48 protein-coding genes and 2 pseudogenes are annotated in these 57,281 nt (G+C 64.3%); 23 read left to right on the forward strand and 27 right to left on the reverse strand.

Annotation, left to right across the window (positions count from 1 at the left end):
• The first annotated feature begins 333 nt into the window (after positions 1-333).
• Positions 334-1,677 (forward strand): polysaccharide pyruvyl transferase family protein, encoded by a 1,344-nt coding sequence (locus tag N181_RS18365; protein ID WP_037428299.1) that lies wholly within the window; start codon positions 334-336, stop codon positions 1,675-1,677.
• Here the strand turns inward: N181_RS18365 and N181_RS18370 are convergent.
• From N181_RS18370 to N181_RS18380, 3 genes are all read right to left on the reverse strand, one after another.
• Positions 1,612-3,075, reverse strand: coding sequence for a lipopolysaccharide biosynthesis protein (locus N181_RS18370; RefSeq protein WP_060563644.1), 1,464 nt, complete (start codon positions 3,073-3,075; stop codon positions 1,612-1,614). The two genes, N181_RS18365 and N181_RS18370, sit on opposite strands and share 66 nt — an antisense overlap.
• Positions 3,076-3,143: 68 nt before the next feature.
• Positions 3,144-4,316: a glycosyltransferase gene (locus N181_RS18375; protein ID WP_037428306.1), complete on the reverse strand. Its 1,173-nt coding sequence runs from the start codon at positions 4,314-4,316 to the stop codon at positions 3,144-3,146.
• A gap of 6 nt (positions 4,317-4,322) precedes the next feature.
• Positions 4,323-5,408: a glycosyltransferase gene (locus N181_RS18380; RefSeq protein WP_037435135.1), complete on the reverse strand. Its 1,086-nt coding sequence runs from the start codon at positions 5,406-5,408 to the stop codon at positions 4,323-4,325.
• Positions 5,409-5,842: 434 nt separating this feature from the next.
• Here N181_RS18380 and N181_RS18385 point away from each other — a divergent pair, with 434 nt between their 5' ends.
• Entirely contained in the window at positions 5,843-6,505 is a 663-nt protein-coding gene (locus tag N181_RS18385) for a sulfite oxidase-like oxidoreductase (protein ID WP_037428318.1), read from the forward strand.
• 70 nt (positions 6,506-6,575) lie between these two features.
• Positions 6,576-8,321: a gamma-glutamyltransferase gene (gene ggt / locus N181_RS18390; protein ID WP_060563645.1), complete on the forward strand. Its 1,746-nt coding sequence runs from the start codon at positions 6,576-6,578 to the stop codon at positions 8,319-8,321.
• A gap of 96 nt (positions 8,322-8,417) precedes the next feature.
• Here the strand turns inward: ggt and pcaQ are convergent, their stop codons facing one another.
• A complete protein-coding gene (gene pcaQ / locus N181_RS18395; protein WP_037428360.1) occupies positions 8,418-9,344 on the reverse strand; it encodes a pca operon transcription factor PcaQ in 927 nt (308 codons plus the stop codon).
• Positions 9,345-9,436: 92 nt separating this feature from the next.
• Between pcaQ and pcaD the strand changes: the two genes are divergently transcribed.
• The 5 genes from pcaD (at position 9,437) to N181_RS18420 (ending at position 13,172) form a co-directional block, all read left to right on the forward strand.
• Entirely contained in the window at positions 9,437-10,255 is an 819-nt protein-coding gene (gene pcaD, locus N181_RS18400; protein WP_037428331.1) for a 3-oxoadipate enol-lactonase, read from the forward strand.
• Positions 10,252-10,659 (forward strand): 4-carboxymuconolactone decarboxylase, encoded by a 408-nt coding sequence (gene pcaC, locus N181_RS18405; protein ID WP_014331232.1) that lies wholly within the window; start codon positions 10,252-10,254, stop codon positions 10,657-10,659. Before pcaD ends, pcaC begins: the two co-directional genes overlap by 4 nt.
• Before the next feature lie 2 nt (positions 10,660-10,661).
• Entirely contained in the window at positions 10,662-11,411 is a 750-nt protein-coding gene (gene pcaH / locus N181_RS18410) for a protocatechuate 3,4-dioxygenase subunit beta (RefSeq protein WP_037428333.1), read from the forward strand.
• A gap of 11 nt (positions 11,412-11,422) precedes the next feature.
• Positions 11,423-12,037, forward strand: coding sequence for a protocatechuate 3,4-dioxygenase subunit alpha (pcaG, locus tag N181_RS18415; protein WP_037428335.1), 615 nt, complete (start codon positions 11,423-11,425; stop codon positions 12,035-12,037).
• Positions 12,038-12,116: 79 nt separating this feature from the next.
• On the forward strand, positions 12,117-13,172 hold the full coding sequence (locus N181_RS18420) for a 3-carboxy-cis,cis-muconate cycloisomerase (protein WP_037428337.1): 1,056 nt from the start codon (positions 12,117-12,119) through the stop codon (positions 13,170-13,172).
• 82 nt (positions 13,173-13,254) lie between these two features.
• Here N181_RS18420 and N181_RS18425 read toward each other — a convergent pair whose 3' ends face one another.
• From N181_RS18425 to N181_RS18435, 3 genes are all read right to left on the reverse strand, one after another.
• The gene (locus N181_RS18425) at positions 13,255-13,701 is read right to left on the reverse strand and encodes a hypothetical protein (protein ID WP_014331236.1); all 447 of its coding nucleotides are present in this window, start codon (positions 13,699-13,701) and stop codon (positions 13,255-13,257) included.
• A gap of 616 nt (positions 13,702-14,317) precedes the next feature.
• A complete protein-coding gene (locus N181_RS18430; protein ID WP_050994572.1) occupies positions 14,318-16,309 on the reverse strand; it encodes a CHASE2 domain-containing protein in 1,992 nt (663 codons plus the stop codon).
• Positions 16,309-19,938, reverse strand: a complete 3,630-nt coding sequence (locus N181_RS18435) for a FecR domain-containing protein (protein ID WP_037428340.1) — start codon at positions 19,936-19,938, stop codon at positions 16,309-16,311. Before N181_RS18435 ends, N181_RS18430 begins: the two co-directional genes overlap by 1 nt.
• Before the next feature lie 130 nt (positions 19,939-20,068).
• On the opposite strand from N181_RS18435, the gene N181_RS18440 reads away from it, so the two are divergent.
• Positions 20,069-20,614 (forward strand): Pycsar system effector family protein, encoded by a 546-nt coding sequence (locus tag N181_RS18440; protein ID WP_037428342.1) that lies wholly within the window; start codon positions 20,069-20,071, stop codon positions 20,612-20,614.
• 68 nt (positions 20,615-20,682) lie between these two features.
• Here N181_RS18440 and N181_RS18445 read toward each other — a convergent pair whose 3' ends face one another.
• Positions 20,683-21,369 (reverse strand): GntR family transcriptional regulator, encoded by a 687-nt coding sequence (locus N181_RS18445; protein WP_037435118.1) that lies wholly within the window; start codon positions 21,367-21,369, stop codon positions 20,683-20,685.
• A gap of 201 nt (positions 21,370-21,570) precedes the next feature.
• Here N181_RS18445 and N181_RS18450 point away from each other — a divergent pair, with 201 nt between their 5' ends.
• From N181_RS18450 to N181_RS18475, 6 genes are all read left to right on the forward strand, one after another.
• Complete coding sequence (locus N181_RS18450) at positions 21,571-22,617, forward strand: 4-hydroxythreonine-4-phosphate dehydrogenase PdxA (RefSeq protein ID WP_037428347.1); 1,047 nt, start codon at positions 21,571-21,573, stop codon at positions 22,615-22,617.
• 75 nt (positions 22,618-22,692) lie between these two features.
• Complete coding sequence (locus tag N181_RS18455) at positions 22,693-23,679, forward strand: tripartite tricarboxylate transporter substrate binding protein (RefSeq protein ID WP_037428349.1); 987 nt, start codon at positions 22,693-22,695, stop codon at positions 23,677-23,679.
• Between the two features lie 99 nt (positions 23,680-23,778).
• Positions 23,779-24,279, forward strand: coding sequence for a tripartite tricarboxylate transporter TctB family protein (locus tag N181_RS18460; protein WP_037428351.1), 501 nt, complete (start codon positions 23,779-23,781; stop codon positions 24,277-24,279).
• A 34-nt stretch (positions 24,280-24,313) separates the two neighbouring features.
• Positions 24,314-25,849, forward strand: coding sequence for a tripartite tricarboxylate transporter permease (locus N181_RS18465; protein WP_037428354.1), 1,536 nt, complete (start codon positions 24,314-24,316; stop codon positions 25,847-25,849).
• Between the two features lie 52 nt (positions 25,850-25,901).
• Positions 25,902-26,843 (forward strand): sugar phosphate isomerase/epimerase family protein, encoded by a 942-nt coding sequence (locus N181_RS18470; RefSeq protein ID WP_060563649.1) that lies wholly within the window; start codon positions 25,902-25,904, stop codon positions 26,841-26,843.
• Positions 26,844-26,847: 4 nt separating this feature from the next.
• Entirely contained in the window at positions 26,848-28,563 is a 1,716-nt protein-coding gene (locus tag N181_RS18475) for a dihydroxyacetone kinase family protein (protein WP_037428358.1), read from the forward strand.
• Positions 28,564-28,824: 261 nt separating this feature from the next.
• Here N181_RS18475 and N181_RS18480 read toward each other — a convergent pair.
• The 8 genes and pseudogenes from N181_RS18480 to phnG form a co-directional block, all read right to left on the reverse strand.
• Positions 28,825-29,747, reverse strand: a pseudogene (locus tag N181_RS18480) (IS110 family RNA-guided transposase).
• A 231-nt stretch (positions 29,748-29,978) separates the two neighbouring features.
• Positions 29,979-30,593, reverse strand: a complete 615-nt coding sequence (locus N181_RS18485) for a DapH/DapD/GlmU-related protein (protein WP_037428367.1) — start codon at positions 30,591-30,593, stop codon at positions 29,979-29,981.
• Entirely contained in the window at positions 30,590-31,297 is a 708-nt protein-coding gene (phnL, locus tag N181_RS18490; RefSeq protein WP_037428371.1) for a phosphonate C-P lyase system protein PhnL, read from the reverse strand. Before phnL ends, N181_RS18485 begins: the two co-directional genes overlap by 4 nt.
• A 64-nt stretch (positions 31,298-31,361) precedes the next feature.
• The gene (gene phnK / locus N181_RS18495; protein ID WP_037428374.1) at positions 31,362-32,138 is read right to left on the reverse strand and encodes a phosphonate C-P lyase system protein PhnK; all 777 of its coding nucleotides are present in this window, start codon (positions 32,136-32,138) and stop codon (positions 31,362-31,364) included.
• A pseudogene (locus N181_RS18500) lies at positions 32,135-33,027 on the reverse strand (alpha-D-ribose 1-methylphosphonate 5-phosphate C-P-lyase PhnJ). Before N181_RS18500 ends, phnK begins: the two are co-directional and overlap by 4 nt.
• Complete coding sequence (locus tag N181_RS18505; RefSeq protein ID WP_037428381.1) at positions 33,024-34,130, reverse strand: carbon-phosphorus lyase complex subunit; 1,107 nt, start codon at positions 34,128-34,130, stop codon at positions 33,024-33,026. Before N181_RS18505 ends, N181_RS18500 begins: the two are co-directional and overlap by 4 nt.
• A gap of 4 nt (positions 34,131-34,134) precedes the next feature.
• The gene (gene phnH, locus N181_RS18510) at positions 34,135-34,737 is read right to left on the reverse strand and encodes a phosphonate C-P lyase system protein PhnH (protein ID WP_037428383.1); all 603 of its coding nucleotides are present in this window, start codon (positions 34,735-34,737) and stop codon (positions 34,135-34,137) included.
• Positions 34,737-35,207: a phosphonate C-P lyase system protein PhnG gene (gene phnG / locus N181_RS18515; protein WP_037428385.1), complete on the reverse strand. Its 471-nt coding sequence runs from the start codon at positions 35,205-35,207 to the stop codon at positions 34,737-34,739. The genes phnH and phnG overlap by 1 nt, the downstream gene beginning before the upstream one ends.
• A 97-nt stretch (positions 35,208-35,304) precedes the next feature.
• Here phnG and phnF point away from each other — a divergent pair, with 97 nt between their 5' ends.
• Positions 35,305-36,042, forward strand: coding sequence for a phosphonate metabolism transcriptional regulator PhnF (gene phnF, locus N181_RS18520; protein ID WP_037428387.1), 738 nt, complete (start codon positions 35,305-35,307; stop codon positions 36,040-36,042).
• Here the strand turns inward: phnF and N181_RS18525 are convergent.
• Positions 36,039-36,443, reverse strand: coding sequence for a DUF1905 domain-containing protein (locus tag N181_RS18525; protein ID WP_234885920.1), 405 nt, complete (start codon positions 36,441-36,443; stop codon positions 36,039-36,041). The genes phnF and N181_RS18525 overlap by 4 nt on opposite strands.
• A gap of 28 nt (positions 36,444-36,471) precedes the next feature.
• Between N181_RS18525 and N181_RS18530 the strand changes: the two genes are divergently transcribed.
• Together N181_RS18530 and N181_RS18535 are read left to right on the forward strand one after the other, a co-directional pair.
• Positions 36,472-37,866 carry a selenium-binding family protein gene (locus N181_RS18530; RefSeq protein ID WP_037428388.1) on the forward strand — a complete coding sequence of 465 codons (1,395 nt, stop codon included), beginning with the start codon at positions 36,472-36,474 and terminating at the stop codon, positions 37,864-37,866.
• Positions 37,867-38,052: 186 nt separating this feature from the next.
• The gene (locus N181_RS18535; RefSeq protein WP_037428389.1) at positions 38,053-38,679 is read left to right on the forward strand and encodes a hypothetical protein; all 627 of its coding nucleotides are present in this window, start codon (positions 38,053-38,055) and stop codon (positions 38,677-38,679) included.
• A gap of 7 nt (positions 38,680-38,686) precedes the next feature.
• On the opposite strand, the gene N181_RS18540 is transcribed toward N181_RS18535, so the two are convergent.
• The 8 genes from N181_RS18540 to N181_RS18575 all read right to left on the reverse strand — a co-directional run bounded on the left by N181_RS18540 (position 38,687) and on the right by N181_RS18575 (position 48,669).
• A complete protein-coding gene (locus N181_RS18540) occupies positions 38,687-39,373 on the reverse strand; it encodes a glutathione S-transferase family protein (RefSeq protein ID WP_037428390.1) in 687 nt (228 codons plus the stop codon).
• A gap of 48 nt (positions 39,374-39,421) precedes the next feature.
• Positions 39,422-40,012: a VOC family protein gene (locus tag N181_RS18545; RefSeq protein ID WP_037428391.1), complete on the reverse strand. Its 591-nt coding sequence runs from the start codon at positions 40,010-40,012 to the stop codon at positions 39,422-39,424.
• Between the two features lie 112 nt (positions 40,013-40,124).
• A complete protein-coding gene (locus N181_RS18550) occupies positions 40,125-41,435 on the reverse strand; it encodes a phenylacetate--CoA ligase family protein (protein ID WP_060563650.1) in 1,311 nt (436 codons plus the stop codon).
• Between the two features lie 2 nt (positions 41,436-41,437).
• A complete protein-coding gene (locus tag N181_RS18555; RefSeq protein ID WP_037428393.1) occupies positions 41,438-42,232 on the reverse strand; it encodes a citryl-CoA lyase in 795 nt (264 codons plus the stop codon).
• Positions 42,233-42,410: 178 nt separating this feature from the next.
• Entirely contained in the window at positions 42,411-44,549 is a 2,139-nt protein-coding gene (gene scpA, locus N181_RS18560) for a methylmalonyl-CoA mutase (protein WP_080578994.1), read from the reverse strand.
• Positions 44,550-44,810: 261 nt separating this feature from the next.
• The gene (locus N181_RS18565; protein WP_037428394.1) at positions 44,811-46,814 is read right to left on the reverse strand and encodes an acetyl-CoA carboxylase biotin carboxylase subunit; all 2,004 of its coding nucleotides are present in this window, start codon (positions 46,812-46,814) and stop codon (positions 44,811-44,813) included.
• 29 nt (positions 46,815-46,843) lie between these two features.
• Positions 46,844-47,137: a hypothetical protein gene (locus N181_RS18570; protein WP_234885918.1), complete on the reverse strand. Its 294-nt coding sequence runs from the start codon at positions 47,135-47,137 to the stop codon at positions 46,844-46,846.
• Positions 47,137-48,669: an acyl-CoA carboxylase subunit beta gene (locus N181_RS18575; RefSeq protein ID WP_037428395.1), complete on the reverse strand. Its 1,533-nt coding sequence runs from the start codon at positions 48,667-48,669 to the stop codon at positions 47,137-47,139. The genes N181_RS18570 and N181_RS18575 overlap by 1 nt, the downstream gene beginning before the upstream one ends.
• A 244-nt stretch (positions 48,670-48,913) precedes the next feature.
• On the opposite strand from N181_RS18575, the gene N181_RS18580 reads away from it, so the two are divergent.
• From N181_RS18580 to mmsB, 4 genes are all read left to right on the forward strand, one after another.
• Positions 48,914-50,332 carry a helix-turn-helix domain-containing protein gene (locus N181_RS18580; protein ID WP_037428396.1) on the forward strand — a complete coding sequence of 473 codons (1,419 nt, stop codon included), beginning with the start codon at positions 48,914-48,916 and terminating at the stop codon, positions 50,330-50,332.
• A 127-nt stretch (positions 50,333-50,459) separates the two neighbouring features.
• Positions 50,460-51,602: an isobutyryl-CoA dehydrogenase gene (locus tag N181_RS18585; protein WP_037428398.1), complete on the forward strand. Its 1,143-nt coding sequence runs from the start codon at positions 50,460-50,462 to the stop codon at positions 51,600-51,602.
• A gap of 12 nt (positions 51,603-51,614) precedes the next feature.
• A complete protein-coding gene (locus tag N181_RS18590; RefSeq protein WP_037428403.1) occupies positions 51,615-52,682 on the forward strand; it encodes an enoyl-CoA hydratase/isomerase family protein in 1,068 nt (355 codons plus the stop codon).
• A 53-nt stretch (positions 52,683-52,735) separates the two neighbouring features.
• Positions 52,736-53,632, forward strand: coding sequence for a 3-hydroxyisobutyrate dehydrogenase (gene mmsB / locus N181_RS18595; RefSeq protein WP_037428405.1), 897 nt, complete (start codon positions 52,736-52,738; stop codon positions 53,630-53,632).
• Between the two features lie 302 nt (positions 53,633-53,934).
• Here mmsB and N181_RS18600 read toward each other — a convergent pair whose 3' ends face one another.
• Both N181_RS18600 and N181_RS18605 read right to left on the reverse strand, forming a co-directional pair.
• Positions 53,935-54,684, reverse strand: coding sequence for an SDR family oxidoreductase (locus N181_RS18600; RefSeq protein WP_037428410.1), 750 nt, complete (start codon positions 54,682-54,684; stop codon positions 53,935-53,937).
• Between the two features lie 258 nt (positions 54,685-54,942).
• Positions 54,943-55,692 carry a carbonic anhydrase gene (locus N181_RS18605; protein WP_037392144.1) on the reverse strand — a complete coding sequence of 250 codons (750 nt, stop codon included), beginning with the start codon at positions 55,690-55,692 and terminating at the stop codon, positions 54,943-54,945.
• Positions 55,693-56,132: 440 nt separating this feature from the next.
• Between N181_RS18605 and N181_RS18610 the strand changes: the two genes are divergently transcribed.
• Positions 56,133-57,215 (forward strand): substrate-binding domain-containing protein, encoded by a 1,083-nt coding sequence (locus N181_RS18610; RefSeq protein WP_014331274.1) that lies wholly within the window; start codon positions 56,133-56,135, stop codon positions 57,213-57,215.
• Positions 57,216-57,281: the final 66 nt, after the last annotated feature.

Consider the following 57,281-nt stretch of genomic DNA (forward strand, 5'->3'; position numbering starts at 1 on the left):
ATCGCCGCGCCGCTGCTCGTCGCCATCAAGATCGGCCTCTCCCGATACGCCAAAGCCCGCGCCGCCCGGCGGCGCGAGGCGAAGGCGTCGTAGGCTGAATCAGGCCACGCGGAAATCGAAAGGCGGCATCCGGCGCAAGGGTGTCACGTCGGTGCCGCCCGGATGCGGCGGCGAATAGACGCCGCATCGCCGCACGGCCATGAATTCACCAAAACTTCGCGACAGAAGGCTATTGCGGGTTGTCCGTGGGATGCGGACGACACCTCTTCCAAGCGGCAAGCCGGCGACATTCCTCCCATGTCTGCAAGGCTTTACACACGGGGACGACGGACCATGAAAGTTGTAGTCGAGAATACCGTATGCTTGAACACAGGCGATGCGGCCATTCTGTTCGCGATCAGGCATATCCTGAAATCGGTGGCGAAAGAAAAGCTGGAATTCCTGGTGTTCGACAGTCAGCCGGAAGTCGCGGCGCGGCTCTATCCGAAGGAACAGTATCCGGACATCGAACTCAGGAAACTGCCGTCGGAATCGATCTTCAAGTACAAATACGATGACAATACCGTCAAGAATGCCTTGAAGCAGGTCTATAACCAGGCGGTGTTCCAAGCCCTGCGTCACCTCGGAAGCGGCAACTATCTCGACAGGCGTTTCTTCAGCGACGCGGACCGCAAGAGCCTGGCGCTCTATAAGGACGCCGATATGGTGATCACCACCGGCGGCACCTATCTCGTCGAAAACTATTCGCTCGAACGGCGCATCAACCAGTTCAAGCTTGCCGAGATGCTCGGCAAGAAGACGATCTTCTTCACGCAGTCGCTCGGTCCCTTCGCGAAGCCCTACAACCGCCGGAACCTGCCGCCGATCTTCGCCCGCAGTCCGCTGATCCTGTTGCGCGACGTTCGTTCGCGCGACCATATGCTCGATCTCGTCGACGATCCGTCGAAGTGCCACGTCGTGGCCGATTCGGTCTTTGCGCTCGCCGATGTGGAGCGGATCAAGGCGCTCTTGACGATCGGCCGGCCGGCACCGACGGGCCGCGTCGGCATATCGGTGCGGCACTGGCACTACGTCCAGGGCGGCGACGGCGGGATGGGGCGCTATATCGACTCGGTGCGCGACATCGCGACGAAGCTGGTGCGTGACCAGGGAAAGCAGGTCACCTTCATTTCGACCTGCCAGGGCGTACCGGAATATGCCCATGACGATTCGAAGACGGCAAACCTGATCGTCTCGGGCCTGGCGCCCGAAATCGCCAAGCACGTCACCGTCGATGCGTCGTTCCATTCGCCGGAACAGTTGATGGCGATCGCCAAGGAACTCGATTTCGTCGTGGCGACGCGCATGCACATGATGATCATGTCGCTTTGCGTCGGCACGCCGGTGCTGCCGATCGCCTACGAGTTCAAGACCAAGGAAGTCGCCAAGCGCATCGGCGTCGACGATGTCCTTCTCGACATCGACACGGTGACGCCCGAGGAGGCGCTCGCCAAGCTCGATCGGTTCGCCGGCGATCTCGACCGCTATCGCTCGGTCAGCCTCAGGGCGGTGCTCGAGGAGCATGCCTCGGCGATGTCGGCGGCGGACCTTATCCGCCCGCTGATGGCGAAGTCATCGGCGAACGGCGCTCATTCCCTTCGCGAGGATACCGAACAGGACCTGGCGCGGCTGGCGTAGGGCCAGCGCGAACAGGAGCGCCAGCCCGTAGTTGAGACAGACGGCGCAGGCAAGCGCCAGGAGGTCCGAGGAGCCGGTTACGGCTGCCGGCAACAGCCGGTAGCCGAACCAGGCGGCGAGCGCCGAAACGACAAACAGGCCCTGCACGTAGAGGAAATCTCTGGCCGACACCGGCCCGACCCGCTGCAGGAGCCAGGCGAGGACCGGGACGCGCAGGACGTAGCCGCTGATCGCATAGGCGGCTGCGACGCCGATCGCACCCCATTGCAGGCCGGCGACGAAGGAAAGCACCGTCGTCAGCGACGAATAGATCCCCCAACGGAACATCGTCTTCGTCTCGCCCTGGCAGATGAAGATCCAGCCAGTGGTGCTCGAAACCGGCTGCATGAGGCTGGCGACCCCGAGCCAGGCGAAGATCGGCGCGACCGGCAGCCATTGGTCGCCGAAGAGCAGGCTGACGGTCGGCTCCGCGGCGCAGGTGAGCGCCGCAATCCCCGGCATGGTGACCGCCGCCAGCAGCCAGTTGGTCCGCATGTAGATATCGCGAAACCGCGCCTTGTCCTCCTGGATGCGGCTCATCAGCGGGATCATCACGCGCGACAGCGGCTGGGTGATGTTCTGCAGCGGGAAGAGCAGAAGCTTGTAGGCGCGGTCGTAGTAGCCGAGCTCGACCGGACCGGAGAACTTGCCGATCAGGATGTTGTCGAGATTGCGCGAGAAGAAATTGACGAGGTTGAAGCCGGTGAGATTGGCGCCGAAGGAGATGATGTCGCGATCGATCCGGAACGCCGGCCGGCCGGGCATCCATCGCGTCGCCCACCAGGCCGCGAGCAGTGCGACGGCGGCCGACGCCGCCGGGCCGATCACCAGCGACCAGTAGCCCATGCCGAAATAGGCGGCGGTGGCGGTGACCAGGAGCCCCACGACGGCCGCATACACGTCGTTGAGCGCCAGTTTGCCGAACTGCAAATGCCGGTTCATCAAGGCAAGCGGCAGCGCTGCGAGGCTGCCGAGCAGAAGCGGCAGGGCTGCGGCAATCGCGATCGCCGTCATCCGCTGGTCGCCGTAGAAAGCGGCAATGGCGGGGGAAAGGGCGACGACGACGAGAGTGCAGACGAGGCCGACGAGCGTGCTGATCCAGAAGACCTGGTTCAGTTCCCTCTCACCGATCTCCTTGCGCTGGATGACCGCCTGCTGCAGGCCGAGATTCTGGAAAAGCCCGACAAAGGCGACGATCGGGCTGACCGAGGCGACGAGGCCGAAATCCTCCGGCGCGAGCAGGCGGGCGAGCACCACGACCGAGACGAATTGGATGACCATGCGCACGACCTGCGCGCCGCCAGTCACCAGCCCGCCGCGAAGGGCGACGCGGCCGAACTGAATGGTTTCCTTGTTCAAGCGACTGCCTCGTAATCGATTCTAGAGATTAGAGCGGGATGCAGGCGGAAAACTGCGCATGGTTTTCCTCATCCCGCACGGGCGAACCGGCTGAGAATTCCGGCGAAATCGTCGTCGAGCGCCTGCATGTCGAACTCGGCCTCGACCTTTCGGCGCGCCTCCCGGGCGATGTGCTCGCATTCATCCGGGCGCTCGGCGATGAAGCGCAGCCGGCCCGCCAGCGTCTCGACGTCCTTTTCGGCGGCGAGGAAGCCCGTCTTCCGGTCCTCGATCAGTTCGGGAATTCCCGAATGGGTGGAACTGACCACCGTCAGCCCGGCCGCCATCGCCTCCATCAGCGCCACCGGTATCCCTTCGACATCGCCGTTCGTCGCGGTGACGCTCGGCAGCACGAAGGCGTGTGAGCGCCGCAGCCATTGTTTGACCTCCTCGTGGGGGAGGCCGCCGAGGAAGGAAACCTGCCCGGCGATGCCGAGCTCGGCTGCAAGCGTCTCGAGTTGCGACCGCAGCGGTCCGTCGCCGATGATCGTGTAGCGCCAGTCGAGTTCCGGCGCGTCGATGCGCAGCCTGCCGAGGGCGCGAAGGGCGAATTCCACGCCTTTCTTCTCGGCGAGCCGGCAAACCGAAATCAGCTGCAGCGTCGCGCCGCGCCAGGATTTCCATTCATAGGGGATCTTCTTGAGGTCGATCCCCATATGATGGACGGCGACCTTTGCCTCCGGCGCTCCGGCCCCGATGAGCACGCGGCGAAAATAGTCGTTCACCGTCAGGTTCAGAGCGCCATGCTCGAACAGGTCGGTGTAGCGGCCGAGGCCTCGCTCCTTGAGCGGTACGCCGACGTCGTAGCCGTGGAAGATCGTCACGATCGGCGGCTTGAGCCGCTTCCATTTCTTGAGCCGCGCGGCGCGGGCGCCATTGTGGCCGAAATGGGCGACGATGACGTCGCACTCGTTCAGCCTTGCGACCGACGACATGTCGAGCGCGGTGGAGGCCTTGTCGTAGAGCTTCGGCGGCAGCCGGCCGATGGTCGGACGAAACCGCGCCGCGGCGCCCCACCAGTCACGGGTTCGGGCCAGCAGGGTCGCAAGCGGTTCCTGCTGGCGGTCCGCAAAATTGTAGTCCGAAATACCGTTGCAGACGACCTCGACCTTGAAGCCGCGCCGCAACAGACCGGCCATCTGGCCGATGACGAAGGTTTCCGACAGCATCGGAAACTGACCGACGACGAATCCGACCCGCATGCCGTCTCAAGAGGCCTTGAGTTGCGCGGGGCGGCTCGCGGCGGCGCGTTCCAGCACTTCGAGGAAGGCCGCAAACTGGCGGGCCGGCTGCATGAGCGGGCGCTCAGCAAAGGTCGAGGCGGCTTGCGACAGCCGGCCATATTCGGCCTCGTCGCTCCACAGCCTGCGGATGGCGCCGGTCCAGTCGTCGAGCGGCGCGTCATAGTCGAGGACGATACCGCCTTCGCCGATTGCCTCCGGCAATCCGCCACGCCGCGAGCCGACGACCGGGATGCCGCTGCAATGGGCCTCGGACGCCACCCGTCCCCAAGCCTCTTCCCATTTGCTCGGCGCAAGCAGGATCTTCGTCCGACCGTAGACGGTCTTCATGTCGCTGGTGCGGTTTTCCAGCCGCACATTGCCGAGCGGCGCAATGATCTTCTCGATTTCCGCCCGATGGTCGTCGGCAAGCTTCCAGCTTTCGACGAAGAGGAAGGGAATGTCGGGGCACTGGCCGGCGATCTGGACCGCCAGCTCGAAGCCCTTCTCCTTGTAGGGATTGATGAAGGTCACGTATTCGCCCGTCGTCCGGGTCGTATAGGTTTCGGGATTGATGGTCGGGGGGATCACCACCGAATCAATGCCGAATTTCTGCTTGTAGGCCCGGGCGGTGAATTCCGAATTGGCGATGTAATAGGCCGAGGTCAGCTCGCGCAAATCGCCGGCGAGTTCGTGGAACTCGACGTTTCTGAGATAGATGACCAGCGGCACGTTATGAACCTGCAGCGCCTTGCCGATCGGCACGGATTTGTGGCACTGCACAACGGCCACGTCGGGCTGCAGCTTCTTCACCGCGAAGGCCGCGGCCTCCCATGGATGCCAGGCGCGAACGACCGGATAGCCGGGAAAGCTGTCCATCACGCCGCGCTCTGAGGACAACTTAAGCTTGACACGCTGCTTGAAGCCGAACATCCCGTCGCCGAACAGGGCGGCCAGAACGCCAGCCTCGTGGCCACGCTCGCGCAATTGCTGGACAAGGTGGTGCGTGCTCGATTGAACGCCGCCGCTGAACTCGGGATAATAACCGTTTCCGCCGGCAAACAGAACCTTCATACGCTGTTCTCCTTCATAGAGACGTTTTCGCCGTGACCGCTGACGCATCACCGGAACGGGTGAAGCCGAACGCATCAACGCCAGAATGACGGCAATTGTTGGGTCGGCCGGCAGCGAGCCGGCGCAACCTGCGATATCGGGCCGCACTCCGGCGGCACCCCGGGGACCGGCGCGATCCGGAGGATGGAGCCGAAACCGTGTTCATCCAGCCGCAACAGAGTGAAACCTCCACCAAGCAGGGCGATCATACGAAAGTGTCGCGCATTGCTGCGCTGCAGCAAAGACTGTCATGGGAGGTCCCGATAGTCAATCGAACTATCCGTTCGAGCTAGCTCGATGGGAGTAGTCGTCCGTTCGCTCCAAGCGGTCGCTTGACGCGGCGGCCTTTCAGGCCTCAAATCGCCACAACTTGAGGAAGCGACGGCGGGTGCATCATGGACAATGACGAACCGGTACCGGAGACGAAACTCACCTCAACCAAACGGCGCTGGGCGGCGGACGGCAAGTTCCTGACCGGGCGCCTGGCGCGGCCCGAGAGCGAGCGACTGCCGCCCGGCCAGCATCTCGTCAAGGACTGGCCGGTTCTCGATCTCGGCCAGCAACCGCATGTCGCCATCGAGACCTGGCGGCTCGACGTGACCGGTGCCGTCGAACATCCGCTCTCGCTCGACTGGAAGGCTTTCCAGTCACTGCCGCAAACGGAAAGCCTCTCCGATATCCACTGCGTGACGACCTGGTCGCGTTATGACAATCGCTGGCAAGGCGTTGCAACGCGCGATCTTCTCGACCTGGCCGCGCCGAAGCCGGAAGCCGAATATGTCATGCTGTCGAGCGTCGACGGCTATACGACCAACCTGCCGCTTGCCGACTTCGCCGCCGAAGCCGCGATCCTCGCAACCGCCTGGGAAGGCGCGCCGATCACGCGACCGCATGGCGGGCCGATGCGCCTCATCGTCCCGCACCTCTATCTCTGGAAGAGCGCCAAATGGCTGACGCGGATCGATTTTCGCAGTCGCGACACGGCCGGCTTCTGGGAGCGGAACGGCTATCATATGCGCGGCGATCCGTGGCGCGAGGAACGCTATTCCGGCGATTGAGCCGCGGCGACACTTTCCGTTTTTTGATGCAGTAGTCCCGGTTGAAATATAATTGATCTGGAGGAAGAGCATGCGCAGTTCCGCCCTGAAAAGCCTGTCCTTCGCTCTTTTGCTTGCATGCACCACGGCCTCGCCGCAACTGGCGTGGGCGGCCTCGCCGGAGCCGGTCAAGGCCGAACATGGCATGGTGGTCACCGCTCAACATCTCGCCTCCGACATCGGCGTCGAAGTGCTGAAGAAGGGCGGCAATTCCGTCGATGCGGCGGTTGCGGTCGGCTATGCGCTGGCGGTCGTCTATCCGACCGCCGGCAATATCGGCGGCGGCGGCTTCATGACCATCCGCTTCAAGGACGGCAGGACGACATTTCTCGATTTCCGCGAGCGCGCCCCGCTCGCCGCCACCAAGACGATGTACCAGGACGACAAGGGCGAGCTCGTCAAAGGGCTGAGCACAAACGGTTATCTCGCCGTCGGCGTACCGGGCCCGGTGGCGGGCTTCGAATTCGCTCGCAGCCGCTACGGCACGCGGCCGCTGAAGGAGCTGATCGAGCCGGCGATCACCCTGGCGCGCGAAGGCTTCGTGCTCGAACAGGGTGACGCCGATTCTTTTGACGGCAAGACCGAGCGGCTTGCCAAGGATCCGGCCGCCGCCGCAATCTTCCTGAAGCCGGACGGAAAGGCCTTCGCGGTCGGCGAGAAATTGGTGCAAACGGATCTTGCCGCGTCGCTCTCAAGCATCGCCGAAAAGGGGCCGGACGCCTTCTACAAGGGCGCCATCGCCGACCAGATCGTCAAGGCGAGTGCGGAGAAGGGCGGCATTCTGTCCAAGAAGGATTTCGAGCAATATGCCGTGCGCGAGCTCGAGCCGGTGACGTGCAATTACCGCGGCTACGACATCGTCTCCTCGCCGCCGCCTTCGTCGGGCGGCGTGATCATCTGCGAGATCCTCAACATCCTCGAAGGCTATCCGATCTCCTATCTCGGCTACGGCTCGGCCGAGACGGTGCATGCGATGATCGAGGCGATGCGGCACGCCTATGTCGACCGCAACACCGCGCTCGGCGACCCGGACTTCGTCGAGAATCCCGTCGCCAAGCTCGTCGACAAGGCCTATGCCAAGGCGATCCGCGACAAGATCGACCCGTTCAAGGCCGGCGTCTCCGAGGCGCTGATGCCGGCGGGTTTCGGTGAGAGCAAGGAAACGACGCACTATTCGATCATCGACGACGAGGGCAATGCGGTCGCCGTCACCTACACGCTGAACGGCTCCTTCGGCGCCGGCGTGGTGGCGCCCGGGACCGGCATCCTGCTCAACAACGAGATGGACGACTTCACCGCCAAGCCGGGCGCGGCCAATCTCTACGGCCTCGTGCAGGGCGAGGCGAACGCGATCGCCCCCGGCAAGACGCCGCTCTCCTCGATGAGCCCGACGATCATTTCCAAGGACGGCAAGCCCTTCATGGTGATCGGCAGCCCCGGCGGCGCGCGCATCATCACCATCACGCTCGAGGCGATCCTCAACGTCATCGACCACGGCATGAACATCCAGGAGGCCGTCGACGCGCCGCGCCTCCACCACCAATGGCTGCCCGACAGGGTGTTCATGGAGCCCTATGCGCTTTCGCCGGACACGCTGAAGCTGCTCTCGGCCATGGGCCATGATGTGGCGATCGACAAAAGCTGGACGATCTGGGGCCAGGCGACCGGCATCCTCGTCGGCGGCGAGAGCTTGAGCGAGATCGGGGCCGGCGGCGGCGCCCGCTTCAACGGCGCCGCCGACAGCCGCATCGGCGCCGGGGCGGCGAGGGGGTATTGAGGCCGCCGCGGTGACGTGCGCGAGCTTTTCCGCTCGCCACTCCGGCAGCGGGCTTGCTTGCGGAAACTATGGTGATCTGCCCCTGTCGCCGGGTGATCAGCCCTTGGCCATCGCAGCCTCGGCCGCCTCGCGGATGGTCTGCATCAGGATCGACAGCGGCAGCGACGGGATCGCGTCGGTGCGCATGGTGAGGCCGACCGGTCCCTTCGTCTCGCTGGTATCGATCGGCAAGGCCGCCAGCAGACCGTCCTCGATGTCGGTGGCGACGACGCCGTTGGAGATGATCCAGATGGCGTCGCTCGAACGGACGAAGGCGCGGCCGAAGGAATCGGAGACTGTCTCGATCTGGTTCGGCAGGGCGGCAATGCCGTTGGCGATCAGGAACCGCTCGACGAAGGGGCGGATGATCGAGGCACGCGTCGGCATCAGCACGGGATAGTCGCCAAGATGTGCGAACACCGACTGCTTGCCGGACAGCAGCGGATGGCCGGCGCGCACGGCGAAGACCACCTGTTCGGAATAGAGATGCTCGAAGGAAAATCCCGTCATTCGATCGGGCGCGGCGAGCCTGCCGACGACCAGGTCGAGATCGCCGACGCGAAGCTGTTCCAATAGCACCGCATTCTCGCCGGTGACGATCTTGATGCGGGCGCCGGTCTTCTCATCGAGGAAAAGCGCCATGGCGCGCGGCATGATGCGCGTCGAGACTGTCGGCAGCGCCCCGATGCGAATCGGCGGCCCGTCGCCGGAGCGCTCCTGGGAGACGGAATCGAGGCCCTGCCGGAGCGCCGTCAGCGCCGCGCCGGCGTGGCGCAGGAAGACCTCGCCGTAGCGGGTGATCTTGATGCCGCGCCCGTCGCGCTCGAAGACCGAGACGCCGAGGACCTCCTCCAGCTCGCGGATCGTCTTGGTGACCGCCGGCTGCGTGACATTCAGGAGATCGGCGGCCTTCACGACGCTCTTCTGCCGCGCGACCTCGACAAATGTCTGCAGATGACGAAACTTGATGCGCGCGTCGATCATCGGAAACATAACTCAGGAGTTAATGGATCGGCGCAAAATATCATTTTACCTAACCAGATGAAATGGCCAATTTGGTGGGGAGGAGAGCTACCGTGCAATTCACCCGTATGAACGATATCGCCATCCACTATCGGTTGATCGGGGCAGTTGCCGAAAAACCGGTGCTTGTCTTCATCAATTCGCTCGGCACGGATTTTCGCATCTGGGGCGACGTCGCCGACCGTCTGTCCGATCAATTTGCCGTCGTCCTTTATGACAAGCGCGGCCACGGCCTCTCGGACATCGGCCAGGTGCCCTATTCGATCGAGGACCACGCGACCGATCTTGCCGGGCTTCTCGACCGACTCGCCGTCAAGCGCGCCATCATCTGTGGGCTTTCGGTCGGCGGCCTCATCGCGCAATCGCTGTACCAGCGCCGCCCCGATCTGGTGCGGGCGCTCGTGCTTGCCGATACGGCGCACAAGATCGGCACGGCCGAGATGTGGGGCGCCCGCATCGCGGCGATCGAGGCCCACGGTATCGAGGCGGTCGCCGACGGTGTGCTCGAGCGCTGGTTCACGCCGGCTTTCCGCCGGCCCGAGAACGTTGCCTTCGCCTGCTACCGGAACATGCTGATCCGCCAGCCGGTGCCGGGTTACGTCGGCACCTGCGCGGCAATCTGCGACGCCGATTACACCGAGGCCGCCAGGAGGATCGCCGTGCCGGTGCTCTGCGTCGTCGGCGACCAGGACGGTTCGACGCCGCCCGATCTGGTGCGCTCGACGGCCGACCTCATCCCCGGCGCGCGCTTCGAAGTGATCCCCGACGCCGGGCACATACCCTGTGTCGAGCAGCCGGAGGCGCTGACCAAGACGCTCCTGAGCTTCTTCAAGTCCCTGCCTGAAAACAACCCGATGAGTAGAGTCCCATGATTGACAGCTCCGCACCCTCCGACCGCTATCGACAGGGAATGGCGACGCGCCGCGCCGTCCTCGGCGACAAGCATGTCGACCGTGCCGAATCCAACACGACGGAATTCGACCAGCCGTTCCAGGAACTGATCACCGAGGCGGCCTGGGGGCATGTCTGGTCGCGCCCCGCCCTGACGAAGCGCGAGCGGTCGATCGTCACCATCGCGCTATTGGCGGCTCTCGGCCAGGACGAGGAGGTGGCGATGCATGTCCGCGCCACGGCCAACACGGGGGCGACGCGCGAGGACATCCGCGAGGCGCTGCTGCATGTGGCGATCTATGCCGGCGTGCCGGCCGCCAACCATGCCATCAAGATCGCCAAGCAGGTGTTTTGCGAAATGGATGCCGCAAGGCAGGGGGAGTGACGATGTCCGACACAGAAAATCGCCGACCCGAAACGGGCGCCTTTTTCCAGCGCGACCGGGATTGGCACCCGCCGGCCTTCGCGCCCGGCTACAAGACCTCGGTGCTGCGTTCGCCGCGAAAGGCGCTGCTTTCGCTCGACAACACGATTTCCGAGATTACCGGTCCGGTCTTCGGCCATTCGATCATCGGCGAACTCGACAACGACCTGATCCACAATTTCGCCAAGCCCGGCGAAAGCGCCATCGGCGAGCGCATCATCGTCCACGGCCGGGTGCTGGACGAGCGCGGCCGTCCTGTCGCGGGCGCCCTTCTCGAATTCTGGCAGGCGAATGCCGGCGGGCGCTACCGTCACAAGAAGGAAAGCTATCTTGCGGCCCTCGATCCGAATTTCGGCGGCTGCGGCCGGACGATCACCGACGAGAACGGCTACTATGTTTTCCGGACCATTCGACCGGGAGCCTACCCCTGGCCGAACGGCGTCAACGACTGGCGGCCGGCCCATATCCATTTCTCGGTCTTCGGCCACGGTTTTGCGCAGCGGCTGATCACCCAGATGTATTTCGAGGGCGACCCGATGATCTGGAAATGTCCGATCGTCGGCACGATCCCCGACCGGCGGGCGATCGAGCAATTGATCGCGCCGCTTGATTGGGCGAACACCATCCCGATGGATTCGCGGGCCTACAAGTTCGACATCGTGCTGCGCGGCCGCCGCTCGACGTTCTTCGAGAACCGGCCGGAAGGCAATTGAGGGAGGTAACGATGGTGCAGGAACTGGGCCACCTCAAGGAAACCGCCTCGCAGACGGCCGGGCCCTACGTTCACATCGGCCTGACGCCGAATTTCGGCGGCATTTCCGGCGTCTTCGAGCGCGACCTCGGGTCGGTGATGGTCAACGACGAGACGCTTGGAGAACGCATCACGGTGACCGGCCGGGTGATCGACGGCGCGGGCGCGCCGCTCAAGGACGCGGTCATCGAAATCTGGCAGGCGGACGCCGCGGGTCTCTACAATTCGCCTTCGGAAACGCGCGGTGCCGCCGACCCGAATTTCACCGGCTGGGGCCGCGGCCCGACGAGCGCCGAGGACGGCACTTTCGTTTTCGAGACAGTCAAGCCCGGCCGCGTTCCGTTCAAGGGCGGCCGCCTGATGGCGCCGCACATCACCTTGTGGATCGTGGCGCGCGGCATCAATATCGGGCTCCACACGCGCCTCTACTTCCCCGACGAGGCGGCCGCGAACGCCGAGGATCCGTTGCTTCAGCGGATCGAGCATCGCCACCGGGCCGAGACGCTTGTCGCCGGCGGCCAGGCGCCTAATTATCTCTTCGATATTCATCTCCAGGGGGAGAAGGAAACGGTCTTCCTGGACATGTGATCATTGGCGACCCATCCGCGTTGCCGCGCGCCTTTCGGCGTCTCCCTGTTCCGGGGAGGCCAGATCCAGGAGACGTGGAATGACCTATTCGGCCTTTGATCATCCCTATCTTTCCGGCCTGCTTGGCGACGAGGCGGTTGCGGCGGAGTTTTCCGCGGCTGCGGAAATTCGCGCCATGCTGGCGTTCGAGGCGGCGCTGGCGCGGGCCGAGGCGCAGCACGGCGTGATTCCAGCTGCGGCGGCCGACCGGATCACCGAGGCATGCCGGGCCTTTTCCCCGGATGTCGCGGCCTTGCGGCGCGGACTGGCTGTCGACGGTGTCGCCGTGCCGGAACTCGTCCGCCAATTGCGGCGCGCCGCCGGCGAAGCGGCGGCGGAGCATGTGCACTACGGCGCCACGAGCCAGGATGTCATCGACACCAGCCTGATGCTGCGCCTCAAAGCGATCGGCGAGCTCTTTTCCGGCCGCCTTGGCGAGATCGCCGCGATGTTGGAGGAGGCCGCCCGGCAATGGGGGGAGCGCCCGCTGATGGGGCGCACGCGCATGCAGGCAGCGATTCCAATTACCGTGGCGGATCGGATGCGGACCTGGATCGAGCCGCTGCTCGACCACCAGGACCGGCTCGACGCCATGGATATCGACCTGTTCGCGGTGCAATTCGGTGGTGCGGCCGGCACGCTCGACAAGCTCAAGGACAAGGCGGACGCGGTCCGTGCGACGCTTGCGGAGGAACTGGCGCTGATCGACTGTCCGCAATGGCACAGCCAGCGATCGGCGATCGCCGATTTCGCCCATCTGCTTTCGCTGATCACCGGCAGCCTCGGCAAGTTCGGCCAGGACATCGCCCTGATGGCGCAGGCGGGCGACGAGATCGTACTGGCCGGCGGCGGCTCGTCCTCCGCCATGGCGCACAAGCAGAATCCGGTCGCCGCCGAGGTGCTGGTGACACTGGCGCGCTTCAATGCGACGCAGATCTCCGGTATCCATCAGGCTCTTGTCCACGAGCAGGAGCGCTCCGGTTCCGCCTGGACGCTCGAATGGTTGCTCCTGCCGCAGATCGTCGGCGCGACCGCGGCGGCGCTGAGGCTTTCCAATGAGCTTGCTGGCAATATCCGGCGTCTTGGCGCTGCCTGAAGACGAAAAGAAGCCGGGCCGCTTCCCAAGAAGCGGCCCGGCGGGTTGCTATGCCAGGCAATTTCGCAAGTGCGTCAGGCAATCAGGCCGACCGGGCGATATTCCAGTCGAGCCGGCGTACGTCCCGCTGCAATTGCGCATAGGCCGAGGTCGGTATCATGCCATGATGCATTGCCGCTACCTCGGTTGCGTCGGCCCGGATGCCGCTTTCCTCGCGACGCAGCCTGTTGAAGGCAACGGGGCCGAGCTTGCCGGAGGCGCGCTCGGCATCCATGCGATGATTGGCGGCGTGAAGTTCGTGGAGGATAGTGGCGAGGCGCGGCTGCTGAACGACGACAGCGGAGGTCATCGGCCGGGCATCCGGGGCGGGAGGAGCCACATCGTCGTTGCCGAATATTCCCTGATAATAGTCGCCGTTCTCAGGGCCGGTCGACGTCGTACCCTCGTGGCGGCTGGCGGCAAAGGCGCCGCCTGCGGCGAGCGACAGCGCGAGGGCGGCGATGGCGGAAGTTGTGATGAGCGAGCGCATGTTTGCGTCTCCTTGAACTGGGGAAGCGACGAGCTTCCGACCGGGGCTGTCTCATACCGTCGCGTCGCGATCCCTTCGGTCGCCGGCAGTATTCAGCCTCGAGAAAAAGAATAGACCCCGGGATGCTGTAAATCACATTAACAATAAATAAAGTTTCGTGGGCGTGATCTGCCAAAATTTTGTCCAATTCCGGACTGGCGTACCATCAAATGGCGAAATTATTTTGACAATGAATGGTCTTTGAGTCGCATCTTCCCATGTAAATTCTGTTAGCGGTCTGGGTTTATGAAATATCTGTAATATTTCGGGTGTTCCATCCGTTCAAAGTGTTCCCGGCCGGGCACGATCCTTAGAGCAAGGCCCGATCAGGTCTTTGCTGTGATCGGAGGCACCCCTCTGCCCTGCCGGGCATCCCCCACAAGGGGGGAGATTGGCTGGAAACGCCGCTCTGTCCCACGCCCCAACCTGTGCATGCCGAAATCAAGGCACCTGTAAGTCCATGCATTGGATTTTGATAGGGCGGGACATTGCCAGTTGCCGATCTCCACCCTTGTGGGGGAGATGCCCGGCAGGGCAGAGGGGGTATCATGCCATTCCAATCTGATCGGAATTCGCTCTAGGCAGAGCGGAGTCGCTCGCGCTCCCGTTCGTAATAGGGCTCGAGCGACGGCAGCGTCGACTTCAGCTCGTCGAACTGCGCCGCGTCGATGCTGCCCGCGTCGCGGTACTTCGCCTCGATATAGGCGAGATGCCGGGCAAGCGCGGCTTCGGAGGCACCCTCGGCCAGCGTGAAGACGGGCGAGACCGTGCTCCGTCCCTTGACGGTGATGCGATCGATCTCGACGACCGGGAAATCGCCGGCCACGACTGCGGCCGTCCGCTCGCCGAGCAGCAGCGGGATACCATAGTCCTTCGAGGCGCCCTCGAGGCGCGAGGCTAGATTGACCGCGTCCCCCAGCGCCGAATAGTCGAAGCGGCGGGCGGAGCCCATGTTGCCGACGACGCATTCGCCCGTATTGATGCCGATGCCGATACGAAGCATCTTCGGCTGGCGCCCGGCCGCCCTGGCCTCGGCCCCGAGCTCAGCATTGACGCGGGCAAGCGCGGCGAGCATGTCGCGGGCCGCGGCGACGGCGTGAAGGGCGTGATCGGAATCGTCGAGCGGGGCGTTCCAAAAGGCCATCAGGCAATCGCCGATATATTTGTCGATCGTGCCGCCCTGGTTCAGCACCGCCTCGGAGAGCGGCGTCAGCAGCCGGTTGACGAGCGTCGTCAGCCCCTCCGGGTCGTCCTTCATGTCTTCGGCAATCGTCGTGAAGCCTCGGACGTCGCAGAAGAGGATCGTCAGCGTCCGCCTCTCGCCGCCGAGCTTCAACTGCGACGGGTCGTGCGCCAGCCGCTCGACGAGCGCCGGCGAGAGATATTGCGAGAAGGCGCGGGTGATCTCGCGGCGGCGGCGGCGCTCCTCGGCATAGTCGATGCCCGCCTGGCCGACCGCAACACCGAGGAAGGCAAGGCCGGGACCGAGCGGCGAGACGAACAGATGGCCGAAGCGCATCAGGCCGTAGCTTGCGAGTAAGATCAGTGCAAGCGCGAAGGCCCCGTAGCCGAACGACCTCCAACTGGTCGCTTTGAAGACGACAAGCGCTGCGGCCAGCGCAGCGAGGAGGATTGCCGGTATGGAAACAGGCGTGCCCGCTATTTCGATGGCGAGCCGGTGAACGAGATTGTCGTAGATCGTCGCCTGGATCTCCGCGCCGGCGACCAGCCCGCGCGAAAAGACCGTATCGGAGGTGGCGAAGGCATCGACGCCGCCGTCGGCGATCGACGGGGCGTTCTGCAGGCTCAAGCCGACGATGACGACACGGTCGCGGAAGGTGTCCTCCGGCAGGAAATTTTCGGGATCGAGCGCCTGGTAATAGGAAACTGTCGGATAGGTGCGCGCCGGGCCGAAGGTCTGGATCAAGGTCTGCCGCTGTGGCGGCTCCGGATTCATTCCGGCGACGCTCGCAAGCGTCACGGCGAAGCCATCCGCATAGGAGGGGATCTGCCTCAGCGTGCCGTCGCCGCTCAGATTGACCGAGGCGATGCCGACTTTCGCGCCTCTCTCGGTGAAAAGGGGGAGCGGTTCGGTGCGGACGAACTGTTCGGCCTGCGGCGTCTGGATCAGCGTCTGGTCGCCGGCCAGCACCACGTCCGGCCCGAGAGCCTCGGCCAATGCCCTGTCGTATTCCGGATCGGCGGAAGGCTCGGCGAAGATGACGTCCATCGCAATCGCCCGCGCGCCGGCTTTCCTCAATGCCTCGATCAGCCGGGCGTGCAGGGCGCGCGGCCAGGGCCATTGGCTGCCGATCTCGGCCATGGACGGCTCGTCGATCGCGACGATGATGGGCCCGTCCTCGGGGAGCGCGGGTCGGCCGATGATCGAGAGATAGTCGTAGGCGCGCAGGTCGGCGAGCGACCATGAGCCGGTCAGCGAGGCAAGCGAGACGAGGACGGCGACGAAGGCGGTCAGGGCGGTAAGCTTGGCTCGCCGCGGGGAATGACGAATGCGGTCGACGGCTGCGGAGACGCGGTGACGGGCAGGTGCGGGGCGAGGGGCGTGCATCAGAACCGCACTTTGACGGTGCCTTTGACGGTGGGACCCCAGCCGGGAAGGCCATTACGCACTTCGAATTCCTCATCGAGCAGGTTGAAACCGGCGAGCTCGACTTCGAAGCGCTTGTCGAAAGGCTCCCATTGCAGGGCGGCGTCTAGGGTCCAGAAGTCGTCGTGCGTTATGGAACCTTCCGAGCGCTCGCCAATGTAGTTTGCCGCCACCGTCGTCTTGATATTCGCGGTGTTGACCCAGGTCAGCGCTACTTGACCAGAACTTTCCGGCAGAAATGGAAGGTCGCCACTGCTGCCTGACGAGAGGTCCTCGCTTTCCGTGCGGGCCACAGTCGCGGAAAGGCCGAGGCCATGGCCGAGCGCCAGGTTGGCGGTCAATGCGACGCGGTCGATCCTGGCTTTGTCGAAATCAAAGTCCGTCGTCGAGAACGGCAGATCGATCGAGCCGTCGCGGATTTCCTGATGCTGATAGTCAACCGCTGTGAAGAGCCAGTCGTTCCATTCGGCATCCCACCGGAGAGCGAGCGTGTCGGCATACCCCTCAGTCCCGATGAGGAACTGATTGGGCTGCAGCCCGACGATGCCGACCGGGGCAAGCGTGGCCGCGCCGAAGCTATAGCCTTCGCGCTGTACGGCGGCGCGCAGCCAATGGCCCTCGGCCGGTGCCCACGCGATACCGAGCTTCGGTTCGAGACGAACGTGGTTGTCGTTCACACCCTCGATGTAGCGGGCAAACAACGCGCCTTCGGCCTTCAGATCAGGCGTAATCTCATAGAGCCCGTCGATATAAGCCTTCATGACTCCTACAGTGGCGGATGAGCTAGCGGAGGTGAATGGTATTGAATCGATGAGATCGTAACGTTCGGCCTTCTCTTTCGATATTACGGCGCCGCCTTCGATGCCGTAACGCCAAGTGAAGTTCCCGTCTCCGTAAAGGTGGTTCAGCGCTCCGATATAGCTCGTTTCGTGTTGCTCACTCCTAAAGTATGTAAGATCAATGAAGGGGATGTCCGAGAAAACGGTCCGCGAGGTCTCATCGATCTCTCTGTCGCTGAAAAAGAAGGCGGCGTTTGCAACGTTTTGGTACCCGAATGTGTGGCTCCAGGCGACGCCGGAGTTGAGACTCGAGGCGGAATACTCATTCAGGATGTCGCTAAAAAACGGAAAAAGGCGCGGGTTCGGAATGTCGAAAATATTTCGGCTGTCGTCGACCTCTGCCATGTTCAAGAACGCGACGACTCGGTCGTCTGGAGATGGCGTCGCGGTGAGATAGCCGTTACCGCCGCTCAAGCGTAACTCACGGTCCAGCTGCAGGCCGCTACCCAGGTCGACCGTATCGCGCGGCTCTTCCCATTGGAAGGTGCCGGAGAAGCTGATCGGAAACGGAGAAACTGTAAATCCCCCAACGGCCGCTTCGCCGATCCAGCCCACTTGGCCCTGACTTGCCGTAAACCCGCCGCCGAGCTCCGCTTCAAAGAACGGCGAGTGCAGCAAATTGACCGTCCGTTCGCGGCTGGCGAGCATGTGCGGTTCGATCAGCAGCCCTTGGATCAGAGCGGAGAAGCTCGTGGTATTGACGGTGTTGGTGATCGCGTTGGCGGCGAAATCGTAATTGTTGAAGAAGGGATTGACGCTGCCTCGTACAGCCTGGTCCACGTAGCTCGCCCCAGTAAAGGGGTCGAACACAGCATCGCCGTAATATTGCCCCCAGGCGTCTAGCCCCTGCAGCCGGAACGCGTCGTTGAGCGTCGAGCCGGCCTCCTGGTTGGCGCCGAGCGCCGCCGTATCGCCGCCGCGCGCCCGGGTGCGGCGCATCGCTTCCTGAGCGTTGCGGATGGCCGCGTCAGCGTCATAGGCGTCGATGGCGATGGCAGTTCTGACCGTTGCCACGACAGCATCGTTAGGGTCCAGCCTGTCGGCATTGTCCAGTGCCTGGGCGCCGGGAATGCGGTCGCCCTTTTCATAATGCGCGGCCGCGAGCAGGAGCTGTGCGTTGGAATAGGCGGGATTGGCCGTTGAGCCGGCCAGCAGGTCTTCGACCGCCTTGTCGACCTCACCGTTCTGCAGGTGGTAGCGGCCGCGCGCCACCAGGGCGACGTCGAAGGAAGGATCGACGGAAAGCGCCGTGTCGATCTCGCGCCTCGCCTCGGCCATCCGCATCTCATCCATGTACTGGATCGCGAGATTCGCATGGGCGACGGGGTCCAGCGGGTCCAGCGCAATTGCTTCCTTGAATGCTGCCTCGGCGGCACGGTTGTCGCCGCGCGCACCCTGAACGAGCCCCAAGAAATTCCATGTGGTGGACGAACCGGGGGCAGTCTTCAAGGCCTTGTTGAGATCGGCAAGCGCACCGTCGAGATCATTCGCGAGGTGATAGCGATAGTGCGCGCGGGCATCGAGCGCGGTCGGATCCTCAGGATCGATCGCAAGCGCCCGCTCGACAGCATCTCGAAGTTCGTCACGATCGTCGAGCAAGAGCGCGAGCAGCGCCCGCGCCGCCGGCAGGGTCGGGTCGTCGGGATATCTCTGCTCGGCCTTTCTGACCGCCGCGATGGCGGCGGGGATGTCTTCCCGGAAACCGGCGGTCCAGGCCTGCGCGATGCCTGCATAGCGGCCGGCAGCAGCGCGCGGCGGCTCCTCGACCCGGTCGGGATCGGCAAGGCCGCGAGCAAAATAGCCGCCATAGGACGCAATTGTACGGCGGCTCGCGTCGAGCCCGCGCTCGGCCTTCGCGAAAAGCTGGGCTGCCTCTTCAAACTGGTTCGAGGAGCCGGCGATCAATGCACGAATGAGGTCGGCGCGCGGGCGTTGAGAGCCGGAAAGTCCACGCCGGCTCGCCTCCGCTAGTGCCGCTTGAGCTTTGACGCGGCCATTGAGGGAGAGATAGATTTCGGCAAGCGTCAACCAGTCCTCGGCCGAGCGGGAGGCTTCCGCCCGGGCTTCGATCCGCGCGCGTTGACGGCGCATCTCCGGGGCGCTGAGGTGCGTTGCCGGCATCCAGGCGAAGGCGTCGCGCAGCGACAGATGGAAGAGCATCTGCTCGCGGTCCTTCGGCGTGACGATTACGATCTTCGTCGGCGCGCTGCCAATAGCGGCCACCGCACCTTCGCCCTGCTTCACCGTGACGCTGCCGAAGGCGTTGCTGAGCTCGACGACGCCTTCGAGTACGGTGAGCGAGGTCCTGCCATCGCCCCCGACGGTCATGGTCCAGTCGGTGCCGCGGATGGCGGCTGCGGCGGCCGGCGTGTCGATCACCAGACCTTCGCCGCCGCGTTCGGCGCGCGCCCAGATCGACCCCGATTGGAGCTCGAGGCTCGTGTCGCCTCCGCCGATCTGCTTGACCCGCAGGGCGGTGTTACGCCCGAGCCGGATCTGCGTATGGTCCCGAAAGAGCACGGCGAGCGCGCCGGTGGCGTTGGTGCGCAGCACGTCGCCCGGAAGCAGGTCCTGGGCAAGGTCGACGAAGCGCCAGTTCGAGATGTCGACGAATCGCACCTCCTCGCCGGACTTGCGAGCAATGACGGACCCTGCGGCCGGCTGATTTCGCGGCACCGGCTCGGCAAGAGCCGACCATGGCGCAAAAAGCGCCATTGCGATCAGCAATGCCCCCGTTATTCCTCGCCGCATCCGTGCAATTGCCCCTCGTTGCACGGAATCCAGTGGATTTGCGCGGGAGAAAAGTCAAGCGCCCAGTTTTGGGCATATGTTATTGCCGCGCTGGTGTAATAAAGAGGAGACAGGAAGCAAGGGGGCACGCATGGATCTAGGGGGAAACCTGTACAAGCTCGAACCTTCAAGTGAAGGAGAGGGCCACGAGGTCGCGCAGAGCGCCTATTACGATCACATCCAGAAGATCAATGATGTCTTTTCCGATCAGATCAAGATGTCCGATCAGAAGGCAGCCTATATTTTTACCTTCATGTTTGCCTTTCTGGTCTCGTCCGAAGAGGGTCGCAACGTGTTTACTTGGCAGCGCTACATGGAAGGCGAGATGCTGCCGGCGATATTCTCGGCCACCATGGCACTGGCTTCGATATTCTCGCTCATTGCCGCCATCCTCGTCGTTCTGCCGAGGAAGGGCGCCACGTCTACGACCCTCTTCTGGGGTGCGTGGAGCGCGCATCGTGACGAGTTCATCGATGCGGCGGGCCGCGGTGATTCGGGCTATCTGTTTCGCCAGTATGTGGACAATGCCGACGTGCTCTCGGCGATCGCCTGCAGCAAATACCGCTTCGTCATCGCCGCCTTCCGCGGCCTTCTGGTGACGGTGCTAGCCTACGTCTGTCTGCTGGCAATCCCCTGAACCTCGGCGGAGACCGTAACCAACCTTGCTGAAAAGTGGCGTGCGCCACCTCGGCCGGCTGGTCGCGCCTACACCGAGTCGCGCACCCGTTCCCAGGCCTTCGTGAGGTGCCGCCCCAACACTTCCGATAGTCTCGCCTGATCGCGCGCCTCGAGCGCGGCGATCATCTCCTCGTGCTCGGCGACGGCGGCGGCCCATTTCTCCGGGCCCTCATGGCCGATGAAGCGGATGCGCTTCAGGCGCGTCTGCAGCACACCGTGCATGTCGGCCAGCGCAGCATTGCCGGAAAGCTGAGCGATCGCCGTGTGGATCTGCTGGTTCAGCTTATAATATTGCAGCCGGTCGCCCGCCTTGTATCGGCTGACCATCTCGTCGTGCAGCGCCCGCACCTCTGCTATCCCCGCATCGCTTGCGGCCTCGCAGGCAAGCCGGCCGGCGAGTTCCTCGAGCGATCGCAGCACCGTCAACATGTCCTGGACGTCCTTGGCGCTGAAGCGCTTGACGACGGCGCCGCGGCTCGGCACGAGCTCGACCAGGCCCTCGCTCGCCAGATATTTGATCGCCTCGCGAAGCGGCGTGCGCGACACGCCGAGCTGTTCGCCAAGCTGGCCTTCGTGTAGGCGGGTGCCGGGCGCAAGATCGCCCTCGATGATCATGTCACGCAGGTGGCTGACCAGCGTGTCGTGCAGCGCGGTGCGCCGGATCGGCCCCGGGCCGCCTTCGGGCCGCCGCTCCAATGATGTGATTTCGTTCATTTTTCCCGTTCTGCGCTCAGGCCGGTGACCGGTCTCCGTTCCCACGACCACTCGATTGAATCAGCGGTGTCTCATTCAAGCATGGAGACAGGCTTCGCCAGCGTCAACAAAAAATGCTGCATACAGAATACAAAAGACTTGATGCAGAATTTTGAATAACGTATGACATCGATTAACGCGGGAAGACGGAGGAGATCTCACATGACGAGCAATGGTGCGGCTGAAGCAAAGGGGCGACGTCCTGTCATTGCGCTGGCCATGGGCGATCCGGCCGGGATCAGTCCGGAACTGACGGCGCGGCTGCTGGCGCTCGACGAAGTCCGCTATGCGGCACACATTGTCGCGATCGGGGACCGCCGCATCCTTGACGAGGGTGCGAAGGTCGCCGGCGTCGAACTCGATCTCGAGACCGCCTCGCTCGAAACGTTCGATAATATCGGCACCTCGCGTCACCTCTTCGTCGATCTCAAGCATCTCGACCCGGCCGACGTGGTGCGCGGCGAGGCTACGCTTGCCGGCGGCGCCTTCGCCACCCGGAATTTCCGCGCGGCGCTGGAGCTGGCGCATGCCGGCAAGGCCGATGCGGTCTGCTTCACGCCCTTCAACAAGAAGGCGATGCGCTTTGCCTATCCGGGCTATGACGACGAGATCCGCTTCGTCGCCGATGTGCTTTCCTTCACCAGCAAGGTCCGCGAGTTCAATGTTCTCGAAAAAGTATGGAACGCCCGCGTCACCTCGCACATTCCGCTGTCGGAGGTGGCGCGGAGCCTTACGGTGGAAGGGATCGTTGCCGAACTCGAGCTGACCCGGGCCTGCCTCAGGAATGCCGGCCATGACGAGGCGAAGATCGCGGTCGCCGGGCTCAACCCGCATGCCGGCGACGGTGGCAGCTTCGGCATGGAAGAGATCGACATCATCGAGCCCGCCGTCGAAAAAGCCAAGGCGCTCGGCTTCAACGTCGAAGGGCCGTTCCCGGCCGACACGGTATTCGTGCGGGCGCTGAAAGAAGGCTTCCACGCGGTGCTGACGATGTATCACGACCAGGGCCAGATCGCCATGAAGCTGATGGGCTTCGACAAGGGCGTGACGATGATGGGCGGGCTGCCATTTCCGCTCTGCACGCCCGCCCACGGCACGGCCTATGACATTGCCGGCAAGGGCATTGCCGATGTCGGCGCCAGCCGTGAAGCGATTCTGCTTGCGGCCCGCATGGCGAGGAAAAACAGGGGTCTCTCGGCGGCCGCCTGAATTCGCACGCTTTCAAGCCATACCGGCGTCAGGGGAGGTCTTGCGCCGGGATCCAACTCAACGGGAGGACCAGATATGAAGAAATCCGTCTCTATCGCATGCATTATGGCCGCCGCCTTCGGCGTTGCCGCGCCGGCCGCGGCCTTCGAGCCGAACCGACCGGTGGAATTCGTCGTGACCGCCGGCCCCGGCGGCGGCACGGACATTTTCGCGCGCACCATCCAGGCGATCATCGCCAAATACGAGCTGATGAAGACGCCGGTCGTTGTCACCAACAAAGGTAGCGCCGGCGGTGCGGAAGGCTTCGTCTACACGGCCGGCTACAAGGGCGACGCCCATAAGCTCGCCTTCGGCACCAACAATGCCTACCTGCTGCCGGTTCGCGCCAAGGTGCCCTACAAGGCCGAGGACCTGACGCCGGTTGCCGCGCTGGCATCCGACGAATTCGTTCTCTGGGTCAACGGCAAGGCCGACTACTCGACCGCCGCGGACTTCGTCGCCAAGGCGAAGGAAGGTGGCTTGAAGATCGGCGGCAGCCAGTCGAAGGACGTCGACCAGATCCTCACTTCGATGATCAACGACGCGACAGGCGCGAAGATCAACTACATCCCGTTCAAGAGCGGCGGCGAGGCGGCCGTTCAGCTTGCCGGCGAGCATATCGACGCCAATGTCAACAATCCGAGCGAGAACCTCGGTCAGTGGCAGGCCGCCATGGTCAAGCCGCTCTGCGTCTTCAAGAGCGTCAAGCTTTCGAGCGACGCCAAGGTCGCCGGTGAGAAGGGCTGGGGCGATATCCCGACCTGCAAGGAAGCCGGCATTCCGATCGACAACTATTCGATGCCGCGCACCGTCTGGCTGCCGGGCGGCGTCGAGCCGGATGTCGTCCAGTTCTATGCGGATGTGATGCGCAAGGTTTCGGAAACGCCGGAATGGGCCAAGTATCTCGCAGACACGTCGCAGTCACCTGTCTATCTCAGCGGTAACGAGCTCAAATCCGCCGTCGAGGTGGACGGCGCCGCGGTGAGCGAAGTGCTGAAGCGCGAAGGCTGGCTCGCCAACTGAGGCAAATGCCTGGCGGGCGCTCGATATTGAGCGGAAAGCGGGCGGACATGCTCGCTATCCCGCTTCAGGCGCCCGCCAGCGTTTCGAAAGGTTACGATCATGAGTGAGAACAGTGCGAACGGGATCTCCCGCTTCACGGTCGAGCTTGGTGTCGCGGCGCTGACCGGCGCCTTCGGCGTCGCCGTCTGCTACGGCTCTCTCGATATCGGCGCCGGCTGGAGCGAGATGGGGCCGGATGCGGGCTATTTCCCCTTCTATATCGGCCTTCTCATCGTCTTCGGCAGCCTCGTCAATATTGTCCAAGCGTTCCTCAAGCATCGCGGCACCGGAGAGGTCTTCATCGACGCCGGCCGCGCCAAGGTGGTCGCCTCCTTCCTGCTGCCGCTAATTGCCTTCGGCGCTATCGCCGCCTGGCTCGGGCTCTATATCGGGACGGCGATCTATATCGCCGCGACGATGTTCTTCCAGGGCCGCTATAAATGGTGGATCGCGTTGCCGGCAGGGCTCGGCGTCTCGCTCGCCTTCTTCCTCATCTTCGAGATCGGCTTCCAGGTTCCGCTGCTGAAGGGACCGGTCGAAGCCTGGTTCGGGATCTACTGACCCGGCCGAATGCATTGCCTGCGGGAGGAATGACATGGAAAATATCGGTCTCCTGATCGACGGCTTCGGCCACATCCTGAGCTGGAACCATATCCTCTTGATGATGGTGGGCGTGACGCTCGGCATCCTCGTCGGCGTGCTGCCCGGCCTCGGCGCGCCGAACGGCGTGTCGCTGCTTCTGCCGCTGACCTTCTCGATGGATCCGATTTCGGCGATCATCCTGCTCTCCTGCATGTATTGGGGGGCGCTGTTCGGCGGCTCGACGACCTCGATCCTCTTCAACATCCCGGGCGAACCGTCCTCCGTCGCCACCACCTTCGACGGCTATCCGATGGCCAAGGCCGGCCAGGCGAGCCGGGCGCTGACACTCGCCTTCGTCTCGGCAGGCCTCGGGGCGCTCGCCGGCGTCGTGATGATCACGCTGCTTTCCGGCTGGGTCGCGAATTTCGCGCTGAAATTCTCGTCGCCCGAGTATTTCGCCGTCTATTTCCTCGCCTTTGCCAGCTTCATCTCGATGGGCGCGCAATCGCCCTTCAAGACGCTCGTCTCGATGATGCTCGGCTTTGCGCTCGCCTCGATCGGCATGGACACGATCTCCGGCAATCTGCGGCTCACCTTCGATATTCCCGAACTCATCAAGGGCGTGAGCTTCCTGATCGCCGTCATGGGCCTCTTCGGCATCGGCGAATTGTTGCTGACGACGGAAGAGGGCCTGCGCTTCGAGGGCATCAAGGCACGCGTAAAGCTCGCCGAGATCGGCCGCACGCTGGTCGAGATCCCGCGCTACTGGCTGACGATCGCCCGCTCGACGATCATCGGCATCTGGATGGGGATCACGCCAGCCGGCCCGACCGCCGCGTCCTTCATGAGCTATGGCGTTGCCCGCCGCTCGGCACGTGACAAATCGATGTTCGGCAAGGGCGATCCGCGCGGCGTCGTGGCGCCGGAAACCGCCGACCATTCGGCCGGCACCTCCGCCCTGCTGCCGATGCTGGCCCTCGGTGTGCCGGGTTCGGCAACCGCCGCGGTGATGATGGGCGGGCTGATGATCTGGGGCCTGACGCCCGGTCCGATGCTCTTCACCGACCGGCCGGATTTCGTCTGGGGCCTGATCGCCTCGATGTATCTCGGCAATGTCGTCGCCGTCTTTCTGGTCATTGCGACCGTGCCGCTCTACGCTTCGATCCTGCGCGTGCCCTTCTCGATCATCGGGCCGATCATCGTCGCGGTGATCTTCTCGGGCGCCTACCAGGTCGCGAATTCGGTCTCGGACATTTTCCTGGTCATCGGCTTCGGCCTCATCGGCTATGTCTTCAAGAAGCTCGACTATCCGCTGGCACCGCTGGTCCTTGCCATGGTGCTCGGCGACAAGGCGGAGGACGCCTTCCGGCAATCGATGCTGATGTCCGGAGGCAGCCTCGATATCTTCTGGTCGAACGCGCTGGTTGCCGGTCTGATGACGCTCGGCCTGGCGCTGCTTCTCTCGCCGCTTGCCTTCTGGCTGATCGGCACCTTGCGCAAGCGCCGCCACGACGCCGCTCCGCATGGCGACGGCAACGCGGCGGCCTGATCCGGCCGCTGCAGAATACCCGACTTAATTTCCAAATCTCGAGGAGTCGACCATGGCGCCAGGCAAATGGAACCGTGACAACTGGCCGATTGCGGCCGCGATGATCCAGTACCCGAACCTGCTGCCGGACGGTCGGTCCGTGCAGGACCAGTCGGTGGAGGAGTGGGCCGCGACGCTTACCGACGTGGTCGATGCCGGCTTTACGGAACTCGACCCGACCGATAGCTGGATCCGGCTCGCCGATCTATCCCCCGATCGGCTCGAAGCGTTCGTCGGGTTGACCCGATTCCTCGGTCTCACCATTCCGGCGATCTCCACCTCGCGGCGCAGCCTGATCGACCCCGAGCATGGCGACGATTATCTCGCCTATGGACACCGGCTCATCGAGACTGCCGCCGCTGTCGGCGCAGGCTCCGTCTCGTTCGGCTTCTTCGGTCCGCTGACGGAGGCGCAGAAGAAGGTGCTGTGGTTCTGGACCGTCGATGGGCCGAAGAACCCGGATGACGCGGCGACCTGGCAGAAGGCGGTTTCGCGGGTCCGCGCGCTCGGCCGTCATGCGGAAGATCTCGGCGTCGAAGTCTCGCTGGAAATGTACGAGGACACCTATCTCGGGACGGCCGACAGTTCCGTGCGCTTCGTCGAGGAGGTCGGGCTCGCCAATGTCGGCATCAACGCCGATCTCGGCAACCTCGTCCGTCTGCACCGCCCGGTCGAACATTGGCAGGAAATGATGGCAAAGGTTGCGCCCTTTGCTAAATATTGGCACGTCAAGAACTACAACCGTACGGAGGATGCGGCATCGGGGCTCATCGTCACCCACCCGGCCCCGCTCGAATTCGGCGTCATCAATTACCGTGCGGCGATCCGCATGGCGCTGGCGCACGGCTTCGACAGCCCCTTCCTCTGCGAACATTACGGTGGCGACGGCCTTTCCGTCAGTGCCGCCAATCGCGATTATCTGAGGCGCATCCTGCCTCGCGAAGAGGGACATTGAAGCGATGACGACGATCTTTGACGCTCCGGAAGATTTTGCCACCACTGCGCTCGCCGGTTTCGCAGCGATCTATGCCCGCAATGTCCGCCTGGTGAAGGGCGGCGTGGTGCGCTCCACCAAGGTGCCGAAGGGCAAGGTGGCCGTGGTGATCGGCGGGGGCTCCGGCCACTATCCGGCCTTTGCCGGCTATGTCGGTCCGGGCTTGGCCGACGCGGCGGTTGCCGGCGATGTCTTCGCCTCGCCGTCGACGGCCGCCGTCGCACGTGTCTGCCGCCATGCGGACCAGGGCGGCGGCGTGCTGCTCGGCTTCGGCAACTATGCGGGCGACGTGTTGAACTTCGGGGTCGCGGCCGAGCGGCTGCGCGCCGAAGGCATCGACGTGCGTGTCCTGCCGGTGACCGACGACGTGGCAAGCGCTTCGGTCGAAACGCCCGCCAAGCGCCGCGGCATCGCCGGAGACCTCGTCGTCTTCAAGATCGCCGGTGCCGCCGCCGAGGCGGGGAAGTCACTCGACGAAGTGGAACGCCTCGCCCGTCTTGCCAATGACCGCACGGTGTCGTTCGGCGTCGCCTTTGGCGGCTGCACCCTGCCGGGCGCCGCCGGGCCGCTCTTCACCGTTCAGGAGGGCCAGATGGCTTTGGGTCTCGGCATTCACGGCGAGCCCGGCATCAGCGAAGAGAAGATCTCGACTGCAAGCGATCTTGCCAAGCTGCTGACCGGCAAGCTCGTCGCCGAGCGCCCGGCCGGCACGACAAAGGTCGCCGCGGTTCTGAACGGCCTCGGCTCGACCAAGTACGAAGAGCTCTTCGTTCTCTGGACGGCGGTTGCCAAGGAACTGGCGAGGGCAGGGCTTGAAATCGTCGATCCCGAATGCGGCGAGTTCGTCACCAGCCTCGACATGCAGGGCTGCTCGCTGACGCTTCTTTGGCTCGACGACGAGCTGGAAGCACTCTGGCGCGCGCCCTCGGATGCGCCGGTGCTGCGCAAGGGCGCTATCATCGCCGCCGAGCCTGCGACGGATGAGATCGTCGATGCCGACGGACCGCAAAGCTTTCCTGCCGCCTCGGAAGCCTCGCAGCAGAGCGGTAAATGCATCGCGCAGTTGATCGGCACTATCGCCGACGCTCTGAAAGAGGCGGAAGAGGAACTCGGCCGCATCGACGCCTTCGCCGGTGACGGCGACCACGGCCAGGGCATGCGCCGCGGTTCGGCCGCCGCACTCGAGGCGGCGAAGGCGGCGGTTGCGGCGGGTGCAGGCGCGGCGAGCGTCCTTGCGGCCGCAGGCGATGCCTGGGCCGACCGCGCCGGCGGCACATCCGGTGCTATCTGGGGGCTGGCGCTCCGCTCCTGGAGCAATGCCTTCGGCGATGAAGAGACGGTCAGCGACGCAGCAGTCGTCAAGGGGGCAAGGCTGGCGCTCGACGGCGTCACGCGGCTCGGCCGGGCGCGTGTCGGCGACAAGACGCTTGTCGACGCGCTGGTGCCGTTCGTCGAGAGGCTAGAAAGAGAGGCCGCCGCGGGCAAGGCGCTCGTTGATGCCTGGAACGCTGCGGCGAAGGCGGCGCAGGACGCGGCCGATGCGACCTCCAGCCTGACGCCGAAACTCGGCCGCGCACGGCCGCTTGCGGAGAAGAGCATTGGCCATCCGGATGCGGGTGCGGTTTCTCTGGCGCTGGTGGCGCGGGTTGCGGGTGAGTTCTTGAGGGCGACTCAGGCCTAAGGAAAGACCCCTCCCCAACCCCTCCCCACGGGTGGGAGGGGCTTACCGGGCGGCACCGCTCCGACTCCATCTTAGCCTTGTGCTCGACGCGATAGTTGGAAGTTGGCGGGAGATTGAACGCGACGCTGTTCAAGAGGAAGACGGGCTGAGTCGTCACTGCGCTCGAACTCAGCATCTCCACAATTGACCACGGCGAGGGCCATATGCCAAGGGCGCCGCGGGGAAGCCCCTCCCACCTGTGGGGAGCGACTGTCTTGGACGTCAAGCGCTTTGCCATGGTTTCTGGTCCCGCATGATGGCGTTGAGAATGGTGAGGAGCTTGCGCATGGTGGCGACGATGGCGACGATCTTCGGCTTGCCGGCGGCCACGAGCCGATCGCGGAAGGCCTTGAGCAGCGGGTTGTGCTTGGCGGCGACGAGGGCGCCATGAACAGGGTGGCGCGCACCTTGTCGCGGCCGCCGCCGATGAAGCGCTTGCCCTGCCAACGGCCGGATTGCCGGGTCCAGGGCGCCAGGCCGGCGAGCGCGGCGATCTGGCGGCGGTCGAGCAGCTCCGGCATCTCGGCCAAGAGCGTGCGGGCCGTTGCCGGTCCGACCCCCGGGACGGAGACGAGCAGCTTCTCCTTCACCCGCCAGACGGCTGAGTTGCGGATATGGTCATCGAGATCGGCATCGAGACTTTGCAATTCGCGCCGAAGTGCGGTGAGCAGCCGCTTGATGCTCTTTTGCGCCTGACGGCCGATGGCCGTGCGGGCGCGGTTCTCCTCGGCGACGATCATCGCCACAATTTGCCGCCGGCGGGCGACGAGCTCCGCCAGAGCCTGGGTTTCGCCATCGCGCAGCGGCCGGATCTGCGGCCGGGTGGCGGCGACAAAAGCAGCGATCACCGCCGCATCGATCGCATCGGTCTTGGCGTGCCTGCCGAGCGCCTGGGCATAGGCACGCACCTGGGCCGGATTGACGACGACAACGGAAAGACCCGCCGCCGACAGGCCGGCAACCGCCAAACGCTCGTAGCCGCCGGTCGCCTCCAGCGCCACCGCCTGCGGCGCCAGCGCTATCAGCCGCCCGGCCAGTTCCTCGACGCCGGCGTGATCGTTGCCGACGGCAAAGGCCTCACCCGACGGCACCACCTGAACATCCAAGCGGTCCTTCGAAACGTCAATTCCGACGATAACTTCCATCTTTCCCCATCCTTGCCTAAGCGGGCTTCGAAGCGTCGAGCGGCCCTGGCGACTGTTCGGGTTCGATGGAACGGCGGACGGCGACCCTGGCTCCCCAACGGGATCGTCACCGTCCCAACCGGTTGTCGGTCTGCCATCCGCCACCGCAGCCATAGCCATAGCACAAGCGGCAGCTTTCAAGTTACAAGGGGTTGGGGAGGGGACTTGTGCGCACGATGAGCCGCGCTGTCGTCACCCGTACCGCACCAAAAACTCCTCGGCCGTCAGCTCCCGGAAATCATCGAGCGCGCGGCGCAGTTTGGCATGGCCCCAGTCCCACCAGGCGAGCCGGTCCATGGCCTCGCCGATCTCGGCCGTGAAGCGCTCGCGGATCAGCTTGGCGGGCACGCCGCCGACGATCGTGTAGGGCGCAACGTCCTTCGAGACGACTGCGCCGGCACCGATCACGGCGCCGTTGCCGACAGTGACCCCAGGCAGGATGGTGGCGCCGTGACCGATCCAGACGTCGTGGCCGATCGTCACGCGGTTCTGCCGGCGCCACGCGAAGAGATCGTGATCGGGTTCGGCGTCGTCCCAGTACATCGGGGCGCGGTAGGTGAAATGATGCAGCGTCGCCCGCCAGGTCGGATGGTTCGTCGCATTGATGCGCACGGCGGCGGCGATGTTGACGAACTTGCCGATCGTCGCGCACCAGATCGAGCCGTCCTGCATGATGTAGGAATAGTCGCCGAACTCGACCTCGTCGAGGCGCGAGCGTTCCTGGATTTCCGTGTAGCGGCCGAGCTTCGAATTCGTGACGCTGGCGGTGGGATGGATGAAGGGTTCCAGACCAAGCTTCTGGCTCATGCGGCGTGCTTTCTCGGCGAAAACTCGGAAACGTCGATGATCCGGTCGGCGACCGCGTCGCGGACTTCCGCGTCGTGGAAGATGCCGACCAGCGCTGTCCCTTGCGCCTTCTTCTCGGCGATCATCCCGACCACCACGGCGCGGTTCTTCGCGTCGAGCGAGGCCGTCGGTTCGTCGAGCAGCAGGATCCGGTGATCGATGATGAAACCGCGGGCGATGTTGACGCGCTGCTGCTCCCCGCCGGAGAAGGTGGCGGGCGGCAGCGCCCAAAGTTCCTTCGGCAGGTTGAGTTTCGCCAGCAACTCAGCGGCGCGCTCGCGCGCTTCTTCGGACGCGACGCCGCGCGCGTGCAACGGTTCGGCGACGATATCGAGGGCGGAAACGCGCGGCACGACGCGCAGGAACTGGCTGACATAGCCGAGCGTGGTGCGGCGCACCTCGAGCACGGTGCGCGGCTCGGCATCCGCAAGGTTCACGAGCCGTCCGTCGTGCTCCATTAGGATCTGGCCTTCGTCGACGCCGTAGTTGCCGTAGAGCATCTTGAGGATCGAGCTCTTGCCGACGCCGGAGGGTCCACCGAGCACGACGCATTCGCCTGATTTCACCGAGAAGGAGACATTGGCGACGACCGGCAGGCGCACGCCGTCGCGCAGGTGCATGGTGAAGCTCTTGGCGACTTCTGAAACGACAAGGGGAGTGGCCATGACTTTACTTTCTTTTCCGCGTGATCTTGTCTGAAAACCGGATTCCACTTTTCGGGATCATGCGTCAGACCTGCAAGATTGAGGAAACGAGGAGCTGCGTGTAGGGCTCGCGCGGGTCGTCGAGCACCCGGTCGGTGAGGCCCTGCTCGATGACGGCGCCATCCTTCATCACCATCATCCGGTGCGAGAGGAGCCGGGCGACGGCGAGGTCGTGGGTGACGATGATCGCCGCAAGCCCGAGGTCGTGGACGAGGCCGCGCACCAGATCGAGAAGGCGGGCCTGCACCGAGACGTCGAGGCCGCCGGTCGGCTCGTCCATGAAGACCAGACGCGGCGCGGTGACGAGATTGCGGGCGATCTGCAGGCGCTGGCGCATGCCGCCGGAAAAGGCACGCGGCTGGTCGTCGATCCGGTCCTCTTCGATTTCGACGCGCCGCAGCCAGTCGCCGGCGGTTGCGCGGATATTGCCGTAGTGCCGGTCGCCGACCGCCATCAGTCGCTCGCCGACATTGGCGCCGGCCGAGACGGTCATCCTGAGCCCCTCGGCCGGGTTCTGGTGGACGAAACCCCAGTCCGTCCGCATCAGGAAACGGCGCTCGGCCTCGCCCATATGGGCCAGATCGCGGTAAAGCCCGTCGCGCATGTGGTATTCGATCATGCCGGAACTCGGCATCAACCGGGTCGAGAGGCAGGAAAGGAGCGTCGTCTTGCCGGAACCGGACTCACCGACGACGGCAAGCACTTCGCCGGGGTAGAGCTCGAAGGAGACGTTGCGGCAGCCGATGCGGCTTCCATAGAACTTCGAGACGTCCTTGACTTTGAGAAGCGGCACGGCGCTCATTCTGCAGCCTCCTGGCTTTCAGGCTTGGGGCGGGCGAGCATGGGGCCGGCATGGCCATGCGCCTGTCGGTCTTCGCAATGGTCGGTGTCGGAGCAGACGAACATCCGCCCGCCCTTGTCGTCGAGCACCACTTCGTCGAGGTAGACACTCTCGGCGCCGCAGAGCGCGCAAGGTTTGTCGAATTTCTGGATCTCGAAGGGGTGGTCCTCGAAATCGAGGCTGACGACCTCGGTATAGGGCGGCACCGCATAGATGCGCTTCTCGCGGCCGGCGCCGAAGAGCTGCAGCGCTTCCGACATGTGCATCTTCGGATTGTCGAATTTCGGCGTCGGCGACGGATCCATGACATAGCGGCCCTCGACCTTGACCGGATAGGCATAGGTCGTGGCGATGTGGCCGTTACGGGCGATGTCCTCGTAGAGCTTCACATGCATGAGGCCGTATTCCTCGAGTGCATGCATCTTGCGCGTCTCGGTCTCGCGCGGCTCGAGGAAGCGCAAGGGTTCCGGGATCGGCACCTGATAGACAAGCGTCTGGCCCTCTTTGAGCGGTTCCTCGGGAAGGCGGTGGCGCGTCTGGATGATCGTCGCATCCGTCGTCTTGGTGGTGACGGCGACATTGCGACCTTCTGGAAGAAGGTGCGGATCGACACGGCATTGGTCGTGTCGTCGGCGCCCTGGTCGATGACCTTCAGCACATCGTCCGGTCCGAGGATCGAGGCGGTGACCTGCACGCCGCCGGTGCCCCAGCCATAGGGCATCGGCATTTCGCGCGAGGCGAAGGGCACCTGATAGCCCGGAATGGCGATGGCTTTGAGGATCGCCCGGCGGATCATCCGCTTCGTCTGCTCGTCGAGATAGGCGAAATTGTAGGTGGCAAGATCGTTCATTCGGCGGCCTCCTTGATGCCGTCCTTCCCGCCGGCGCGGGCGGCCTCGTACTCGCGGCGCATGCGGCGCACCAGGTCGAGCTCGGCCTGGAAGTCGACATAATGCGGCAGCTTCAGATGCTCGACGAAGCCGGTCGCCTGCACGTTGTCGGCATGCGAGATGACGAATTCCTGATCCTGAGCGGGGGCGACGATATCCTCGCTGAACTCGTCGGTGCGGAGCGCCCGGTCGACGAGCGACATCGACATGGCTTTCCGCTCGCTTTGCCCGAAGACGAGGCCGTAGCCGCGGGTGAACTGCGGCGGCTCAGTGGCCGAACCCTTGAACTGGTTGACCATCTGGCACTCGGTGACGCGGATGGTGCCGAGCGAGACGGCGAAGCCGAGTTCCGGCAGATCGAGCTCCACCTCCACCTCGCCGATCCGCACCTCGCCCACGAAGGGGTGGGTGCGGCCGTAGCCGCGCTGGGTGGAATAGGCGAGCGCCAGCAGGAAACCTTCATCGCCGCGGGCAAGCGCCTGCAGGCGGAGGTCGCGCGGCATCGGAAACTCCATCGGTTCGCGTGTAAGGTCACCCGCGACATGGCCTTCCGGCATCTCTCCGTCGCTTTCGATCAGCCCTTCGCCATCGAGAATGTCCGAGACCCGCATGACCTGTTCGCCGGGTTCCTTCACGGCGGGTGCCGCGACAGCCGCGTCGCCGTGGAGCCCCGGATCGAGCAGGCGGTGGGTGTAGTCGAAGGTGGGGCCGAGGAGCTGGCCGCCGGGTAGGTCCTTGTAGGTTGCCGAGACGCGCCGCTCGACCTTCATGTTCGCCGTGTCGACCGGCTCGGAATAGCCGAAGCGGGGCAGCGTTGTACGGTAGGCTCGCAGGATGAAGATCGCCTCGATCATGTCGCCGCGCGCCTGGCGCACGGCGAGCGCGGCAAGCGAACGGTCGTAGAGCGAGGCTTCGGCCATGACGCGATCGACGGCTAGCCCAAGCTGCTCGACGACCTGCTCGACGGTGATCGAAGGCAGCGACCGATCGCCGCGGCGGCGGTCGGCAAGCAGGCGGTGGGCGTTGGCAATGGCGGCTTCCCCGCCTTTGACGGCTACGTACATGCTCCTACTCCCGCTCGAGTTTGGTCGTGCGCGGCAGGCAGAGCACCGCGTCGCCGGCCGTCAGCACCAGGTCGATGCCGCGCGGGAAGATCGCCCGGTTCGCGGTCCAGAGGTCGAGAAAGACGTCCGGCAGGCCGATGGGGGCGATGATAACCGCCTCCTTGATGCCCGGCCCCCGGGCGACCAGCGGCAAACCGCCCGCCAGCGCCTCGACCTCGACGACCAGTGTGGTCGAGCGGTCGGGATACTCCTGGGTGCCGAGGGCGAACTGATCGAAGCCCGGGACCGCAGCACCCTTCTCGACGAAGGCGAAGCGCGCCTCATCCTTGGCATCGGTCACGCAGGCGCCGGTGTGGAAGGCGATCCATTGCGGCACGGCGGATCTGGAGAGTGCCGGTGAGAGCCAGACGGGGGCGTCGTGGTCGCAGAGCGTCAGTGCCACGGCGCCGCTGGCGTTGCAGAGCGGCGAGGGCGGTGTGGCGGACGCCGAAAGGCGGCCCAGGGTGCCCGGCCGGGCGAAGCCGTCCATCAACGTGCGGAACACGGATTGCGCCGCGAAGACCGGGTCGGCGAAAGCGCCGGCGTAGGTTTGCGAATGTGGGCTCATCAATCCTCTCCCCGCACCATGGTGAAAAAGTCCACTCGGGTCGCGGCCGTCTCCTCGGCCCTTTGTCGGTCTTCGGCTTCGAGGCGGGCGGCGATCAGCCGCTGCAGCGCCTCGACCGCCGGGCGCCGGGCATCGTTCTGAAAGAGCGCATCGAAGATCGCGGCATAGCGCGCCCGCTCCCTGTCGGTGCCGAGCAATTGCCCGTGGCCGACCTCGCCGGTCGAAAGCCGCACCGTGGCGCGCGACACAGTCGCCTCGCCGAGATTGAAGGGATCGCCGCCGCCGCCGATGCGGCCGCGCACCATGACGAGCCCAGTCTCCGGGCCGCGCACCGGCGCCACTTCCGGCTTGTCGGGGATCGCCTCCCAGGCGGCGGAGAGTTCCGCAAGCGTGGCGCGCGCCAGCAGCCGCATACCTTCCTTGCGATCGGCCGCCTCCGGCGGGGTTTCATGTTTCTTGCTCGCATCCATTCGCTTCACCTAAAATGTCTATTGATCTAGACAACTATACATCTTATACCATTCCCTAGCGGTCGGAAATGACAGGCTTGTGACATCGGTGGCAAAAATGGCAGTGAGAAAAACGGTCGAGCGGCAGACCGGCGTGGCGCTCTGGCGGCAGATCGCCGACCGCATAAGGCTGGCAATCAGCAATGGCGATTACGACGCGACCGGCATGGTGCCGCCCGAGACGGCCCTGGCACAGGAGTTCGGCGTCAACCGCCACACGGTGCGCAGCGCGCTTGCGGCGCTTGCAGACGAAGGGCTCGTCCGCGCCGTGCAGGGCCGCGGCACGCTGATCGAGCGCAAGGAGCGGGTCACCTATCCGATTTCGCGCCGGACGCGCTTTTCGCAGGGACTTGGCCGGCAGGTGAAGGAAATCGGCACGAGGCTTTTCGCCCATGCCCAAGTGCCGGCGAGTAGCGAGATTGCCGCGGCGCTCGGCCTGCCCCCCGGAGCGGCGCTCATCGAGCTCAACACCGTCAGCAGCGGCGACGGCCGGCCGCTCTCGACGTCGATCAGTTACTTCCCCGCCGAGCGTTTTCCGCGGATGGCGGAGGAATATGCCCGTCTCGGATCCGTCACCAAGGCCTTCGCCGCGCAGGGGCTCAGCGACTATGTTCGCGCCTCGACGGAAATCGTCGCGCGCCATGCGGAAGCGGAGGAACTGGCTCTGCTGCAGCTTTCACCGGGGGCGATCGTCCTGGAAGCGCACGCGGTCAATACCGATCTCGATGGTCGGCCGGTCGAATATGCGCGGACGCGCTTTGCCGCCGACCGGATGAAGCTCCGGATCGAGACTTAGCGCGCGTCCAACGAAAGCTTGATCCGGATGCTCTGGCCGGCGGCCAATTTCTCCTTTCTCCGAACCTCTGCCTTCACCGGCAGCAGAAACGAACCCGATGCCTTGTCCGGGAAGACCGAGGTCGTCCATTCGGTTTTGCCGATCCGCACGATCACCGCTTCGCTACGCCAGCCGCGAGCTTTCGGCTCGGCCAGGAATTTGATTTGTCCGGCAATATCTGCCGGCAGCGTCACGAAATGCCAGCCGCCCTTCCCGAGATAGAGCCAGAGATCCGCGTCGAACTCGAATTCGGCCATCTGTCCTGCTTTGCGACCGCTCGTCGCCATCCCCTCAAATGGGGCAAAGGCGCCGCATTTCCGACCACTTTCTGCCGCATCTACTAAGCTTGCATCAGGATCCACGCATTGTCTTCTCCGGGGAGAAACGAAAATGACGACGTGGCGACCCGATCCCTCCTTCTATCCATCTCCGCGCATGGCCGCCAAGGCGCCGAAAGAGACGTTTGCCTATGTCGCCGCCTTCGACCCCGACCGGCAGCGGCCGGACGCGATCGCCGTCGTCGACGTCGACCCGGCGTCGTCGAGCTATTCCAAGATCGTCGGGCAGGTCGAGATGCCGAATGTCGGCGATGAGCTTCATCATTTCGGCTGGAATGCCTGCTCGTCCTGCCTGTGCCCGAATGCGCCGCATCCGCATGTCGAGCGCCGCTATCTTGTCGTACCGGGTCTGAGGTCGTCGCGGCTGCACATCATTGACACGAAGCCCGATCCCCGGAACCCGCAGATCGTCCGGGTCATTGAGCCTGAGGAAGTCGCGGAACGGGCCAACTATTCGCGGCTGCACACCATTCATTGCGGACCGGAAGGCATTTATGTCAATGCGCTTGCCGACCGCGACGGCAAGGCGCCGGGCGGCATCTTCCTGCTCGACCACGACAGCTTCGACGTGCTCGGCCAATGGGAAATGGACCGCGGGCCGCAGAGGCTTGCCTATGATTTCTGGTGGCACCTTGGCCATGACACGATGATCACCAGCGAATGGGGGACGCCAGACACGTTCGAGAACGGGCTCGTTCCGGAAGTGCTGCTCGGTTCGCAATATGGCCGTAGGCTGCATTTCTGGGATCTGCATACGCGCAAGCACCTGCAGGAGATCGATTTCGGCGAGGAACACCAGCTCGTCTTCGAGTTGCGTCCCGCCCATGATCCCACCAAGGCCTATGGTTTCGTCGGCTGCGTCATCAGTCTCAGGGACCTCTCGGCGTCGATCTGGACCTGGTACCGCGACGGCAATCAGTGGGCGGTGAAGAAAGTGATCGAGATACCGGCCGAGCCGGCCGATCCCGACCTTCTGCCGCCCGTGCTCAAGGGCTTCAAGGCGGTGGCGCCGTTGGTGACCGACATCGACCTCTCGATGGACGATCATTTCCTCTACGTGTCCTGCTGGGGTACCGGCGACATGATCCAGTACGACGTTTCCGATCCGCTTTCGCCGAAGGAGACGGGCCGCGTCAGGATCGGCGGGATCGTGGCGCGCGCGACCCATCCGAAGGCGTCGAATGGTGCGCTGAATGGCGGGCCACAGATGGTGGAAATCAGCCGCGACGGAAAACGGGTCTATTTCACCAATTCACTCTACGGCGCCATCGATCCGCAATTCTATCCCGAGGGTTTAGACGGCTGGATGGCGAAGCTCGACGTCGGCGACAATGGCGGCATCTCCTTCGACGAGACGTTCTTCGTCGACTGGCCGAAGGGCCACCGCCCGCATCAGGTTCGGCTCGAAGGCGGCGACTGCTCGTCCGATTCCTACTGCTATCCGTGAGAACGGTCGGGGCGATGGCAAGCGGTGGGCCCCTCATCCGGCCTGCCGGCCACCTTCTCCCCGCGAGCGGGGACAAGGTAAATGCCGCGCCGTCCCAAGTCCCGGGGAGAGGGCTAGGGTGAGGGGCATTTAAGGACCAATGCGATTTCTTAGGGAGAGCCGGACTGTGCGGCCGCACCACCGTAAATGACGAACCTTTGGCCTTGGCTAACGCTGGCTGGCCTTGGCGCGTTTCACGGCGCCAACCCGGCGATGGGTTGGCTTTTCGCCGTGGCTCTCGGGCTGCATCGGAAAAGCGCCAGGACCGTCTGGCTGTCCCTTGTCCCGATCGCCATCGGCCATGCCTTTTCCATCGCGGTGGTGCTGGCCGTGGTGGTTGCATTCGGGGCGGTCATGGATCTGCGCAGCCTGCAGCTCGTCGCCGCCGCCTTCATCCTGGCCTTCGCCGGCTACCTTGCTATTTACGGACACCGCCACCGCGTCAGGGTCGGCATGCGCGCCGGCATGGCAGGGCTTGCCGTCTGGTCCTTCCTGATGGCGACGAGCCACGGTGCCGGGCTGATGCTCGTGCCGTCGGTCTTGAGCCTATGCCTCGCGGATCACGCCGGCATGGCCGGTACCACCGGCTCCCTTTCCGTTTCGCTTGCGGCCGTTGCCGTCCATACCGCTGCCATGCTCGCCGTGATCGCGGCCATTGCCCTGATCGTGTTTACCTGGCTTGGCCTTTCCGGCTTGCGCTCCGCATGGATCAACTTCGATCGCCTCTGGACGCTGGCGCTCGGCGCGACCGGCATCCTCCTGCTGGTCTGGTGATCCAACTCTACAAAGACTTCACATAGTCGATATAGCCGCGGACATCGGCAGCCGGCTCGCTGTAGGCGTCGCCCAGCGACGTTTCCATGTCCTTTACATAGGTCTTGGCCCAGTCCGGCAGGGAATAGTCGATTGCGGCGAGGAACTCGAGCGTCGAGGCAAGCCTTATGTCGGCAATCGATGGCGTGTCGCCGCCGATGAACGGCTTGTCGCCCATATAGAAGGCGCGGAAGACTTCGAGCGGTTCGGCGAGCGCCTCCGCGGCCGCCCCGCGGGCTCGTTCCTTCGTTTCGGCGTCCGCGTCGCTGAAACCGACCTCGCCCGGATATTGCGGGAAATTGAGAGCCGGGTAGGTGGCGCGAGCCAGATAGGGATAGAAGGTGCCGATTAGGTAGAACATGGCGCTGTCGATCATTGCGCGCGCCTCGGGGTCCTTCGGATAGAACTGATCGAGCCCGTGCCTGTTGCAGAGATATTGCATGATCGCGCAGCTTTCCCAGAGCGCGCCCTTGGGCAGCTCCGCCGTTTCGATCATCGGCGTCAGGTGCGACGGCGCCCGCGCCAGATACTCGGCCGAGCGCGTCTGTCCGTAGACGTCATGCTCGGCAAAATCGAGCTTTGCGGCCCTTAAGAAGACGCGCACCGTCATGTTGTTGACGCTGGGCTTGATCACGTTCAGCTTTATCGTTGCCATCTGTCTTCCTCCCTGTGCTTGCCTGAATTGTTTCGAGGATTTCCGCGATCATGATGATCCATAGGGGTCCTTCGGGGCGCGGTCAGCCGACAGCGTCGGCCGGGCGCTTTCGACCAGCGCCTCGATCGCGTCGGCGAGATGCACTTCGGCGATGGCGTAGTCGCCGCGCGCCAGCCTGATGTTGTGCGCCTCCATCAGCACCTCGGCGTGGGTGTGGCCGGCCGGCGGCTCGAAGCGATAGGAGGCAAGCTCGATCAACAGGCCGAGCGGATCTTCGAAATAGATCGAGTCCATGAAGCCGCGATCCTTGACGCCGCTGTGGCGGATGTTGCGCTCGTTGAGGCGCTCGACCGCCTGCTGAAACGTGGCGCGCGAGACGGCGAAGGCGATGTGATGAACGCATCCGACATCGGTCGACGTGCGTTTCGGATCGGGCTTGCGGTTTTCGTCGGTGAACACGGTGATCAGCCGCCCGTCGCCCGGGTCGAAATAGAGGTGGCTCTCCGACGCCTTGTCGAGGTTCGGCTGCTCGAAGATGAAGGGCATGCCGAGAATGCCCTCCCAGAAGTCGATCGATGTCTGCCGGTCCGCGCCGACCAGCGTGATGTGATGGACCCCCTGTGCTTGAAGCTTCCTCATTGCCGTCCTCCCAGTTCTTTTTCCAGCGGCTATCGGCGGGGAACCGCTCCGCTATTCCTCATCCCGTTTCTTCTCGCAATCGCGGGAGCGCAAAACCGCTTCGCACTTTTCCTCATCGCGCTTGGTGCTGCACGAGTTTCGACTTGTATTCGCTGCGCTGAAGCGTGCCCCAGGGCACGAGTTCTATCCGGCTGGAAACGACGAGCATGTCGCGGATGCGATTCCGGATCGTCTCGGCAAGCTCCGGCGTGCCTTCGCCATCTTTGGCGAGTTCCACCGAAACCGGCAAGGGCGGCTCCTGTCTGGCGCCTGCGGCTAAGGGCTTTATCAGGATGACGCCGCTGACGGCGGGCGCAAATTCGTTCACCACGTCGCGGATAGCCGAGGGAAAGACATTCACGCCGCGGACGATCAGCAGGTCGTCCGTCCGGCCGATGCAGCGCACCCGCGGCGCCGTCCGTCCGCATCGGCAAACAGAGGTCCATATCTCGACATGGTCACGGGTGCGAAACCGCAGCATCGGGGCGGCCCGATGGCGAAGATGGGTGAGCACCAGTTCGCCTTTCGCGCCATCCGCAAGGGCGATCGACGTTTCGGTTTCAGGATCGATCAGCTCGACATGGACGAAGCCGCGGGCGCCGAGATGCATGCCGCATTGTTCCTCGCATTCGCCCCACAGCGACACACCGATATCGCCGATGCCCATCGCCTCTGTGACCTTCGCGCCCCAATCCTCTTCAAGCCGCGCCCGCAATTTCGCTTCGCCGCCGCCGGGCTCGCCGGCGACAAGCAGCCGGCGGACGCTGGACCCTTGGAGATCGAAGCCGCGATCGGCGGCCCATTCACCGAGATAGGCCGCATAGGATGGCGTCATCACCGCTGCCGAGGGCTTTAACAGACGGATCGCGGTCATCAGGCGCTCGGTGTTTCCCGTGCCGACCGGGATATGGCACATGCCCAGCCGGTCGAAGGCACCGAGTGCGGCGCCGGCAGCGAAGGGCCCGGCGTTATAGGTCGAAATGATCGCCTCACCTCGCTCTATCCCCGAGGCCGAATAGCTGCGCGCCGACGTCGTCACCCAATTGTCGAGATCCTGCGCCGTCAGCGGAATATAGCTGGGCGTTCCGGTCGTGCCACTCGTGGAATAGATGCGGACGATCCGGTCCGTCGGCACGGCGACATGGGCTCCCATCGGTTCCGCTTCAGTGCAGCTCGTCCGGATCTCGCTCTTCTCGGTCAGGGGAAGTTCGGCCATCGCGTCAAGTCCGCCGATCTCTTCGGCAGTTTCGAATCCGGCATCGCGGAGTTTGCCTTGATAGAAGCGCGAATGCGCCATGAGGTATGCGATCTGTTTCCGGTAGAGCGCGTCGTCCAACCGGATCTGGTCGAGCCAAGGAAGCGTTTCGACATCGGGCTCGAACATGATCAGCCGCCGCCCTCGTCGTTGTTCCTGTAGACGACTGCCGCTTCCGCATGCGCCGCCAAGGTGAAACCAATGGGGGTTTGCTGCTCTTCCGCGAGGTGTGCGAGCAGGCCGCCGGCACGGGCCAGCAGCGGTACCGCCTTGATCATCGCGACGGGAAATTCGAGATCCAGAAGCACGGCGGCGATCGGCATCGAAACGTTCATGACAAGGGGCTTTCCCCAGACCTCGGCAGCCGCAGCGCGAAAGTCTCGCGCCATACGCACATGCGGTCCGCTGACGCCGCGCGCGTCCGCGAGTTCGAGGATGCGTTCGGCGCGCGGATCGGTCGGGCGGTGCACCGGGTGGCCGAAGCCCGGCAGTTTTCCGCCGGCCTTGCGGATGTCCTGCAGCATTTCGACGGCGACCAACTTCGCGTCCTCGCCGGCCGCGACGCGGGCCTGCGCTTCCGCCAGAAGCTTGCCGCACCGTTCCGACGTTCCGACCAGCACGGGACCGCAGCCGAGAAGTCCCGCCGCCAGGGCGCCCTGCAGCGAGTCCGGTTCGGCCGCAAGCGTCATGCGCGCCGCCTGGACCGTCGGCATCATGCCGTGCTCGGCGATGGCAATGAGCAGCAGGTCGAGAAAATAGCGCTGGTTGTCCGTCGGTTCCCGGCCGGTCAGCAGCAGGTAGAAATATTCGGTAAAGCTCAGCCGTCCCATGAGGTCGCGACAGAGATCGCGGCCGCGCACCTCGACACTCTCCGCACTTGCCCTGCAAATGCGGGTGATCGCCTCATGAGGTTTGCCGATATGCATGCGGTTCCCTCTGGCAGTCGCCTTGCGGATGAGCTCATCGGCAAGGCGTGCTACAGCGATGATAGTAGATCAAAAAGAGCCGAGGTAAAGCGGGCCGCCCTCGCGAGCCGGGCCTTGCAAACGACGGCTCTCGGCTCACGAGCCGCCGTTCGGACTTAAAGACTGCTATCAGCAGTCCTCAAACGTTGCGCCGCTTGCCTTCGATCAGATCGAGCACCGCGCGCGCCGCATCGAGCACGTGGGTTCCGGGGCCGAAGACGGCTGAGACCCCGTTGTCCATCAGGTATTGATAGTCCTGTCGCGGGATAACGCCGCCGCAGACGACGATGATGTCTTCGCCGCCACGCTTCTTCAGCGCTTGCGCCAACTGCGGCATCAGCGTCTTGTGGCCGGCGGCGAGCGAGGAGACACCGACGACGGTGACTTCTTCGGCAAGGGCCAGATCGGCCGCCTCGTCCGGCGTCTGAAACAGGGGGCCGGCGACCACGTCGAAGCCAATATCGCCGAAGGCCGAGGCGATCACCTTGGCGCCGCGGTCGTGCCCGTCCTGGCCGAGCTTGGCGACCATAATCTTCGGCTTGTGACCGAGCCGCTTGGTGACGTCGCCAAGCCGGCCGGCGAGGACGCCGAGCTCCGGGTCGCCTTCATAGGCCTTGCCGTAGATATCGGTGACAACTTCAGGCACCGCGGCATGGTCCCCGAAGGCCTGCCGCATCGCGTCGGAGATCTCGCCGACGGTAGCGCGCGCTCGGGCGGCTTCGACCGCGGCGCCGAGCAGATTGCCCCTGCCGCTCCGCGCCACCTCGGCCAGCGCGTCAAGCGCCTCCTTCACTTCTTGCGAATCCCGGCGGCGCCTGGTCTCCTCGATCCGCTTGACCTGCGCGGCGCGGACCGCGGAGTTGTCGATCTCAAGGATGTCGATCGGCTCTTCGCTCTCGAGCCGGTACTTGTTGACGCCGACGATGACCTCCTCGCCCCGGTCGACCGCCGCCTGGCGCCGCGTCGCCGCTTCTTCGATCAGCCGTTTCGGCAGGCCGGCATTGACCGCCTTGGTCATGCCGCCGAGCGCCTCGACCTCCTCGATCAGCGCCCAGGCCTCCTCGGCAAGCTCATTCGTCAGGCTCTCGACATAGTAGGAACCGGCGAGTGGATCGACGACCTTGGTGACGCCCGTCTCGTGCTGGAGGATCAACTGCGTGTTGCGGGCGATGCGGGCGGAAAACTCGGTCGGCAGCGCGATCGCCTCGTCGAAGGAATTAGTGTGCAGCGATTGAGTACCACCGAGCACCGCCGACATCGCCTCGAAGGCAGTGCGGATGATATTGTTGTAGGGATCCTGCTCGGCGAGCGACACGCCGGACGTCTGGCAGTGGGTCCGGAGCATCAGCGACGATGCCTTCCTCGGCGCGAACTCCTTCATGATCCGGGTCCAGAGCAGCCGCGCAGCGCGCAGCTTCGCCGCCTCCATGAAGAAGTTCATGCCGATCGCGAAGAAGAAGGAAAGCCGGCCGGCGAAGTCGTCAACGTTCAGGCCCTTGGCGAGCGCGGCGCGCACATATTCGCGCCCGTCGGCCAGCGTGAAGGCCAGCTCCTGCACCAGCGTCGCGCCGGCCTCCTGCATGTGATAGCCGGAGATCGAGATCGAATTGAACTTCGGCATTTCCTTCGCAGTGTATTCGATGATGTCGGCAACGATCCGCATCGATGGTTCCGGCGGATAGATATAGGTGTTGCGGACCATGAACTCCTTGAGTATGTCGTTCTGGATGGTCCCGGAGAGTTTTTCGCGCGACACGCCCTGTTCCTCGCCGGCGACGATGAAGGAGGCCAGAATCGGGATCACCGCGCCGTTCATAGTCATCGACACGGAAATCTTCTCGAGCGGGATGCCGTCGAACAGGATCTTCATGTCCTCGACGGAATCGATCGCCACCCCCGCCTTGCCGACATCGCCCTCGACGCGCGGGTGGTCGCTGTCATAGCCGCGGTGGGTGGCGAGGTCGAAGGCGACCGACACGCCCTGCTGGCCGGCGGCAAGGTTCCTGCGGTAGAAGGCATTGGATGCTTCCGCCGTGGAGAAGCCGGCATATTGCCGGATCGTCCAGGGCCGGCCGGCATACATGGTGGCGCGCGGGCCGCGCAGGAAGGGCTCGAAGCCCGGCAGCGAGTCGAGCGAGCCGATGTCCGACAGGTCGTCGCGCGTATAGAGCGGCTTGACCTCGATGCCTTCCGGGGTGTGCCAGGTGAGGCTTTCCGGGGAGGCCTTCAGCTCTTTCTCTGCGAGGGCGTCCCAGTCTTTGAGTGTTTTGTCAGTCATTGGCGCCACTCCATCCATGCGCATATTTGTCGGAGGCGAGGACACCCCCCTCTTCCCTGCCGGGCATCTCCCTCACAAGGGGGGAGATAGGGGAGGCGCCGTCATGCGCCACTCCAGCTCGTGCTGCCACGCTAATTGTTGTTGCCGAGAGAAGGCAGGGAGCTCGCATCTTGCGGATCTCCCCCCTTGTGGGGGAGATGCCCGGCAGGGCAGAGGGGGGTATCGACGTCTCCCCCGGCAGCTTTACCCCGATCGCTCCCATCACTCGAACTCCATGATCAACTCGTCCACCGCGAGACTCGCCCCGGCGGCGATCGCGACGCGTTTCACCGTCGCGCGCTTCTCGGCCCGCAGGATGTTCTCCATCTTCATCGCCTCGACGACGGCGAGCGACTGGCCGGCCTCGACCGTGTCGCCGGCCTTGACGGTGATCGAGGTGACGATACCGGGCATCGGGCAAAGCAGCATCTTCGACGTGTCCGGCGGCAGTTTCTTCGGCATCAGCCGGGCGAGTTCGGCGACGCGCGGGCTTCTGACGCGGGCGACGACATCGATGCCGCGCCAGCGAAGCCGTATGCCGGTGCCGACGAGGTCGACCTTCACGGCCATCGGCTGATTGTCGATATTGAAGGTGGCGAGCGTGCGGCCAGGCACCCAATCGCTGTCGACCGAAATGGCCCTTTCGTCGGCGAGGCGGACATAGGCGCCGTCGGCCGAGACGCCCGAGGTCATCTGGAATTCGCGCTCGGCAAGACTTGTCACCCACTCATGGCCGACGATCCGGCGATGGTTGCCGATCGTGCCGGAAATCTGGCTGGCGCGCTCCTGCAGGGCCTGGTTGACGGTGACGGCGACGGCGGCGAGTTTCATTGCCGATGCCTCGTCCGGCGTCACGCCCTGGAAGCCGTCGGTGAATTCTTCGGCAATGTAGGCCGTCGTCAGCCGCCCGTCGCGAAACCGCTGCTGCTGCATGACGGCGGAGAGGAAGGGCAGGTTATGGCCGATGCCCTCGACCTCGAAGGCGTCGAGCGCCTCAGCCATCGCTTCGACTGCCTGCGCGCGGTCCGGCCCCCAGGCGCAGAGCTTGGCGATCATCGGGTCGTAGTACATCGAGATCTCGCCGCCCTCGAAGACGCCGGTATCGTTGCGGATGACCGTGCCGTCGTCCTGCCTGCCTTCCTCGGGCGGGCGGTAGCGCGTCAGCCGACCGATCGACGGCAGGAAGTTTCGGTAGGGATCCTCGGCATAGAGCCGGCTTTCAATCGCCCAGCCTTCGAGCTTCACGTCGTCTTGAGTAAAGGACAGTTTCTCGCCAGCGGCGACGCGGATCATCTGCTCGACGAGGTCGAGGCCGGTGACGAGCTCCGTCACGGGGTGTTCGACCTGCAGGCGGGTGTTCATCTCGAGGAAGTAGAAATTGCGCTCGGCGTCGACGATGAATTCGACCGTGCCGGCCGAATGGTAGCCGACCGCCTTGGCAAGCGCGACGGCCTGCTCGCCCATGGCGCGCCGCGTCGTCTCGTCGAGGAAGGGCGAGGGGGCCTCCTCGATGACTTTCTGGTTTCGTCGCTGGATCGAGCATTCGCGCTCGCCGAGATAAAGCGTGTTGCCGTGCTTGTCGCCGAGCACCTGGATTTCGATGTGGCGCGGTTCGGTGACGAATTTCTCGATGAAGATGCGATCGTCGCCGAACGAGCTCTTCGCCTCGTTCTTCGACGACTGGAAACCCTCGCGCGCCTCGCGCTCGTTCCAGGCAATCCGCATGCCCTTGCCGCCGCCGCCGGCCGATGCCTTGATCATCACCGGAAAGCCGATCGATGAGGCGATCCGCGCCGCCTCGTCGGCGTCCTCGATCAGCCCCATATGGCCGGGAACGGTCGAGACATCCGCTTCGGCGGCGATCTTCTTCGAGGTGATCTTGTCGCCCATCGCCTTTATCGCACCGACCGGCGGGCCGATGAAGGCGACGCCCTCCTTCTCGAGCGCCTCCGTGAAGGCGGCGTTTTCGGACAGGAAGCCGTAGCCCGGATGGACCGCGTCGGCGCCGGTCTTGCGGATGGCTTCCAAAATCTTGTCGATGACGATGTAGGACTGACTGGAGGGCGACGGGCCGATGTGGACGGCCTCGTCCGCAAGCCGCACATGCATGGCGTCGCGGTCGGCGTCGGAATGGACGGCGACGGTCGCGATGCCGAGCTTTCTGGCGGTGCGGATGACGCGGCAGGCGATCTCGCCACGGTTGGCGATGAGGATCTTCTTGAACATGCGTTTCTCTTTCAATTCTCTCTGTCGCGTCATCGCCTGAATTTTCGCAAATAGGGCAGTAAACCAATCGCGGCGCCAGCTGCCGTGCCGATAAGGGCGAAGGGCGCAAGCACGGTAGCTGCGGCAAGCAACGGGGCGGTCGAGCGCGCGATAAGCGTTCCGATGGAGCCAATGTCGAGTATCATCAGCACGCCGGCGGCAACTGCACCGGCAAGCAGGCCGGAAAGCGCACTCATCGCCAGATGCCGCAAAATCCGCCGCTGATTGCGGCTGCCGGCTTGAGGTATTGTCCGAGTTTGCGGTTGCGGCGCCATGGTTTTCATCACAGCGGGATCGTGTCGTGCTTACGCCAGCGCGTCTCCACCTGCTTGTTGCGGAGGGATGCGAAGGCGCGGGCGATGCGGCGGCGCGAGGAGTGCGGCATGATCACTTCGTCGATAAAGCCGCGCTCGGCGGCGACGAAGGGGTTGGCGAAACGCTCCTCGTATTCCTTGGTGCGGGCGGCGATCTTCTCGGAATCGCCGAGTTCGGAACGATAGAGGATCTCGGTCGCGCCCTTGGCGCCCATCACGGCGATCTCGGCGGTCGGCCAGGCATAGTTGACGTCGGCGCCGATATGTTTCGAGGCCATGACGTCATAGGCGCCGCCATAGGCCTTGCGGGTGATCAGAGTCACCATCGGCACGGTCGCCTGGCTATAGGCGAAGAGCAGCTTGGCGCCGTGCTTGATGACGCCGCCATATTCCTGGGCCGTGCCGGGCAGGAAGCCGGGCACGTCGACGAGCGTCAGGATCGGAATGGAGAAGGCGTCGCAGAAGCGCACGAAGCGGGCGGCTTTCCGCGAGGAATCGATGTCGAGGCAGCCGGCGAGCACCACCGGCTGGTTGGCGACGACCCCGACCGTCTGGCCCTCCATGCGGATGAAGCCGGTGATGATGTTGCGGGCGAAGCCCGCCTGCAGCTCGAAAAAGTCCCCTTCGTCGGCCACGGCGAGGATCAGCTCCTTCATGTCGTAGGGCTTGGCGGCACTCTCCGGAATGAGGCTGTCGAGGCGCATCTCGAGACGTGCCGGGTCGTCGTGGAAGGGTCGGACCGGCGGCTTCTCGCGGTTGTTGAGCGGCAGGAAGTCGAAGAGCAGGCGCACCTGTTCAAGCGCCTCGACGTCGTTCTCATAGGCGCCGTCGGCGACCGAGGATTTGCTCGTATGGGTGCGCGCGCCGCCGAGCTCTTCCGCGGTGACGATCTCGTTCGTCACCGTCTTCACGACGTCCGGTCCGGTCACGAACATGTAGGAACTATCGCGCACCATGAAGATGAAGTCGGTCATCGCCGGCGAATAGACGGCGCCGCCGGCACAAGGCCCCATGATCACCGAGATCTGCGGAATGACGCCGGAGACCTCGGCATTGCGGCGGAAGACCTCGGCATAGCCGGCAAGCGAGGCGACGCCTTCCTGGATGCGGGCACCGCCGCTGTCGTTGAGGCCGATCACCGGGGCGCCGTTGCGCGCCGCCATGTCCATGATCTTGCAGATCTTCTGCGCATGCGTCTCGGAGAGCGAGCCGCCAAGCACGGTGAAGTCCTGGGAAAAGACATAGACCTGCCGGCCGTTGATCGTGCCCCAGCCGGTGACGACGCCATCGCCGGCGATCTTTTCCTCGGCCATGCCGAAGTCGACGCAGCGGTGCGTGACGTACATGTCGTATTCTTCGAAGGAGCCCTCGTCGAGCAGCACGTCGATGCGCTCGCGGGCCGTCAGCTTGCCCTTGCCGTGCTGCGCGGCGATGCGGCGCTCGCCGCCGCCGGCCCTGGCCTGAGCCCGCCGGGCCTCGACCTGTTCAAGTATGGCGCGCATCGCTCTCCTCCCATTTTTCGCTGATTGTGCAGAGGCTTCGCTACTGCATGTTTCCTTAAATCCTAGCCGATTTAAGGATAAAACATGCAGCAATTCAAAAGTGCTACAGCGACCTTTGCGCGTCTGCTCAGACGCGCGGCGCTGTACGATCGCAATAGCGCCGAACGGTCGCTGGTAAAAAGCCGGATCATGTGCAAATGTGGAAGATATAAAATTGTAAAACGCGAATTGCAAAGTTGCAAACATGGCGATCGGCAAGCTCTATATCGGCCGCAAGGTACGCGAATTGCGGGAGGCCAACCGCGCGACGCAGGGGCAGTTCGCCGAACGGATCGGCATCTCGACGAGCTATCTGAACCAGATCGAAAACAACCAGCGTCCGGTCTCCGCGGCGGTGCTGCTGGGCCTGGCGGAGAAGTTCCAGATCGACATCGCCGAGCTTTCCTCGGGGGAGGGTGACCGGCTGCTTTCGGCCCTCTCGGAGGCGCTCAGCGACCCGCTCTTCGAGACCTATGCACCGAGCCTCCAGGAACTCAAGCTCATAACCCAGAATGCGCCGGGTCTGGCGCATGCGCTGATCAAGTGCCACCAGGCCTATCGCCGCAACAGCGAACAACTCGCCAGCATCGACGACACGATCGGCCGCGACGCCTCCTTCGTCGAGACCACGCCCTACGAGGAGGTGCGCGACTTCTTCCATTTCGTCGACAACTACATTCACGAGATTGACACGCTCGCCGAGCGGCTTGCAGGCGAACTCGGCGTCGGCGAGGGTGACAACCACACAGCGCTGACGAGTTATCTCGAACAGCGGCATGGCGTGCGCGTCGTGCGGGGTGCGGCCGGCGACGAGTCGATCCGCCGCTACGATCCGCGCTCGCGGATCCTGACCCTCAACCCCTACGCGCCGGCCGCGACCCGCGACTTCCAACTCGCGCTGCAAATCGCTCAGCTTCATGCGCGCGAGGAGATCGACCGCGTCGCGGGCGGCGCCGGCTTCCGCACCGAGGAAGCCTACGAGATCTGTCGAATCGGCCTGCAGAATTACTTCGCCGGCGCCTTGATTCTCCCTTACCAGGCCTTTCTCAAGACGGCGCGCGAGTTGCGCCACGACATCGAACTCATCGCCGCCCGCTTCGGCGCCTCGCTGGAGCAGGTCTGCCATCGGCTGTCGACGCTGCAGCGGCCGGGGCAGAAGGGCATTCCGATCTTCTTCGCGCGCATCGACAGGGCCGGCAATATCACCAAGCGCCACAGTGCCGCCAAGCTGCAATTCGCCCGTTTCGGCGCGGCCTGCCCGCTCTGGAACGTCCACCAGGCCTTCGAGGCGCCAGGCCGGATCATCCGGCAGCTTGCCGAAACGCCGGACGGGGTGCGCTACCTTTGTCTCGCGACCCAGATCACCAAGGGTGGCGGCGGCTATCGGGCCGCCCATCCGCGCTACGCGCTCGCGCTTGGCTGCGAGATCTCCTATGCGGATGCCTTCGTCTATGCGGACGACATGGATCTCGGCAACCGCGCCGCCTTCGACCCCATCGGCATCTCCTGCCGCATCTGCGAGCGCACCAAGTGTGCCAGCCGCGCCGTGCCGCCGCTGAAGCGCAAGCTGATCGTCGACCATGACATGCGCGGCTCTCTGCCGTATCGTTTAAGTGAGAGTTGAGCGCCTTGCATTCGAAGATCTGTTCGTTTTTGAACAGATACTGTGAGAATTTGCGTCTGTGCCTGTGCGAGATTTGATGTAACTACAGCGCCACATCTTCAATATGCCGGTCAGGGAGGACATGCATATGGATTTTCGCCTGTCGGAGGAGCAGGAAGCCATCCGCGCGATGGCGCTCGATTTTGCGCGGGACGAGCTTGCGCCCCATGCCATCGATTGGGACCAGCAGAAGCATTTTCCGGTGGAGACGCTGCGGGCCGCCGCCGCGCTCGGCATGGCCGGCATCTATGTTCGCGACGACGTCGGCGGCACCGGGCTCACCCGTCTCGACGCGGCGATGATTATCGAGGCGCTGGCGACCGGCTGCCCGGCGATCGCTTCCTTCGTGTCGATCCACAATATGTGTGCCGGCATGATCGACCGCTACGGCACGCAAGAGCAGCGCCAGCGGCTGTTGCCGACGCTGCTGACCATGGAGGTCCTGGCGAGCTATTGCCTGACCGAGCCCGGTTCCGGCTCGGACGCGGCGGCGCTGAAGACCAAGGCGGTGCGTGACGGCGACGCCTATCTCCTGACCGGTCAGAAGCAGTTCATTTCCGGTGCCGGCGAGTCCGGTCTTTACGTCGTCATGGCCCGCACCGGCGAGGACGGCCCGAAGGGCATTTCCGCCTTCGTCGTCGACAAGGAAACGCCCGGCCTCACCTTCGGCGCCAACGAGAAGAAGATGGGCTGGCATGCCCAGCCGACGCGGGCGGTGATGCTCGATAATGTCCGCATCCCGGCGGAGAACCGGTTGGGGGCCGAGGGCGAGGGGTTCAAGATCGCCATGGCCGGCCTTGACGGCGGGCGGCTGAACATCGCCGCCGCCTCGCTCGGCGGCGCGCAGGCCGCCTTCGACAAGGCGCTCGCCTATGTCCAGGAACGCCGCGCCTTCGGAAAAGCGATCGGCGAATTCCAGGCGCTGCAGTTCCGCCTCGCCGACATGGCAACCGATCTCGAGATCGCCCGCACCTTCCTGTGGCGCGCAGCCTCAGCGCTCGATGCGGCCGACCCGGAGGCGACCAAGCTCTGCGCCATGGCCAAGCGCTTCGTCACCGACCGCTGCTTCGCCATTGCCAACGATGCGCTGCAATTGCATGGCGGCTACGGCTATCTCGCCGATTACGGCGTCGAGAAGATTGTCAGGGACCTGAGGGTGCACCAGATACTCGAGGGAACCAACGAGATCATGCGGCTGATCGTGTCGCGCGCCGTCATGGGCCGGAAATAGGAAGGACACTTCATGGAAATGCAGACCGCTCTACCGGACGTCATCGTCGAACGCCAAGGTGCGATCGGCAGGCTCCGGCTCAATCGGCCGCGCGCGCTGAACAGTCTCAACCAGGCGATGATCCGGGCAATCGACGCGGCGCTCACCGAGTTCGAGCGCGATCCGGCGATCGCCGCCGTTCTCGTCACCGGCGAGGGCGAGCGCGGGCTGTGCGCCGGCGGCGATATCCGCATGATCTACGAGAGCGGCCGCGAACGGCCCCAGGAAGGGGCGCAATTCTGGCGCGAGGAGTTCATCGTCAACAGCCGCATTGACGCTTATGGCAAGCCCTATATCGCCATCATGGACGGCATCGTCATGGGCGGAGGGGTGGGCGTTTCCTCGCATGGCAGCCACCGCATCGTCACCGAGAAAACGCGGTTCGCCATGCCGGAAACGGGGATCGGCTATTTCACCGATGTCGGCGCGACCTGGCTCCTGCCGCGCGCCCCGGGCGAGTTCGGCACCTATCTCGGCCTTACCGGCCGCGACATCGGTGCTGCGGCGGCCATCTACGCGCGGCTTGCCGATAGCTTCATCCCATCGGAAAAGATCGACGAACTGATCGCCTCGCTCGTCAGGCTTCCCGCGTCGGCCACCGCCGAGGACATTTCGGCCGCGATCCGGGCCGTCTCCGGCGAAGCGCCGGCCTCGGCGCTGCTCGACCACGTCGCGCTCATCGACCGCTGCTTCGCCTTTGACACGATCGAGGAAATTCTTGCGGCCCTGGAAGAGGACGGCTCCGACTTCGCCCGCGAGACGATCGCGCTGTTGAGGACCCGCTCGGCGATCAGCCTGAAGCTGACCCTGTCGCTGCTCAGAGCCGGGCGCCGCAGCGCGACGCTGAACGAATGCCTGGAGCGCGAATATGCGGGCTGCGTCGCTATGCTCTCCAATCCGGACTTCTACGAGGGCGTGCGCGCCGCGGTGATCGACAAGGATCGCAATCCGAAATGGTCCGTCGCGCTTCACGAGGTCACGCCGCAAATGCTGGCTCGCTTCGAGCGCTACGACGGCGCGCCGTTGTTTGCCGCGGGCTGAAGACGATCGCGCCGCGGACGTGACGCAGACGTAAGTTGAGGAGGAGAGGCAAGATGACGAAGATCGCCTTTATCGGGCTTGGCAATATGGGCGGCCCGATGGCCGCCAATCTGGTGAAGGCGGGGCACGCCGTCACCGGCTTCGACCTGTCGGAGGCGTCGCGCAATGCGGCCGCCAAGTCGGGCGTGTCGGTCGCCGGAGCGATCTCCCAGGCGGTGCGCGAAACCGAATGCGTCATCACCATGCTGCCGGCGGGTTCGCACGTCATCTATGTCTGGGACGAGTTGCTCGGCTTCGTCGATCCGGGCACGCTGATCATCGACAGCTCGACGATCGACGTCGAAAGCGCCCGCAAGGTCCACGGTTTCGCAGAGAAGGCCGGCTGCCCATCGCTCGATGCGCCGGTGTCCGGCGGCACGGCAGGTGCTGCCGCCGGCGCGCTGACCTTCATGGTCGGCGGCAGCGACGGCGCCTTTTCCCGCGGCAAGCACTTGCTCGAGGCGATGGGCAAGAAGATCGTCCATTGCGGCGATGCCGGTGCCGGCCAGGCCGCCAAGATCTGCAACAACATGATCCTCGGCGTCTCGATGGCGGCGGTCTGCGAGGCCTTTGTGCTCGCCGAGCGCCTCGGCCTGTCGCACCAGGCGCTCTTCGACGTGGCGTCGACCTCGTCCGGCCAATGCTGGTCGCTCACCTCCTATTGCCCCGTACCCGGCCCCGTCCCGGCCTCGCCCGCCAACAACGACTACAAGCCGGGCTTCATGGCAAGCCTAATGCTGAAGGATCTGATGCTGTCGCAGCAGGCGGCTGCCGCGAGCGGTGCGACGACGCCGATGGGCGCGCAGGCGGCGCAGCTCTACAGCCTCTTCGAGAAGCTCGGCCATGGGACCGAGGATTTCTCCGGGCTGATCCGCATGCTGCGCGGGACGGAGGCGGTGAAGAGCGGGTAGAAGCGCCTGCGTCCGGAGCAAATAGGCGGGTGTTGGCACCCCCCTCTGCCCTGCCGGGCATCTCCCCCACAAGGGGGGAGATTGGCAAGCAGCAACCTCCCGCTCAAACAATTACCCTTCGCCTGAATCGCTAAGCCGCGTGGCTTCAGCATTTGCCAGCTCACTGTTGGGCAGGACCGTGCTTCCAGCCAATCTCCCCCCTTGTGGGGGAGATGCCCGGCAGGGCAGAGGGGGGTGCTATTCCGCGCGTAGGCGGTCGTCGCCCCAACCATCCAATCAGACCCGGTCCCGCTCTGCCCACCTCACATCTGCCCGGTCATGCCGCCATCGACCGTAAGGGTGATGCCGTTGACGAAGCTCGCCGCCGGCGAGGCGAGGAAGACGGCGGCGGGCGCAATCTCCTCGGGCCGCCCCCAACGTTTCAGCGGGATACGGACCTCGACGAAGGCCTGGAGCGCCTGGTCGGCGGCGAGATGCGCATTGGTCTCGGTCGCGAACCAGCCGGGCGCGATCGCGTTGACGGTCAGATTGTCGGCGCCGAGCTCGACGGCCAGCGAGCGCGTCAGCGCCGAGAGTCCACCCTTTGCCGCCGTATAGGCCGGATCGCCGGCGCGGGCGGCAAAGGCGGCGATCGACGTCACGAAGATCAGCCGGCCGGCCGCGGAACGCTTGAGCAACGGAAGGGCCGCCCGCGCGACGGCATAGGCCGCTGTCAGGTCGGTATTCAGGAGCTGTGCGAAATCCGCCGGCTCCATCGCCTCGGTGCCGCGCCTGTCGCGCTCGCCGACCGCATGAATGAGAATATCGAGCTGACCGGTCCTCTCGGTCGCCTGGGCGACGATCGCGCCGGCATCCTGCGTGATGTCGCCCGGGGCGATCCCGATCGCAAGACCGTCGCCGGCCAGCCGCTCGCGCGCCGCTTCGAGGCTTTGTTTGTTGCGGCCGTTGATCACCGTCCAGGCGCCGGCCCGGGCGAGCGCCTTGGCCATTTCCAGTCCGAGTCCGCGTCCGCCGCCTGTGACCAACCCCGTTTTGCCGGTTAGATCGAACATTGTTGCCCTCGTCGCTGGTGTTCGTTCCTACAGCGCCGTGCGCCTTCAGGCGCGCTGCAGCACTTTGAATTACTGCATGCTTTTATCCTTGGATCGGCTCCGATCTAAGGAACTTGCAGTAGGACATTTGCAACGAGGGGGCGCTTTCCGCAAGCATTGTCGCGAACGCGCTGTCACGAAAACCATCCCGGCAAGGCAACACCTTGCCGGGATGGGCCAGAAGCCGTCAGGAGAAGCGACGGCCGCTGAAAGGTTTGATCAGCTGGAGCTCAGGACGTAGCGGCGGTGGCCGGCAACAGCCGGCCGCGCGTTCATCGAATAGAGCGCCGTGAACTTCTTGATGTCGGCCGGATCCACCTCGATCGGCTCCATCGCCACCATCCAGTCGACGATCTCGCTGCAGGGCGGGGTGGTGAGCGATCCCTCATAGGCCCAATATTTGAGCGAGGAAGGCAGCAGGCCCTTCGGGTCGACGGCGTCGAGTGCAACCTCTTCGCCGGCCTTCTGCGGGAACTTCGCCGCGAGGCTCGCGAAGGTCGGGTTGGTCTTGCCCGGAACGATGAAAACGCCAAGCACGCCGAGCGCGCCGGTTTCGGCGTGCTTGTGGACGAAATGCACCTCCATCGGGAAGTTCTTGCCGTCGACCAGATGTTCGCTCGGCGCGTGGAAGTGGTACTGCACCAGCTCGTAGGTCTTGTGGCCGCGTTTGAGCGTGCCGCCGGCCGCCTTCACCTGGATCGTGTGGCCGTTGTTGAGGATCGTGCCGCCGCTCTTCCAGTCGGTCGCGAGGTCCGGGATATCGGCCTTGATCGCGCCCGTGATGTCGATCGGCGATTGCTGCGAGCCGGCTGAACAGGCACCGTTCTCCTTGCTCAAGGAGCCCCAGTGTTCCGGACCCTCCTCGCCTTCGTAGCTCCAATGCACGCCTTCGGCGGCGTAAGCCGTCTTGACGCAGAGCGGGCAGGCGGCAAGCAAGGCCAGGCCCCGGAGGAAATCACGCCTTTCCATTCATATTCCCTTTCGAATGATCGCGAGCCGATAGCGCTCGCGGGGACGGGATGTTGTTCCTAAAACCCCATCTATCAACTGACCGAAACGACGCGGTTCAAAAAGGCTGCGCGAAACGGATATCGCCTGCGGGATTTGCGTGTTCGGGACAAGGAGCCGACGAGGGCGGCCGGTTCGCCGTTCGCGCAGCCGCTTCCGTCGGCCGACAAGTTCGCCATTTACTTGTGCTCCAACTGCGCAGAAAATAGGCGGATGGGAGGAAGCCTTCGGCGCACCTCTCGATAACTGCGCTCGAACTGCTTTCACCCGCTGACACTCGGAGGGGGAGGGGGCAAAGTGTACGCGGTTTTCCACCCGTATCCCACTCTAACCATTGGGAAGCGGTCACGCAGGTTATGGTTGTCAGAACCAGCAATGGCGTGATCCGAGGGAGGAAAGCCATGAGAAGAATTTTGCTCTCCGCGGTCTCCGCCGCGGCGTTATCAGTTGGCGTAACATCGGCATACGCACAATCGGGCAGCGTCGAGAAAGCCGTCGGCGGCTACAATTTCGAGGACGCCGCCAAGGAAGATGCGAAAACCAAGGACTTCCATTCGGCCGATGGTCATCTGACCTTCGCCATCGTCACCCATACGGCCGGCAACGGCTTCTTCGATCCGGTCTATGTCGGGGCGAGGGTGGCCGGCAACATGATCGGCGCCGAGATCCTGCTTCTCGGCTCGGAATCGCCTGTCGACGACCCGGCGCGCGAAATCGAGATCCTCAACCAGATCATCCGCGATCCGAAGATCGACGGCATCATCATGACGACGCCGCAGGTCGGCGCCTATAACGACATCGTCAAGGCGGCCGAAGCGGCCGGCATACCGGTTGCCACGACGAATTCGTTCGATGAAACGATCCTCAACCGCAGCGGCATCAGCCACACCGGACAGGATGCCTCGGCGGCGGCGATCGGCGGCGAGGCGCTCGCCAAATGCGTGCTCGACAGCGGCAAGACCAGCGGCTCGATCCTGCTGCCTTCATCGACCGCCATGGGCAACATCGAGGTGAACAATCGCGTCACCGCCGCCTTCAACGCGGTGGTCAAGACGCTGAAGGACGCCGGCAAGCTCGAAGCCTTCAAGGTCGATGCCGGGCCGGAGAATGTCGGCATCGACACGAACCCGAACGATCCGGTCAACGCGCTCGTGACGCTCTTCGAATCGCGCGGCGACGTGGTCGGCGCCTTCACGGCCAACAACGTCTTCACGCCGCCGCTCGTCAAGGCGGTGGAGCAGATGGGCTGGACGGGCAAGTTCTGCGCCTTTGGCTTCGACCTCGGCCCGGCACAGCAGGAAGGAATCGCCGCCGGCAACCTGACCGGCTCGCTCGGGCAGCAGCCCTTCCTGCAGGGCTTCTGGCCGGTCATGCAGCTCTACCTGCAGATCGACCGCGGTATCTCGGCCGCCAATCTCGACACGCGCGCCCAGCTCGTGACCAAGGAGAACGTCGCCAAGGTCGGCAAGCGCTTCGAAAACTGACCGGAGCTGGATCGTGTTGAGAGCGATGATGGAGACAAGCTCGACCCCCTCTGGCCTGCCGGCCAT

It is taken from the genome of Sinorhizobium fredii USDA 205, assembly GCF_001461695.1.
Taxonomy (GTDB): Bacteria; Pseudomonadota; Alphaproteobacteria; order Rhizobiales; family Rhizobiaceae; genus Sinorhizobium; species Sinorhizobium fredii.

Coding starts and splice junctions, on each gene's coding strand:
- N181_RS18365 (WP_037428299.1), top strand. CDS start 334: ATGAAAGTTGTAGTCGAGAATACCGTATGCTTGAACACAGGCGATGCG.
- N181_RS18375 (WP_037428306.1), bottom strand. CDS start 4,316: ATGCGGGTCGGATTCGTCGTCGGTCAGTTTCCGATGCTGTCGGAAACC.
- N181_RS18380 (WP_037435135.1), bottom strand. CDS start 5,408: ATGAAGGTTCTGTTTGCCGGCGGAAACGGTTATTATCCCGAGTTCAGC.
- N181_RS18385 (WP_037428318.1), top strand. CDS start 5,843: ATGGACAATGACGAACCGGTACCGGAGACGAAACTCACCTCAACCAAA.
- ggt (WP_060563645.1), top strand. CDS start 6,576: ATGCGCAGTTCCGCCCTGAAAAGCCTGTCCTTCGCTCTTTTGCTTGCA.
- pcaQ (WP_037428360.1), bottom strand. CDS start 9,344: ATGATCGACGCGCGCATCAAGTTTCGTCATCTGCAGACATTTGTCGAG.
- pcaC (WP_014331232.1), top strand. CDS start 10,252: ATGATTGACAGCTCCGCACCCTCCGACCGCTATCGACAGGGAATGGCG.
- pcaH (WP_037428333.1), top strand. CDS start 10,662: ATGTCCGACACAGAAAATCGCCGACCCGAAACGGGCGCCTTTTTCCAG.
- pcaG (WP_037428335.1), top strand. CDS start 11,423: ATGGTGCAGGAACTGGGCCACCTCAAGGAAACCGCCTCGCAGACGGCC.
- N181_RS18420 (WP_037428337.1), top strand. CDS start 12,117: ATGACCTATTCGGCCTTTGATCATCCCTATCTTTCCGGCCTGCTTGGC.
- N181_RS18425 (WP_014331236.1), bottom strand. CDS start 13,701: ATGCGCTCGCTCATCACAACTTCCGCCATCGCCGCCCTCGCGCTGTCG.
- N181_RS18430 (WP_050994572.1), bottom strand. CDS start 16,309: ATGCACGCCCCTCGCCCCGCACCTGCCCGTCACCGCGTCTCCGCAGCC.
- N181_RS18435 (WP_037428340.1), bottom strand. CDS start 19,938: ATGCGGCGAGGAATAACGGGGGCATTGCTGATCGCAATGGCGCTTTTT.
- N181_RS18440 (WP_037428342.1), top strand. CDS start 20,069: ATGGATCTAGGGGGAAACCTGTACAAGCTCGAACCTTCAAGTGAAGGA.
- N181_RS18445 (WP_037435118.1), bottom strand. CDS start 21,369: ATGAACGAAATCACATCATTGGAGCGGCGGCCCGAAGGCGGCCCGGGG.
- N181_RS18450 (WP_037428347.1), top strand. CDS start 21,571: ATGACGAGCAATGGTGCGGCTGAAGCAAAGGGGCGACGTCCTGTCATT.
- N181_RS18455 (WP_037428349.1), top strand. CDS start 22,693: ATGAAGAAATCCGTCTCTATCGCATGCATTATGGCCGCCGCCTTCGGC.
- N181_RS18460 (WP_037428351.1), top strand. CDS start 23,779: ATGAGTGAGAACAGTGCGAACGGGATCTCCCGCTTCACGGTCGAGCTT.
- N181_RS18465 (WP_037428354.1), top strand. CDS start 24,314: ATGGAAAATATCGGTCTCCTGATCGACGGCTTCGGCCACATCCTGAGC.
- N181_RS18470 (WP_060563649.1), top strand. CDS start 25,902: ATGGCGCCAGGCAAATGGAACCGTGACAACTGGCCGATTGCGGCCGCG.
- N181_RS18475 (WP_037428358.1), top strand. CDS start 26,848: ATGACGACGATCTTTGACGCTCCGGAAGATTTTGCCACCACTGCGCTC.
- N181_RS18485 (WP_037428367.1), bottom strand. CDS start 30,593: ATGAGCCAGAAGCTTGGTCTGGAACCCTTCATCCATCCCACCGCCAGC.
- phnL (WP_037428371.1), bottom strand. CDS start 31,297: ATGGCCACTCCCCTTGTCGTTTCAGAAGTCGCCAAGAGCTTCACCATG.
- phnK (WP_037428374.1), bottom strand. CDS start 32,138: ATGAGCGCCGTGCCGCTTCTCAAAGTCAAGGACGTCTCGAAGTTCTAT.
- N181_RS18505 (WP_037428381.1), bottom strand. CDS start 34,130: ATGTACGTAGCCGTCAAAGGCGGGGAAGCCGCCATTGCCAACGCCCAC.
- phnH (WP_037428383.1), bottom strand. CDS start 34,737: ATGAGCCCACATTCGCAAACCTACGCCGGCGCTTTCGCCGACCCGGTC.
- phnG (WP_037428385.1), bottom strand. CDS start 35,207: ATGGATGCGAGCAAGAAACATGAAACCCCGCCGGAGGCGGCCGATCGC.
- phnF (WP_037428387.1), top strand. CDS start 35,305: ATGGCAGTGAGAAAAACGGTCGAGCGGCAGACCGGCGTGGCGCTCTGG.
- N181_RS18530 (WP_037428388.1), top strand. CDS start 36,472: ATGACGACGTGGCGACCCGATCCCTCCTTCTATCCATCTCCGCGCATG.
- N181_RS18535 (WP_037428389.1), top strand. CDS start 38,053: ATGACGAACCTTTGGCCTTGGCTAACGCTGGCTGGCCTTGGCGCGTTT.
- N181_RS18540 (WP_037428390.1), bottom strand. CDS start 39,373: ATGGCAACGATAAAGCTGAACGTGATCAAGCCCAGCGTCAACAACATG.
- N181_RS18545 (WP_037428391.1), bottom strand. CDS start 40,012: ATGAGGAAGCTTCAAGCACAGGGGGTCCATCACATCACGCTGGTCGGC.
- N181_RS18550 (WP_060563650.1), bottom strand. CDS start 41,435: ATGTTCGAGCCCGATGTCGAAACGCTTCCTTGGCTCGACCAGATCCGG.
- N181_RS18555 (WP_037428393.1), bottom strand. CDS start 42,232: ATGCATATCGGCAAACCTCATGAGGCGATCACCCGCATTTGCAGGGCA.
- scpA (WP_080578994.1), bottom strand. CDS start 44,549: ATGACTGACAAAACACTCAAAGACTGGGACGCCCTCGCAGAGAAAGAG.
- N181_RS18565 (WP_037428394.1), bottom strand. CDS start 46,814: ATGTTCAAGAAGATCCTCATCGCCAACCGTGGCGAGATCGCCTGCCGC.
- N181_RS18570 (WP_234885918.1), bottom strand. CDS start 47,137: ATGAAAACCATGGCGCCGCAACCGCAAACTCGGACAATACCTCAAGCC.
- N181_RS18575 (WP_037428395.1), bottom strand. CDS start 48,669: ATGCGCGCCATACTTGAACAGGTCGAGGCCCGGCGGGCTCAGGCCAGG.
- N181_RS18580 (WP_037428396.1), top strand. CDS start 48,914: ATGGCGATCGGCAAGCTCTATATCGGCCGCAAGGTACGCGAATTGCGG.
- N181_RS18585 (WP_037428398.1), top strand. CDS start 50,460: ATGGATTTTCGCCTGTCGGAGGAGCAGGAAGCCATCCGCGCGATGGCG.
- N181_RS18590 (WP_037428403.1), top strand. CDS start 51,615: ATGGAAATGCAGACCGCTCTACCGGACGTCATCGTCGAACGCCAAGGT.
- mmsB (WP_037428405.1), top strand. CDS start 52,736: ATGACGAAGATCGCCTTTATCGGGCTTGGCAATATGGGCGGCCCGATG.
- N181_RS18600 (WP_037428410.1), bottom strand. CDS start 54,684: ATGTTCGATCTAACCGGCAAAACGGGGTTGGTCACAGGCGGCGGACGC.
- N181_RS18605 (WP_037392144.1), bottom strand. CDS start 55,692: ATGGAAAGGCGTGATTTCCTCCGGGGCCTGGCCTTGCTTGCCGCCTGC.
- N181_RS18610 (WP_014331274.1), top strand. CDS start 56,133: ATGAGAAGAATTTTGCTCTCCGCGGTCTCCGCCGCGGCGTTATCAGTT.